The sequence below is a fragment of the Bradyrhizobium vignae genome (assembly GCF_004114425.1).
Taxonomy (GTDB): domain Bacteria; phylum Pseudomonadota; class Alphaproteobacteria; order Rhizobiales; family Xanthobacteraceae; genus Bradyrhizobium; species Bradyrhizobium vignae.
In genome coordinates this window covers 1-55,906 of the sequence record NZ_RDQF01000046.1, presented here as the reverse complement: position 1 = coordinate 55,906, position 55,906 = coordinate 1, and the positions used below count along the sequence as shown (strand labels likewise).

At 62.2% G+C, this 55,906-nt stretch carries 55 protein-coding genes and 4 pseudogenes (1 of these 59 cut by a window edge); 37 read left to right on the top strand and 22 right to left on the bottom strand.

Features of this window, described 5'->3' with window-relative positions; all coding sequences use genetic code 11:
- A protein-coding gene (locus EAV90_RS29230) for a carbohydrate ABC transporter permease (RefSeq protein ID WP_129145470.1) crosses the window boundary here: on the top strand, window positions 1–108 show its final stretch. 738 nt of this gene lie to the left of the window's left edge; the window shows 108 of its 846 coding nt (coding positions 739–846); its start codon lies off the left edge, out of view; it ends in the stop codon at window positions 106–108.
- 252 nt (window positions 109–360) lie between these two features.
- Here the strand turns inward: EAV90_RS29230 and EAV90_RS29225 are convergent, their stop codons facing one another.
- The 10 genes from EAV90_RS29225 to EAV90_RS29180 all read right to left on the bottom strand — a co-directional run bounded on the left by EAV90_RS29225 (window position 361) and on the right by EAV90_RS29180 (window position 11,169).
- Window positions 361–1,113 carry a Crp/Fnr family transcriptional regulator gene (locus EAV90_RS29225; RefSeq protein WP_122404574.1) on the bottom strand — a complete coding sequence of 251 codons (753 nt, stop codon included), beginning with the start codon at window positions 1,111–1,113 and terminating at the stop codon, window positions 361–363.
- 164 nt (window positions 1,114–1,277) lie between these two features.
- On the bottom strand, window positions 1,278–3,089 hold the full coding sequence (locus EAV90_RS29220; protein WP_129145469.1) for a glycoside hydrolase family 15 protein: 1,812 nt from the start codon (window positions 3,087–3,089) through the stop codon (window positions 1,278–1,280).
- Between the two features lie 2 nt (window positions 3,090–3,091).
- Window positions 3,092–4,153: an SDR family oxidoreductase gene (locus EAV90_RS29215; protein WP_164937152.1), complete on the bottom strand. Its 1,062-nt coding sequence runs from the start codon at window positions 4,151–4,153 to the stop codon at window positions 3,092–3,094.
- Between the two features lie 5 nt (window positions 4,154–4,158).
- The gene (locus EAV90_RS29210; protein ID WP_122404576.1) at window positions 4,159–4,566 is read right to left on the bottom strand and encodes a sensory rhodopsin transducer; all 408 of its coding nucleotides are present in this window, start codon (window positions 4,564–4,566) and stop codon (window positions 4,159–4,161) included.
- Window position 4,567: 1 nt separating this feature from the next.
- Complete coding sequence (locus tag EAV90_RS29205) at window positions 4,568–5,011, bottom strand: PPC domain-containing DNA-binding protein (RefSeq protein ID WP_129145467.1); 444 nt, start codon at window positions 5,009–5,011, stop codon at window positions 4,568–4,570.
- A 2-nt stretch (window positions 5,012–5,013) separates the two neighbouring features.
- Window positions 5,014–6,693 (bottom strand): GMC family oxidoreductase, encoded by a 1,680-nt coding sequence (locus tag EAV90_RS29200; RefSeq protein ID WP_129145466.1) that lies wholly within the window; start codon window positions 6,691–6,693, stop codon window positions 5,014–5,016.
- A complete protein-coding gene (locus tag EAV90_RS29195; RefSeq protein ID WP_129145465.1) occupies window positions 6,683–7,333 on the bottom strand; it encodes a gluconate 2-dehydrogenase subunit 3 family protein in 651 nt (216 codons plus the stop codon). Before EAV90_RS29195 ends, EAV90_RS29200 begins: the two co-directional genes overlap by 11 nt.
- On the bottom strand, window positions 7,326–8,099 hold the full coding sequence (locus tag EAV90_RS29190) for a hypothetical protein (RefSeq protein ID WP_245509650.1): 774 nt from the start codon (window positions 8,097–8,099) through the stop codon (window positions 7,326–7,328). The genes EAV90_RS29195 and EAV90_RS29190 overlap by 8 nt, the downstream gene beginning before the upstream one ends.
- Window positions 8,100–8,287: 188 nt before the next feature.
- Window positions 8,288–9,394: an enolase C-terminal domain-like protein gene (locus tag EAV90_RS29185; RefSeq protein ID WP_129145464.1), complete on the bottom strand. Its 1,107-nt coding sequence runs from the start codon at window positions 9,392–9,394 to the stop codon at window positions 8,288–8,290.
- Window positions 9,394–11,169 (bottom strand): thiamine pyrophosphate-requiring protein, encoded by a 1,776-nt coding sequence (locus EAV90_RS29180; RefSeq protein WP_129145463.1) that lies wholly within the window; start codon window positions 11,167–11,169, stop codon window positions 9,394–9,396. Before EAV90_RS29180 ends, EAV90_RS29185 begins: the two co-directional genes overlap by 1 nt.
- A 286-nt stretch (window positions 11,170–11,455) precedes the next feature.
- Between EAV90_RS29180 and EAV90_RS29175 the strand changes: the two genes are divergently transcribed.
- From EAV90_RS29175 to cax, 3 genes are all read left to right on the top strand, one after another.
- Window positions 11,456–11,818 carry a BA14K family protein gene (locus tag EAV90_RS29175; RefSeq protein WP_129145462.1) on the top strand — a complete coding sequence of 121 codons (363 nt, stop codon included), beginning with the start codon at window positions 11,456–11,458 and terminating at the stop codon, window positions 11,816–11,818.
- A 66-nt stretch (window positions 11,819–11,884) separates the two neighbouring features.
- A complete protein-coding gene (locus tag EAV90_RS29170; protein ID WP_129145461.1) occupies window positions 11,885–12,874 on the top strand; it encodes an AI-2E family transporter in 990 nt (329 codons plus the stop codon).
- A 95-nt stretch (window positions 12,875–12,969) separates the two neighbouring features.
- Entirely contained in the window at window positions 12,970–14,031 is a 1,062-nt protein-coding gene (gene cax, locus EAV90_RS29165; RefSeq protein WP_164937149.1) for a calcium/proton exchanger, read from the top strand.
- Between the two features lie 55 nt (window positions 14,032–14,086).
- Here cax and EAV90_RS29160 read toward each other — a convergent pair whose 3' ends face one another.
- The 6 genes from EAV90_RS29160 to EAV90_RS29135 all read right to left on the bottom strand — a co-directional run bounded on the left by EAV90_RS29160 (window position 14,087) and on the right by EAV90_RS29135 (window position 18,903).
- Window positions 14,087–14,302, bottom strand: coding sequence for a hypothetical protein (locus EAV90_RS29160; protein WP_122404584.1), 216 nt, complete (start codon window positions 14,300–14,302; stop codon window positions 14,087–14,089).
- Window positions 14,299–15,564: a c-type cytochrome gene (locus tag EAV90_RS29155; RefSeq protein WP_129145459.1), complete on the bottom strand. Its 1,266-nt coding sequence runs from the start codon at window positions 15,562–15,564 to the stop codon at window positions 14,299–14,301. The genes EAV90_RS29160 and EAV90_RS29155 overlap by 4 nt, the downstream gene beginning before the upstream one ends.
- A 10-nt stretch (window positions 15,565–15,574) precedes the next feature.
- On the bottom strand, window positions 15,575–17,341 hold the full coding sequence (locus EAV90_RS29150) for a GMC family oxidoreductase (RefSeq protein ID WP_129145458.1): 1,767 nt from the start codon (window positions 17,339–17,341) through the stop codon (window positions 15,575–15,577).
- Window positions 17,342–17,350: 9 nt separating this feature from the next.
- Window positions 17,351–18,115 carry a gluconate 2-dehydrogenase subunit 3 family protein gene (locus tag EAV90_RS29145; RefSeq protein ID WP_129145457.1) on the bottom strand — a complete coding sequence of 255 codons (765 nt, stop codon included), beginning with the start codon at window positions 18,113–18,115 and terminating at the stop codon, window positions 17,351–17,353.
- 115 nt (window positions 18,116–18,230) lie between these two features.
- Window positions 18,231–18,467 (bottom strand): hypothetical protein, encoded by a 237-nt coding sequence (locus tag EAV90_RS29140; protein WP_129145456.1) that lies wholly within the window; start codon window positions 18,465–18,467, stop codon window positions 18,231–18,233.
- Between the two features lie 40 nt (window positions 18,468–18,507).
- On the bottom strand, window positions 18,508–18,903 hold the full coding sequence (locus EAV90_RS29135) for a hypothetical protein (RefSeq protein ID WP_122404588.1): 396 nt from the start codon (window positions 18,901–18,903) through the stop codon (window positions 18,508–18,510).
- A 445-nt stretch (window positions 18,904–19,348) separates the two neighbouring features.
- Here EAV90_RS29135 and EAV90_RS29130 point away from each other — a divergent pair, with 445 nt between their 5' ends.
- The 14 genes from EAV90_RS29130 (at window position 19,349) to EAV90_RS29065 (ending at window position 32,328) form a co-directional block, all read left to right on the top strand.
- Window positions 19,349–20,002, top strand: coding sequence for a cytochrome c3 family protein (locus tag EAV90_RS29130; protein WP_122404589.1), 654 nt, complete (start codon window positions 19,349–19,351; stop codon window positions 20,000–20,002).
- A complete protein-coding gene (locus EAV90_RS29125) occupies window positions 19,990–22,848 on the top strand; it encodes a 4Fe-4S dicluster domain-containing protein (RefSeq protein ID WP_129145455.1) in 2,859 nt (952 codons plus the stop codon). Before EAV90_RS29130 ends, EAV90_RS29125 begins: the two co-directional genes overlap by 13 nt.
- Window positions 22,845–24,212 carry an NrfD/PsrC family molybdoenzyme membrane anchor subunit gene (gene nrfD / locus EAV90_RS29120; protein WP_129145454.1) on the top strand — a complete coding sequence of 456 codons (1,368 nt, stop codon included), beginning with the start codon at window positions 22,845–22,847 and terminating at the stop codon, window positions 24,210–24,212. The genes EAV90_RS29125 and nrfD overlap by 4 nt, the downstream gene beginning before the upstream one ends.
- The gene (locus EAV90_RS29115) at window positions 24,209–24,736 is read left to right on the top strand and encodes a DUF3341 domain-containing protein (protein ID WP_122404592.1); all 528 of its coding nucleotides are present in this window, start codon (window positions 24,209–24,211) and stop codon (window positions 24,734–24,736) included. Before nrfD ends, EAV90_RS29115 begins: the two co-directional genes overlap by 4 nt.
- Window positions 24,733–25,260 carry a c-type cytochrome gene (locus EAV90_RS29110; protein WP_129145453.1) on the top strand — a complete coding sequence of 176 codons (528 nt, stop codon included), beginning with the start codon at window positions 24,733–24,735 and terminating at the stop codon, window positions 25,258–25,260. The genes EAV90_RS29115 and EAV90_RS29110 overlap by 4 nt, the downstream gene beginning before the upstream one ends.
- Window positions 25,257–26,315 carry a hypothetical protein gene (locus EAV90_RS29105; RefSeq protein WP_129145452.1) on the top strand — a complete coding sequence of 353 codons (1,059 nt, stop codon included), beginning with the start codon at window positions 25,257–25,259 and terminating at the stop codon, window positions 26,313–26,315. Before EAV90_RS29110 ends, EAV90_RS29105 begins: the two co-directional genes overlap by 4 nt.
- Window positions 26,302–26,709 (top strand): hypothetical protein, encoded by a 408-nt coding sequence (locus EAV90_RS29100; protein WP_129145451.1) that lies wholly within the window; start codon window positions 26,302–26,304, stop codon window positions 26,707–26,709. Before EAV90_RS29105 ends, EAV90_RS29100 begins: the two co-directional genes overlap by 14 nt.
- On the top strand, window positions 26,706–27,476 hold the full coding sequence (locus EAV90_RS29095) for an SCO family protein (protein ID WP_129145450.1): 771 nt from the start codon (window positions 26,706–26,708) through the stop codon (window positions 27,474–27,476). The genes EAV90_RS29100 and EAV90_RS29095 overlap by 4 nt, the downstream gene beginning before the upstream one ends.
- Window positions 27,473–28,414, top strand: a complete 942-nt coding sequence (gene coxB / locus EAV90_RS29090) for a cytochrome c oxidase subunit II (RefSeq protein WP_129145449.1) — start codon at window positions 27,473–27,475, stop codon at window positions 28,412–28,414. Before EAV90_RS29095 ends, coxB begins: the two co-directional genes overlap by 4 nt.
- Complete coding sequence (locus EAV90_RS29085; protein WP_129145448.1) at window positions 28,407–30,080, top strand: cytochrome c oxidase subunit I; 1,674 nt, start codon at window positions 28,407–28,409, stop codon at window positions 30,078–30,080. Before coxB ends, EAV90_RS29085 begins: the two co-directional genes overlap by 8 nt.
- Window positions 30,077–30,721, top strand: coding sequence for a cytochrome c oxidase subunit 3 family protein (locus EAV90_RS29080; protein WP_122404597.1), 645 nt, complete (start codon window positions 30,077–30,079; stop codon window positions 30,719–30,721). Before EAV90_RS29085 ends, EAV90_RS29080 begins: the two co-directional genes overlap by 4 nt.
- Complete coding sequence (locus EAV90_RS29075) at window positions 30,718–31,029, top strand: cytochrome C oxidase subunit IV family protein (RefSeq protein WP_129145447.1); 312 nt, start codon at window positions 30,718–30,720, stop codon at window positions 31,027–31,029. Before EAV90_RS29080 ends, EAV90_RS29075 begins: the two co-directional genes overlap by 4 nt.
- A 104-nt stretch (window positions 31,030–31,133) precedes the next feature.
- A complete protein-coding gene (locus EAV90_RS29070; protein WP_160118861.1) occupies window positions 31,134–31,577 on the top strand; it encodes an RNA polymerase sigma factor region1.1 domain-containing protein in 444 nt (147 codons plus the stop codon).
- 154 nt (window positions 31,578–31,731) lie between these two features.
- The gene (locus tag EAV90_RS29065; RefSeq protein ID WP_245509649.1) at window positions 31,732–32,328 is read left to right on the top strand and encodes a ZIP family metal transporter; all 597 of its coding nucleotides are present in this window, start codon (window positions 31,732–31,734) and stop codon (window positions 32,326–32,328) included.
- Window positions 32,329–32,629: 301 nt separating this feature from the next.
- On the opposite strand, the gene EAV90_RS29060 is transcribed toward EAV90_RS29065, so the two are convergent.
- Window positions 32,630–33,733 (bottom strand): DNA topoisomerase IB, encoded by a 1,104-nt coding sequence (locus EAV90_RS29060; RefSeq protein ID WP_122404600.1) that lies wholly within the window; start codon window positions 33,731–33,733, stop codon window positions 32,630–32,632.
- Between the two features lie 234 nt (window positions 33,734–33,967).
- On the opposite strand from EAV90_RS29060, the gene rnhB reads away from it, so the two are divergent.
- Window positions 33,968–34,792, top strand: coding sequence for a ribonuclease HII (gene rnhB / locus EAV90_RS29055; RefSeq protein WP_129145446.1), 825 nt, complete (start codon window positions 33,968–33,970; stop codon window positions 34,790–34,792).
- 30 nt (window positions 34,793–34,822) lie between these two features.
- Here the strand turns inward: rnhB and ligD are convergent, their stop codons facing one another.
- The 3 genes from ligD to EAV90_RS29040 are packed head-to-tail and all read right to left on the bottom strand — an operon-like array spanning window position 34,823 to window position 37,830.
- Window positions 34,823–35,770: a non-homologous end-joining DNA ligase gene (ligD, locus tag EAV90_RS29050; protein WP_129145445.1), complete on the bottom strand. Its 948-nt coding sequence runs from the start codon at window positions 35,768–35,770 to the stop codon at window positions 34,823–34,825.
- Window positions 35,771–35,782: 12 nt separating this feature from the next.
- A complete protein-coding gene (locus EAV90_RS29045; protein ID WP_129145444.1) occupies window positions 35,783–36,346 on the bottom strand; it encodes an MOSC domain-containing protein in 564 nt (187 codons plus the stop codon).
- Window positions 36,346–37,830 carry a DNA polymerase/3'-5' exonuclease PolX gene (locus EAV90_RS29040; protein ID WP_245509651.1) on the bottom strand — a complete coding sequence of 495 codons (1,485 nt, stop codon included), beginning with the start codon at window positions 37,828–37,830 and terminating at the stop codon, window positions 36,346–36,348. Before EAV90_RS29040 ends, EAV90_RS29045 begins: the two co-directional genes overlap by 1 nt.
- Window positions 37,831–38,396: 566 nt before the next feature.
- Between EAV90_RS29040 and EAV90_RS29035 the strand changes: the two genes are divergently transcribed.
- A complete protein-coding gene (locus EAV90_RS29035; protein ID WP_129145442.1) occupies window positions 38,397–39,323 on the top strand; it encodes a catalase family peroxidase in 927 nt (308 codons plus the stop codon).
- Window positions 39,324–39,328: 5 nt separating this feature from the next.
- Here the strand turns inward: EAV90_RS29035 and EAV90_RS29030 are convergent, their stop codons facing one another.
- Complete coding sequence (locus EAV90_RS29030) at window positions 39,329–40,258, bottom strand: helix-turn-helix domain-containing protein (protein ID WP_129145441.1); 930 nt, start codon at window positions 40,256–40,258, stop codon at window positions 39,329–39,331.
- Between the two features lie 426 nt (window positions 40,259–40,684).
- On the opposite strand from EAV90_RS29030, the gene EAV90_RS29025 reads away from it, so the two are divergent.
- The 14 genes and pseudogenes from EAV90_RS29025 to EAV90_RS28970 all read left to right on the top strand — a co-directional run bounded on the left by EAV90_RS29025 (window position 40,685) and on the right by EAV90_RS28970 (window position 53,854).
- Window positions 40,685–41,665, top strand: coding sequence for a helix-turn-helix transcriptional regulator (locus tag EAV90_RS29025; protein WP_129145440.1), 981 nt, complete (start codon window positions 40,685–40,687; stop codon window positions 41,663–41,665).
- Between the two features lie 224 nt (window positions 41,666–41,889).
- The gene (locus EAV90_RS40880; RefSeq protein WP_245509648.1) at window positions 41,890–42,048 is read left to right on the top strand and encodes a hypothetical protein; all 159 of its coding nucleotides are present in this window, start codon (window positions 41,890–41,892) and stop codon (window positions 42,046–42,048) included.
- Window positions 42,049–42,198: 150 nt separating this feature from the next.
- On the top strand, window positions 42,199–43,404 hold the full coding sequence (locus EAV90_RS29015; RefSeq protein WP_129145438.1) for an NAD(P)/FAD-dependent oxidoreductase: 1,206 nt from the start codon (window positions 42,199–42,201) through the stop codon (window positions 43,402–43,404).
- 98 nt (window positions 43,405–43,502) lie between these two features.
- A complete protein-coding gene (locus EAV90_RS29010; RefSeq protein ID WP_129145437.1) occupies window positions 43,503–44,456 on the top strand; it encodes an MBL fold metallo-hydrolase in 954 nt (317 codons plus the stop codon).
- A gap of 168 nt (window positions 44,457–44,624) precedes the next feature.
- Window positions 44,625–45,425, top strand: coding sequence for an acetoacetate decarboxylase (locus EAV90_RS29005; protein WP_129145436.1), 801 nt, complete (start codon window positions 44,625–44,627; stop codon window positions 45,423–45,425).
- A 24-nt stretch (window positions 45,426–45,449) separates the two neighbouring features.
- Window positions 45,450–46,625 carry a patatin-like phospholipase family protein gene (locus EAV90_RS29000; protein WP_208738554.1) on the top strand — a complete coding sequence of 392 codons (1,176 nt, stop codon included), beginning with the start codon at window positions 45,450–45,452 and terminating at the stop codon, window positions 46,623–46,625.
- Between the two features lie 42 nt (window positions 46,626–46,667).
- Window positions 46,668–47,450, top strand: coding sequence for a 3-hydroxybutyrate dehydrogenase (locus EAV90_RS28995; protein ID WP_129145435.1), 783 nt, complete (start codon window positions 46,668–46,670; stop codon window positions 47,448–47,450).
- Between the two features lie 40 nt (window positions 47,451–47,490).
- Window positions 47,491–48,522: an HlyD family secretion protein gene (locus EAV90_RS28990; protein WP_129145434.1), complete on the top strand. Its 1,032-nt coding sequence runs from the start codon at window positions 47,491–47,493 to the stop codon at window positions 48,520–48,522.
- Window positions 48,519–50,165 (top strand): MFS transporter, encoded by a 1,647-nt coding sequence (locus tag EAV90_RS28985; RefSeq protein WP_129145433.1) that lies wholly within the window; start codon window positions 48,519–48,521, stop codon window positions 50,163–50,165. Before EAV90_RS28990 ends, EAV90_RS28985 begins: the two co-directional genes overlap by 4 nt.
- A 211-nt stretch (window positions 50,166–50,376) precedes the next feature.
- On the top strand, window positions 50,377–51,006 hold the full coding sequence (locus tag EAV90_RS28980; RefSeq protein WP_129145432.1) for an MEDS domain-containing protein: 630 nt from the start codon (window positions 50,377–50,379) through the stop codon (window positions 51,004–51,006).
- A gap of 5 nt (window positions 51,007–51,011) precedes the next feature.
- Window positions 51,012–51,977, top strand: a pseudogene (locus EAV90_RS41870) (GAF domain-containing protein); the annotation flags it as partial.
- A 24-nt stretch (window positions 51,978–52,001) separates the two neighbouring features.
- Window positions 52,002–52,949 (top strand): annotated as a pseudogene (locus EAV90_RS41865) (PAS domain S-box protein); the annotation flags it as partial.
- Window positions 52,932–53,342 carry a sensor histidine kinase gene (locus EAV90_RS41860; RefSeq protein ID WP_430644756.1) on the top strand — a complete coding sequence of 137 codons (411 nt, stop codon included), beginning with the start codon at window positions 52,932–52,934 and terminating at the stop codon, window positions 53,340–53,342. The pseudogene EAV90_RS41865 and the gene EAV90_RS41860, both read left to right, overlap by 18 nt.
- A gap of 83 nt (window positions 53,343–53,425) precedes the next feature.
- Entirely contained in the window at window positions 53,426–53,854 is a 429-nt protein-coding gene (locus EAV90_RS28970; RefSeq protein WP_245509646.1) for a response regulator, read from the top strand.
- A gap of 168 nt (window positions 53,855–54,022) precedes the next feature.
- Here the strand turns inward: EAV90_RS28970 and EAV90_RS28965 are convergent, their stop codons facing one another.
- Window positions 54,023–55,084, bottom strand: a complete 1,062-nt coding sequence (locus tag EAV90_RS28965) for a maleylacetate reductase (protein ID WP_129145430.1) — start codon at window positions 55,082–55,084, stop codon at window positions 54,023–54,025.
- An 84-nt stretch (window positions 55,085–55,168) separates the two neighbouring features.
- Between EAV90_RS28965 and EAV90_RS41855 the strand changes: the two genes are divergently transcribed.
- The 3 genes and pseudogenes from EAV90_RS41855 to EAV90_RS41850 form a co-directional block, all read left to right on the top strand.
- Window positions 55,169–55,420, top strand: coding sequence for a helix-turn-helix domain-containing protein (locus tag EAV90_RS41855; protein WP_129145429.1), 252 nt, complete (start codon window positions 55,169–55,171; stop codon window positions 55,418–55,420).
- A 63-nt stretch (window positions 55,421–55,483) separates the two neighbouring features.
- A pseudogene (locus EAV90_RS40875) lies at window positions 55,484–55,732 on the top strand (LysR substrate-binding domain-containing protein); the annotation flags it as partial.
- A 49-nt stretch (window positions 55,733–55,781) separates the two neighbouring features.
- Window positions 55,782–55,906 (top strand): annotated as a pseudogene (locus tag EAV90_RS41850) (IS701 family transposase); the annotation flags it as partial.

Genomic DNA, 55,906 nt, shown 5'->3' with positions numbered 1-55,906 from the left:
GGTGAGATCATGGCCGGCGCCTTGATCGCGGCCGTTCCAGTGGCGATCGCCTATAATCTCTTCCTTGATCGCTTCATCGCTGGCATCACCGGAGGCGCCGTCAAATAGCTAAACCACGTGATTGCAGGGCGGCTTCCACCGATGCCTTGCGCTACCGGCCTTAGATCGCAGCCGCCGCCAACCCTCCTCCTCTGGCCAAGGGGCAATGCATCCGGAACAGCGAGTTGAAAAGCCCCTGCAGGGCGCTTGAGCATCCTGGCCCGATGCGCCGGTGCCCGGCTGCACATTTGCGAGATCAAACTTTGACTTAAGGACCGACGACGAACCGGTCGCCGAGAATAGGCGCTATGGAGAGGCCGCTTAAGCGGTTGTAATACCCTCATCCGGATTCAACTGTCTTCGATATTCCCTCGCGATCGTGTCAAAACACGTGCAGGAGACTTGCCGCAGCGCGTGAAAGTTGAGGATGCACACAAGCCCGCGCGAACTGCGGATCAACCCATCTTTCTCGAGCGCCTCAAGGCACTCCGTCACGCTGGCCCGTCGAACCCCAAGAAGATGACCTAAGACTTCGTGGGTGAGCGGCAACTTGTCTTCCTCGAGAGCGCTGCTGGCCACAAGAAGCCATCGCGCCAACCGCTGCTTGACGGGGTGCACGGCATTGCAAACGCCCGATTGCGAGGTCTGCAGCAACACCACGTCAATATATCTGAGAAGAACCCTCCTTAGGGTGGGGAGCTGTGGCAAAATGGAAAGAAATTCACGTGCCGACATCCGTATGGCGGTTCCGGCAACTTGCACGACTCTGCGGTGGGGAGGGGTTTGATCAATCTCGGTCAAAACCAGAGGGGCGCCGATCATCCCCTCCGAGCCGATCAGCCAAGCCTCGATGAAACGATCCTGATCTACCCGTGCGGAAACCGAGACCAATCCGTGCTCTACAAAATAGACGTAATCCATCGGCAACCGCCAATGATGCAGGATCTGGCGGGGCAAGATCCGCACCGAGTCTGATCTGGTCAGCACTTCCGACAGCTCGTGATTTGGAATGAGCCGTAGAAGCCGATTGCGGACCGCGCCCCCCCGAATTGAACTTTGAGTATCGCCAATCATCTCCCCTGTTCCACGACCAGGTCGGGAATCCAAACAGAACGGGATGCAGCAAGTTCCAATGTCGGCCGAGATAGCACGCGTCGGCCGGTGCTCCCGGCGAGAGGTGAAGGAGCCATAGGGTGAAGCTTGGTCGATTAAGTTTGGTCGGTGTCCTGCTGGGCTTGTTATCCCGCCGCTCCCTGATGGGCCGTAGCCGCGATGTCGTGCCCCTCTCCCCGATCGGAGGCTCGTTCGTCGAAGCGGAGGGCCGTACGCACGAGCGCGAGATGGCTGAGCCCCTGGGGGAAGTTGCCGGCAAGCCGTCCCGCATGCACATCGTATTCCTCTGACAGCAAGCCGAGATCGTTCGCTGCATCGAGAAGGCGTTGAAAAGTCCTCTCGGCCTCGGCCCTCCTGCCCTGCATCAGTTGGCAATCGGCGAGCCAGCCGCTGCAAGCGAGGAAGACGGCTTCCCTAACCTCGTCCTTCGGCCCCCAGCGGTGAACATAGCCGTCCTGAACCAGCTCGCGCTCGATCGTCGCGATGGTCTCGCGGACGCGTTCATCCGTCACCGGCAGAAAGCCGACAAGGGGAAGATTCAGTAGGCTCGCGTCGACCTTCTCGCTGCCGTAGAACGCGACAAACGTGCCGAGTGAGGGGTCGAAGGCCCGATCGCAGATATCCCGATGCATTCTGTCCCTCAGCGCGCGCATCCGATCGAGCTGACCTGCGTCGAAAAGAGAATGGAGGTCTGGCCGCCTAACGAAGCGATCGACGGCGGCCCAGGCGGAGACCTTCGAATAGGTGTAGTGACGCGGTCTTCCCCTGAGCTCCCATAGCCCGTGGTCCGGAAGCTCCCAAACCCGCTCCACGTGTTCGACGACAGAAGTGATCAGCGCGACCTCCCGCTCGGACGGGCTGATCCCTGCCTTCGCAGCCGCGGAAACGGAATCCACCAGCTCTCCATAGACGTCGAGCTGGAACTGAGAGGCGGCAGCGTTGCCAATACGGACCGGTTCAGCCCAGCTGCATCCCGGCAGCCACGATGCAACCCATTCTTCGAGGCGTCTTGAACCGTCGACGCGATACATGATCCGCATCTTGTCCGGCTCGCCGCCGACCGCTCTGAGAAGCCAATCCCGAAAGGATTTGGCTTCCTCATGATAGCCGGCGTCCAGAAGCGCACTCAAAGTGAAGGTCGCGTCGCGAAGCCAGCAATAGCGGTAGTCCCAATTCATATCGCCAGCCAGGGCCTCCGGAAGAGAAGTCGTCGGCGCGGCGATGATGCCCCCCGACCGGCGAAAGATCATAGCCTTCAAGGTCAGCAGAGATCGGCGGACTGCATCCGGCCATTTCGTCTGAACCCGGAATTGCTGGATCCAGGAGCGCCAGTATTGCTGAGTTGACGACAAGCTGCTTTTCGCCCCCAATGGGGGCGGCGGATCAGTCCTGGAGGGACCATATCTCAGGCAAAAATCGACCTGCTGTCCCTCGTTCACCTCCAGCTCGGTCACAACGCTGGAGTTCTCGCGTCGGAGCGGGGTCGGTGAATGCAGGACGACCAGGTCCGGTCCGACGAACGCGACCGCTCGCGCGTCTTCGACCTCGAGCGCGGGCCGCAACGATCCGTAGTCGAAGCGAAGATCCAGCTCGCTTCGGACTTGCACCTTCCCTCGAAGGCCCTGCACCACTCTTATGACGGCGCAAGCCCCATCGTGGACAGGCATGAAGTCCACCAGCCTGATGCATCCCGAAGACGTATCGAGTTCGGTCTCAAGGATGAGGGTATCGGCCTGATAGCGGCGACAGCTACAGCGATACGACGTGCTTGGCGCCACCTTCCAGCGACCATTCGCGGAGGTACCCAACAGTGAAGCAAAACAAGCATCGGAATCGAATCGAGGCCAGCACAACCAATCTATCGAACCTTTGCGATCGACGAGCGCGGCGGTCTGGCCATCTCCGATCATCCCGTAGTCTTCGATCAATCTGGGCACGATCAGCGCGCCTCCAGCCCGTTGCTGCGCCGCTGTTGCAAACGAGCTGCGCTCGGGCCGCTGAGCTTCGTTCTCCAGACCAACAGCCCCCCAAGCAGTGTTCCTGCCAACAACGTGGCCGCGTACGGCACCCATCGATCGAGCGTGCCGAAGGACATTGTGGCAGAGGACGCGGATTCAGCGCTGAAGCTTCCGCGCGTGCGGTGAAGCGAATGCACTGGCTCGTAGAGATTGTCGGCGCGATCGGGACCGATAGGATCGTCGGTTTGCTGGCCATCGACACAAACCTTGGCCAGATATCGATCCAGCAACCCCGGCACGAGCATATTGCCGAGAATGACCTTCAGGGTGCTCAAGCCGATCCAATACTCGCGGGCCGGCTTGCAAGCCGCCTGGAAGACGGCCTCCGCGATGGTTTCCGGCTCGATCACCGGGGCGACAGGCCTTGGAGCTCGCGCTATGTGCGCTCTCGCCCAGTCGAACTGGGGGGTGTTGACGGCGGGGAGCTGCAGCATTGTGAGCGTGATCCGGCTTCGTTCGTGGATCAGTTCGGCACGAAGCGAATCCGTGAAGCCTCTGATTGCATGCTTTGCTCCACAGTAAGCGGACTGCAGCGGGATGCCGCGATACGACAGCGCCGATCCGATCTGGATGATCGATCCTCGATTGGCCGGCCGCATGTGGCGGAGCGCCGCCATCGTGCCGTGAACGAAGCCGAGGTAAGTGACCTCCGTCACTCGTCGGAATTCTTCCGGCGTCATCTTCCACGTCGGCGAAAAGACGGTCACCATTGCGTCGTTCACCCACACGTCGATATGTCCGAAAATCCCGGCCACGCGGTCGGCAGCGGCAAACACCGAACACGCATCGGCCACATCAAGGGCGAGTACGATTGCCGTCCCTCCGAGCTTTTCGACCTCGTCTCGCACCTCCTCGAGAGCCCCCGCGTCGCGGGCGATGAGCCCCATGGAGAAGCCTGCCTGCGCGAATCGATGGGCGACCGCACGGCCAACACCTGCGGACGCTCCGGTGATCACGACCACCTTGGTCGGCTTGACCGGCAAGTCATTCATGCCTGGGCTCCCTCTGTGCTGGTCGATGTCTGGGCGGCAGGAAATGCGATGGTCGTAAGCAGCGCCATCGCGGGCTGGCGGGAATCGAGCCTCGTATGTTGAACGACCACGGGCGCGCTCGCCTCGATGAGGGAAGCATAGCTCGTGTCGCGCGGCACTGGCGCCGGATCAGTCAGATCGTTGAAACGCATGTGGAGAGTGCGTTTGGCAGGTACCGTGACCAGATATGGACCGACCGGCTCGCGCGCCTCGAAGAACAAGGTGATCTTCACCTCGACGTCCCGGTCCCCCGGGTTCAGGAAGCACGCCGCTTCGTGGGAGACGAGATCATGCGCGTCGCTGACGCTGCTGCCGGGAATGTAGCCTTCCGGGATGGCCCAGACCGTGCAGCCAATCTTTCGCATCTTACTTCTCCAGCCTGATCAGGGCTAATCCGCTCTCTGGATCGTGCCTCTTTCGCAGATGTGTCGGACTTTCCTCCATGATGATCTCGAGCGTCGGGCGCACCACGCCCGACCCCAAATGTCCGGCAAGTGCAGTCCCGTCACGCCTGCCGACCACCAGATGAACGTGAACGGAAGGCTCGCCCGAGGGATCAAGGGCGACATCGCCGATTAGAGAAGCGATCTCAACCTGTTCGCCCACACGGTTGTCCAAGTACTCCTTCCTTTCCCAGTCGAAGTACTTCAGGACGACCTCGCTGAAGGCTCCGATTCCGGTGATCTGTGCCGCCGCTATCCGTTGCTCCATCGCGAAGGACGACAGGCAGCTCATCGCTTCTTCGCCGGTCTCGAGCACCAAGGCCAAGGTCCGCTGGGCTCCGTTCTTGCTCAGAACTTTGTGTCTCATTTTCATCCTCTTTGCATTGAAAGGATATTCGCACGCCGCATCGATCCTTGACGCGCGAGCGCACGGATGCGATCAGCCGTGCGGCAGGCGATCGCCTGGATCGTCAACGAGGGGTTGGCGCCCCCCACGGTTGGAAAGACCGAGCCATCGCAGATCCATAAGTTTGGAATGTCCCAGCTGCGGCAGTCCACATCGACGACGCTGGTGTGGGCATCGCTGCCCATGCGCGCGGTGCCGTTGAGATGACAGGTGTCGTCGTCTTGGATCCAGGTATCGGTTGCGTCCACCGCCTCGAGCGCACGCCTCATGAATTTGAGGGAGTGATCGATCAGACGTTTGTCGTTGTCGCACCAGGAATAGGTAACCCGTGGAATCCGCAGTCCATATTGGTCGACCTCGTCAGCCAGGGTCACCCGGTTGGATTCCTGCGGCAGCATCTCGCCGACGATCTTGAGACCGACGACGTGATTGTAGTCTTTCATGGCTTCGACGAGTCTGTCGCCCCACAGGCCGCGAGCGCTGAACAGCGTATTCGCCCAGAGCTGCGGCAACGGACCCTGGCTCATGTAGGAATAGCCGCCGAAGAAATCCTTGCCTTTGTCTTCGTAGTTCCAATGCTCGGTGATGGCGAGCGACGGCGGCCCCTTGTAGGAGCGCACCTCGTGCTCCAGCCGGCCCCACACCGCCTGATTGGACTGCGCCATCAGGTTTTTCCCGACCAAGCCCGAGCTGTTGGCGAGGCCGTCCGGAAAGCGAGGTGTCGCGGAGTTCAGGAGAAGTCGGGGCGTTTCGATGGCATAGCCCGCGACGACGACGTTACGCGCCCGCTGAAAGCGCCATGCGCCGTCCCGATGATAGTGAACCCCCGATACCAGCCCCGACGGCTCAACCTCGATGCGACCGACCATCGCGAGATCGCGGATCTCCGCACCTGCGGCGATCGCGCGCGGAATCCAGGTAACCAGCGCGCTCTGCTTGGCGTTGGTCGAACAGCCGGTGACGCAGAAACCGCGATAGACGCAAGGATGGGCCAGACCTCGGGGCGCCGATAGGGTCGCAAGCGGCGTCTCGGTCCATTTGATCCCCAACGCCTCGCAACCTTTCGCCAGCGCTCGCGCCGCGCCATTCAAAGGATGGGCGCGATACGGGTATCGCGGACGCGGCGGGCCCCAGGGATAGGTCACCGGACCCGATATCTTCAGAGCCTGCTCGACTTCGGTGTAATAGTCCCACATCTCGCGCCAATCGAGCGGCCAGTCGGCGCCATAACCGAGCATGGTGCGCGACTTGAACCATTCGGGACGGAAGCGCAGCGAGACCATTGCGAAGTGCACCGTCGAGCCGCCCACGGCCTTGCCGCTGTTGTTGCTGCCGAGTTGCAGCGGATTGGCGCCGTCGACGATACGGTCGTCGGTCCAATAGAGCTTGGTCTGCTCGGATTCATCGGAGGCGAAATCCTCCAGCGGCCTGAAATAGGGGCCCGCATCGAACGCAACGATCGAAAAGCCGTATTCGGCGAGCTTGCAGGCGAGCGTGCCGCCGCCCGCGCCCGTCCCGACGATGGCGAAATCGACCGGCTCGTTCTCGCGATATTGCCGCATCTGGACCCAGCCGCCCGGACGGAACACGTCCGGCGCCCGGCCGTCACACGCTCGCGGCACATGGAGGGGATCATCGGACACGGCGATTGCTCCGACGCGCTGCAGCATCATGGCCGTCCTTCGTCTCGGCCGCCTCCCAGGGATCGCGCTCGTCGAGATCGAGACGCACATAGCCGCGCGGACTTGCCGGACCGCCCCAGCCGATCTCGCTCCACGCTGTCGGGTGTGCGTAATAGGCGAGCACGATGTCCCGTCCCATGCGATGTTTGAAGAAGTCCTTGCAGCGCAACTCGCCCCATTCGGCCGCTTTCAATTCGCCATGCTCGGCGGCACGAAGCATCTTGTCCTGCAAGCCCTCCGGCAACGCTGCAAAGCGCTGGCCGTACGCGGCCGAGGCCTCGGCATTCAGCGCCTTAAGCCCCAGCCGCCAGGCATCCGCATCTCGGGGCACGCCCGGCCTGCGAAAGCCGTCCATGATCAGATCGTCCAGCTTGCGATCGACCAGCGCGGCGATCGGCACCGGCGGGCGGTCCCGCGGTTGCGGAACGATGCGGTTCGCGATCGCCACGACGGTCTCGTATTCCTCCCGCGTGAAGTAACGCGGCTCGGGCGCTATCGACAGCCGCCGTGCGATGACCTCGCGCGTTTTGTCGTTCCAGGATGGACCCGACCATTTGGCGAGAACGTCATATTCGGGATAGCGGTCGCGACTTTCATGCATCGGGATGCGCCCTCATGAGACCGAGTGCAGCAAGGCCGGCAAGTGCGAGGCCGGCAAAGCTGGGCGGCGCGGGGATCGGCGGTCCACTCAGGATGTTCTGGCTCCAGTTGCGCCAGCCACCCATGTTTCGCGATACGCCGTAGGCGTGGAAGCCGACACCGGCCAGACCCATGGCCCTCAGCAGACGCATCCACGAGCGGGCGACGCAATGCGTCCTGCCGGAACGGTCCCCGGCTGCCGAGAGCAGCAGCGCTGCGCCGATCGGTGGCAGCGTCACCGGCAGAAGCATGAAGGGATTATGATAGGCGCCGCGGAAATGCAGCAGGCCCGCCTCGCCGGTCGTGCCGAGCAGACCTGCGCCCGCGACCGCGGCGATCGCACGTCCCGCCGGGAGACCGAAGATGCGCGGACGCGTTCGCCCCGCTTCACGCACCCGTTCCGAACAGAAGCCGAGCAGGCCTGACAGCAGGATCGCCATCGGCGCTCCGAGCGGCGCCCCGTAGAATAGATTTTGCCAGCTGAAGCCACCCACGCGCTTGCCGACGTTGTAGAGATGGAATCCCGAACCGACCAGGCCCGTCGCCGCGGCCACCAGGTAAGTGGCATCGCGCGCTTTGTGCGCGAACGGGCGCATGTCAGCGGTCCCATGCAGGCTCGTCGCCATCGTCAGCGCAGAAACAAGCAGCGGCGTGTACATGGCCTTGTTCTTGAACGAGCCGCGGTAATGCTCGACGCTGGAGTCGGCGAGCACCGAGGCTGCGAGCATTCCTGCAGCCCGGTTGAGCTTTCGCGCCGTTTCGACGGTTTGCGCTTGGCTGGAGCGATTGCGACGGGGCGCGAGACGGGTGTCGGATCTGGCAGCCGGCGCGGATGCGGCCGATAACATTGAGACAAGGGCCATGCTGAATCCCGCGATTCCGGCCATCACGATCAGGTCGCGTTCTCCCGGCAGCCTCATGCGGCCTCCGATACGGCGTAAGCAGCGGCATCGGCGCGCTTGAAGATCAGCCCGTTCCCCGGCACCGTCAGATCGGGGCTAATTCGGCCGTCACGGGGCTGCGGCGCGCCATCGAAAAGCATGTGCTCGATGCGGACGTGATCGTGAAACCATTCGAGATGACGGATGCGGGGCGCGACACAGGCGACAGCCATATGCAGCGCCGGCGCACAGTGAGCAGAAAGGTCGACGTGAAAGGCATTGCACAACGCCGCGATTTCGAGAAAGCCGGTGAAACCGCCGCATCGCGTCGCATCCGCCTGCTGCACATCCACCGCGCCACTGGCAAGCATGGTGCGCACATAGTCGACGGTGTAGGCGTACTCGCCGGCGGCCACGTCCATTCCGCAAGGTGCATGTTGCCGCACCATCGCCAGTCCAGGCAGGTCGTCGGACGATACCGGCTCCTCGAACCATCTGACGTCCCGCTCGGCGAAGATGTTCGCCAACCGGATCGCCTGCCTAGGGGTGCAGGCGCCGTTGGCGTCCACGAACAACAGCGCATCGCCAATCGCGCGCTTAGCCACCGCAACTCGATGGGGATCCCGCCCAGGCTCAGACCCGATCTTCATCTTGACGAATGCGCAGCCGTCCTTCGCAACCCAACCTCCGAGCTGCTGCTCCAGCTCGGCGTCGGAATAAGTGGTGAAGCCGCCGCTACCATAGATCGGTATAGAGGTGCGGCGCGCACCGAGAAGCACGACGAGCGGCTGATCGAACAGACGCGCCTTGAGGTCATGCAGCGCGGTATCGACCGCGGAGATCGCGGTTGCCGCGAGGCCCTCGCGGCCAAGGTTGCGGACCGCCCTCTGCATGGCCCCAAAACAGGACGCGGGTGCCAGGGCATCCTGACCCGCGATCACAGCAGCGAGCTTGTCCCGAATCAACCCGACGATACAGGCGCTTGCATAGGTGTAACCGAGGCCGACCCGTCCTCCACCCTCGACCTCGACGAGCACGATGGTGGTGGAGTTCCAGGAGATGGTGCCGTCCGCTTCAGGACGATCGGTCGGCACCCTATAGGCCTCGGCGCGCACGCTACGGATTGGGACCTCGGACCGCATCAGTCTGTTCCGGGTAGAACACTCGTCAGCAATTCCTTCGCGCTGTTCTTGAGCACGCTTCCCAGCTCCGGCTCCGAGGGGATCATGCTGACGAAATTCTTGGCATCCTTCAGCGTGATGTGCGGCGGCAGCGGCGGCACGTTGGGATCGGTATAGGCCTCGAGGAGGACAGGGCGATCCGCTGCAAGCGCCTCGTCCCATGCCGCGCCGACCCGATCAGGATTGTCGACGAAGATGCCCTTCAGGCCGAGCAGCTCGGCGTAGCGATGATAGGAGAAATCCGGAATGCTTTGAGTCGACTCGGTCTTCCCGGCGCCGAGCATGATGCGCTCTTCCCAGGTCACCTGATTGAGATCGCGGTTGTTGAGCACCAGCACAACGAGTCGCGGGTTCGACCAGCGCTTCCAGTACTTGGAAATGGTGATCATGACGTTGAGACCATTCATCTGCATCGCGCCGTCGCCCATGCAGGCGATGACGGTGCGATCGGGATAGGCCATCTTGCCTGCAAGCGCGTAAGGCGTCCCGGCGCCGAGCGACGCAAGACCACCCGAGAGCGACGCCTTCATGCCGCGCCGCATCCGGAGATCGCGCGCGTACCAATTGGCTACCGAGCCGGAATCCGCGGTGATGATGGCGTTGTCTGGCAGACGAGGCGACAACTCCCAGAACACCCGCTGCGGATTGAGCGGTTCGGCGGAATTCATCGCTCGTTCCTTCAGCGTGTCCCACCAATCGGCCATGCCTTTCTTGATGTCGCGGCGCCAGGACGACTCCTTCTTCTGCGAGAGCAGCGGCAAGAGGGCGCGCAGCGTCGTCGCGCTGTCTCCAACCATATTGACTTCCATAGGATAGCGCAGGCTCAGTCGGCTGCCGTCGATGTCGATTTGCACGCCGCGCGCGTCCCCTGGCTTCGGCAGAAACTCACTGTAGGGAAACGCGGAGCCTACCATCAGGAACGTGTCGCAGTTCTTCATGAGATCCCAGCTTGGCCGCGTCCCCAACAGCCCGATCGAACCGGTGACGAACGGCAGGTCGTCCGGCACCGCCGCTTTGCCGAGCAGGGCCTTGGCGACTCCGGCCTGCAGGCGCTGGGCGACTTCGATTACCTCGTCCGTTGCCTCCAACGCGCCGGCGCCAACGAGTATGGCGACCTTACTGCCTGCGTTGAGAACTTCGGCGGCGTCACGAAGCAAGGCCTCATCCGGCAGTTTGGCTGGACCGGCATAGCCGACGCCGGTGTGGGTGGCGCCATGCGCCACGGGGGGGTCCTGATAGTCGAGCTCCTGGACGTCCTTTGGCAGGATCACGCAAGTGACGGCGCGCTTGGTGTGCGCGATACGCACCGCGCGGTCGACGAGATGACGGACCTGTTCGGGAACGCTCGCCATCGCGACATATTCGGTCACGCCCTGGAACAGGGTCTGGAGATCGACCTCCTGCTGATAGCTCGCACCGATCGCGCTGCGTGCCTGCTGACCGACGAGAGCCATGACCGGGACATGGTCCATCTTGGCGTCGTACAGACCGTTGAGAAGATGGATGGCTCCCGGTCCGGAGGTGGCGTAGCAAAGACCGACCTCGCCGGTGAACTTGGCATGCGCAGAGGCCATGAAAGCGGCCATCTCCTCGTGGCGGACCTGGACGTACTCGATCACGTCTTTGGCGTTCTCAAGCGCCACGTCGAGGCCGCCCACTCCGTCGCCGGGATAACCGTAGACGCGCTTCAAACCCCATTCGGACAGGCGATGCCAAACGAATTCGCTGATGTTCATTGGATTGATCTCGATGACGGGGCGACGAAACTCGCACGAGAAGCCAACGTGCACTCTCCGCAAACGTTGCACCGTTACGACTTATTTAGCTCGCTCAGAGCCAGGAAAACCCGCTGCATTGTACGTTAGCGGACAGAACCAATCGTTCGTAGCGCTGGGACAACTTCGCGCGTCTGGAGAAATCGGACATGCGACGGTCTGACGCTCGTGCTGCGCAACGCGCAATCGGAACGCAACTCCATGACTACCCGTTTCACCGGCACACCACAAAATCAAGGAGCCATGCATGAGCTTGCGAAGTTCGATTCTGATTCTCACCTCCGTCGCGGCTATCTCGGTCACGTCGGGCTCGGCCGTGCTTGCTGCGCCGATCGTTCCTTCCCCGATCGGCCAGGTCGGCGCATCCGTGCAAACCGTGCAGTACAGGCATTGGCATCACGGGTGGCACCGACCTTACTGGCACCGGGATTACGCACCGGGCGCCGCAGTCGTCGGCGGTCTAGCCGCTGGAGCTCTCATCGGAAGCGCGATCGCGAACAGTGAGGCAAGGGCAGACGCGGGTGCATACTGCGCGCAGCGCTACAAGTCCTATGACCCCGCATCCGGTACGTATCTCGGCTACGACGGCGTCCGTCATCCCTGTCCATAGGCTGTTCCGCCACTCCCATCCGCGCTTCCGGTGCGCGGCTACACCGAGCCGAGTGGAGGCGCGCGAATGGACAGGGTCGAATTCATGAAGCGGGTCGCGATCGCGACCATTCCGTTTTTGTTGTGGTACTTTCGGTCGGTGGTCCTGGTCGCAGTGGGCGCGATGCTGCTGTCGGTGGTGCTGGATTTGATGAGCCAGCCGTTGCGCTGGTGCAGACTTCCCAGGGCAGCCTCCGTCGCTTTAACCCTGGTCCTTCTTTTCGCGTTGATGGGGGCGGCCGGCTACGTATTCGGTACTACACTGTCGAACGAGATGCAGGACGTGGTCGATCGCGCGGATCTCGCTGCCAGGACGATCGCGGGCGACCTGCAAGGATCACGATGGGGTGCCGCCGTCCTGAAGCGCATCGATGCGAGCCAGCTTTCGCTGGCGAGCTGGGCCGGAAACATCGTCAGTGTGAGCAGCAGTCTGTTCGCCTCGATAGTGGTCATGATCGGAATGGGCGGCTATATCGTGGCTCAGCCGGCGCTGTATCGGGCGGAATTCCGCAAGCTGTTGCCAAGGAGGAGTGCCGAGTGGGTGGAGATGACCGCCGGCCACATCGCGGCGTCGCTCAAGCTATGGTGCATCGGACAAGCCATCCAGATGCTGCTCGTCGGCGCGCTTACCACGCTTGCGGTCTGGCTGATCGGCTTGCCATCGCCGCTTGCCCTAGGCGTCATCGCCGGTCTTGCCGAATTCATCCCCTACGTCGGTCCTTTGATAGCGGCACTGCCCGCGCTTCTGGTGGCTACGTCGCAAGGGTGGTCACTCCTGGCTTGGACCGTCGTGGCCTACGTTGCAATCCAGCAGATCGAAGGAAATCTGCTGCTTCCGGTCATCCAGCGGCGGCTGGTCGCCATCCCTCCGGCGACCATGCTGTTCGGAATCCTGGTCGTCGGTGCCTTCTTCGGGTTGCAAGGGGTCGTGTTCGCGGCACCGATCACCGTGATGGTCTATGCCACTATGGAGAACCAAGCGCGTAGCAAAGCAAGAGGTCCTTGCACCTGCGAATGAAGGTATCTCGCCGCACATCTTCTTCCATGTGCGGCGCGCCGGAGAGAGCCTCGATGTCAAGTAGCGCGAATACGATCGAGACCGAGAAACCGTCGATGGTCTTCACGTCCTTCCTCGTCCTGATCCCGATCTCGATGGGTCTTAGATACATGCAAGCGCCCGTCCTGACGACATTCGTTGCCAGTGCCGGCTCCATTGCGGTGCTCGCGGAGTGGATCCGCCGTGGAACGGAGCAGCTGGCGAGACACGCGGGTCCGACCATCGGCGGGCTCGTCATGGTGAGCTTCGGTAGCGTGGCCGAACTCGTACTGGCCCTGTTCGTCCTTGCGAATGGCCAGGCTTCCGTCGTCCAGGCGCAGATCACGGGCTCGATTATCGGAACAAGCCTTCTGGGCCTAGGGATCGCCATTCTGGCGGGTGGGCTGTCGCGACGGCGCCAGACGTTCAGCTCCAGCAAGGCCGGCCTTCAGTCGACGCTTTTGATCTTGGCAGTGATCGCGCTGCTTCTACCTGCAATATTCGACTACACTGCCCGGCAAGATCATCTGCATAACGTCCGTCTGACCGACGAAGAGCTGAGCCTTGGCGCATCAATCGTGCTGCTTGTACTCTACGGCGGAAACCTCGCCTATACTCTGATCACCCACCGCGATGCCTTCGCTGACGAGGAGGCTAACGGCGATCGCTCGTGGAGCCTGGGCCTCTCGATCGGCGTCGTCGTGGGCTGCACCGCGGTCATTGCCCTCGAAGCGGAGATCGTCTCGGAGGTGCTGACGCAGACGGCCGAGACCCTGAGAATTTCGACTGTGTTTCTGGGAGTCGTTGTGCTGGCGCTCGTCGGTACATCCGCCGACCTGTTCGCGGCAAGCTGGTTCGCACGCAGCGATCGGATGACGCTGGCATTGAGCATCTGCATCGGATCGGCGATCCAGCTGGTCCTGGTCGTGACCCCGGTTCTGGTCCTGATCTCAGCCTTTATGGATAGTCCGATGAGCCTGGTGTTCGGCAACCCACTCTATCTGTTCGCCATTGCGAGCACGGCATTTATCGTCAGCGCGGTCGCGCGCGACGGCGAGACGACCTGGTTCGAGGGCCTGCTTCTCGTGGGAGTGTACGTTCTGTTCGCGCTCGGCTTCTTCTTCATCGGCCCGGGCTGACGGCCGCACCGCGCCGCGCGTCACGTCCCTTCGGCTTCCGGACAGGGTTGTGGATTCATCGGGTATGGACCGCTTCCGAGCTCCGCTTCTTGTGCTCACTCCGGAGAATCTGTCGGCTGATCTTGCGGTCCCGCTTGAAAGCGCCTTGCGTCGCCTGATAGGCGGCAATCCCGGGCGTCTCCTTCGACTTGTCCGTCGTCCCGTGAGCTGCCGGAGCGAGCACGAAGGCCGCCGCGCATGTCTGCAGTACAAGGCGTTCGAAACGGATCATCTCGTCTCTCCTCTTTCCTGAGCGGAGTCGGGTGCCGTCGAGTGCCGCACGTCGCCAACTTTCGGCGCCGAGACCGGAGGCGCCGAATTTCCCCATGCGTTCCTGATGTAGGTGGCGAGGTCGGCAATCTGCTGGTCCGAGAGCTTCCATTTGAACGCGGGCATGGAGACCTGCGTAGGCCTTGCATCGGTCGTTGCCGCATGAGCTCCGTTCAGGATCAACCGCGCGATGGTGGTTGGATCCCGGTCCTGGACGGCGCTGTCACCCTGGAGGCGGGGAAACATAGCAGGCACGCCCTGACCTTCAGCCTGATGGCAGCCCGAGCAATTGTCCACGTAGAGCGCTTTCCCGACGGTCAGGACCTTGGAATCGGGCTGCGTCTGATCGTCTTTGTGTTCTCCGGCACCTGAAGGCACGTCCTTGAGGTAGGTCGCTATCGCTTTCAGATCGTCGTCTTTCAGCTTCGAAGTCGAGAAGGTGACGACCTCCGACATCGGGCCGTATGCGACCGTGCGGGAATTGCGCCCCGTCTTGAGAAACGCCACGATATCGTCCACTGACCAGTTTCCCAAACCGGACCGCACGTCGGCCGTCAGATTTGGGGCGTACCAATCCTGGAGCTTCCCGCCGCGCAGCGCGGACTGCTTCTCGGAAGCCCCCAGCACGTTGGTGGGCGTGTGGCAGGCTCCGCAATGTCCGAGGCCTTCGACCAAATAGGCCCCCCGATTCCATTCGGGTGATTTCTGATCGTCGGGCTTGAAGGTGCCTTCATGGAAGAACAGCTCGTTCCACCCCTTCATGACGACGCGTTCGTTCAACGGCCACGCGAGTTGGTTCGGCGGAGGGGAGTTGGCGACGGGATCTAGCGAGCTCAGAAAGGCCTCGAGAGCGTCGGCATCTTCGCGGGTGACTTTGGTATACCAGGGGTAGGGAAACGCAGGATAGAGATAGCTGCCATCGGCCGATATGCCCTGGTGCAGGGCGCGGTAGAACTGATCGTCGGACCAGGCGCCGATCCCGGTCGTTCGGTCGGGCGTGATATTGGCAGAGTAGATTGTTCCGAAGGGCGTCGGAATCGCGCGGCCGCCGGCGAACGGCTTGCCTCCAGGCGCGGTATGGCAGGCCTCGCAGTCGCCGGCAGCCGCGAGATAGCGGCCTCGCTCGACCTGAGCAAAGGACAGTTGCTCGCCCCGGGCGGGGAAGACGCAGAATGTTGCGGCACAGGCGCAGGCCAACGACAACCTGACGAGAGCAAACAACATTGCGCCTCTCCTACGCTTGAACCAGCGGCCCGGGACTTTTCAGATATTGCGTTCTGATGGCGTGAGCGGACCAGAGCGCCAGCGCGGCGACGGTACCTGTCGGGTTGTAGCCCGGGTTCTGCGGGAACGCCGAGGATCCCATCACGAACAGGTTCGAGACGTCCCAGTGCTGCAGATAGCGGTTGATGACGCTTTCTCCCGGATTGGAGCCCATGATCGCGCCGCCGGTGTTATGGGTCGTCTGGTACGGCGTGATGTCATAGTGCCCCTTTCGGGGATTGCTCCTGATCTCACGTGGCTTCATCGCGCGGGCGATCTCTTCGGCCTTTCCCGTCAGGAAATCCGACATCTTGTGCTCGTTGTCGGTGTAGTCGAACGTCATGCGCATCAGCGGGCGACCGAGAAAGTCGCGGTAGGTCGGATCCAAATCAAGGTGGTTTCCCCGGTGGCTCATGACCGCCCCATGCGTAGAGATCGACATCGAGCGCAGATAGTTTTGCACAACCGCTTTCTTCCACTTAGAGCCCCATTTGGGCGTTCCATCCGGAACGAGATGGGTCTCGATCGGACGACCGTTGGTATTCCAGCAGGCTATGTAACCGCCTCCGACGAAGCCCAGATTGGTGTGGTCGAAATTATCTCCGTTGAACTCGTCGACCACGGTCCCTAGCGCGCCGGCGCCGATGAACGGGTTCAGGATCTTGTCGTCGTAGAACACGTCGACGCTCGAGACGATTTGATAGGCATAGTTCTTGCCAAGCGTCCCGGCTCCTGTGTTGGGGTCGTACGGAGTGCCGATTCCTGACAGGAGCAGAAGGTGGACATTGTGCAAAACGAACGCGCTGAGAACGATCAGGTCGGCCGGCTGCTCGTACTCTTCGCCTTGAGTGTCGACGTAGGTGACGCTGACCGCCCTCTTCCCGTCGCTGTCCAGGTTGATCTTGACGACCTCACACTCGGTCTTCAACGTGAAGTTCTTCTTGCGAAGCAGGACCGGGAGGATGGTCGTCTGCGGACTTGCCTTGGAATAGTTACCGCAACCGAATTTCTCGCAGAAGCCGCAATAGGTGCACGGTCCGAGCTGCACGCCGAGCGGGTTGGTGTAAGCGCGAGACATGTTCGCTGATGGCGCGGGGAACGGCTTCAACCCGATATCCCGTGCCGCTTCTGCGAAGAGTGTCGGACCATAGGTCATCGCCATGGGCGGGTTCGGATAGTCTCTGTCTCGGGGACCTTCGAACGGATTTCCTCCGGGTTGGATCTGTCCCCTGATATTGCCTGCCTTGCCCGATATCCCGCAGAGGTATTCCCACTTGTCGTAATAAGGTTCCAGATCGTCATATGTGATGCCCCAATCCTGGATGGTCATGTCTTGGGGTATCGCCGCTGCGCCATAGCGGTCGCTGTTGTGGCTGCGCGCGACGAAGTCGCTCGGCAGGAAACGCCAGTTCTGTCCATTCCAATGGATTCCCGCTCCGCCGACGCCTGTCCCGGGGAGGAAGGAGCCGAGTTGACGCATCGGCAGAGCGGTTTCGTTTGCGGAGTTTCGGAAGGTCAGCGTCTCGCGTGCGGGCTCCTGGAAGAGCTCATGGCGGTAGTAGTAGCGGAGCTCGTCCTGGATGAACGTGGTGGCGAAATCCGTGGTGGTGTCGCGCCATCCTCCCCGCTCGAGCGCCAAGACATTCAGCCCGGCATCGGTCAGCTCCTGACCCATCAAGGCGCCGGTCCAGCCGAAGCCCACGAGAAGCGCATCGACCGCCGGCAACTTGGTGGCCATATCGATCTCCTATGCCTTCGAGCTCCAGTCGGGCCGACCATAGATCGCGACGGGCGGCAACGGGTAGCGCTTGCCGTGCTGACCGACGAAGTCCCGATAGTCGTACCTCGCACCGGGAAAACCGATCATCTTCCAAGCCGCCATATCCTTGTTGCCGCCGTACATGGGATCGGCGAAGTAGCCTTCCTGGGTGTTGAGGAGGAATTGCTTGAAGAATGCCTTGGCATCCACGTTCTGAAGCTTGGCTTTACCTTCTTCGAGCTCTCCGAGGACCGTGTCCTGCTGCTCCGTGCTGAGTTCAACAAAGGGCTTCCCGCCGAATTTGCCGCGACAATAGACGTCAATCGCCTTGATCGCGGCGCGGTACATCTGCGCCGGCGTCATCCGGGACTGGTAGCCTTGACTATCCGTGCCCTTCGACCATGGTCCCGCCATATACCAGCGCTCAGCTCTGCCGTAGGCTCCAGCGAGCTGGCGATCGATGAACAGTGTGACGCCGAGTTCTCGCGCGCCGGGCCCCATATCATCCTTTGGTATCAGACGCGACACGGCGGCATCGAGCCAAGCCGCTTCGTCCGCTGACAAAAACCGGTAATCGCTCCCGGCGACCGGAGATGGTTTGTTCGCCTCGCCCGGAGCCCAAGGGACTTGCTGCGCGATTGTATCTGCCGCTGCAGGGGCGGTGGGAAGGGCCAAGGATGTACCAGCAGCAAGCCCCGCGGTAAGCAGGTCGCGTCGACTGACTTCCCGCTTCGTCCCTCTCGATGTCGACATGATCGGAACCCCTGTGTGGCCGCATCAACACTCTGGAAAGGCCGACGTTCGCTCGGCTGCCGCGGGTTCTGGGGAAATTCGGTACGCTTCCGGACCGATCCGGCAGCTTATGCTGTCAGTTGCGGCGCACGTCGGCCTCAAGCAGGCCTACGAACTCAAAAACGTTCTGTGCTTGCGCCGCCTTGAGGAGGCAGCGATCCCGTTCTTTGCCAGGGGGCAGCTCTTGCGCTTCCTGCTTGGCTCTTTCGGCGAGTTGCTTCAGCCGCTCGGGAAGCGGCAGCAAGGCTTCGGTGCGGCGGCGACGCCGCCGTTTTGTCCCCTTCCGGCGACCTCGCCATGCCAACCGCTTCATGCCGCCTCCCGATTTGACCAGGCCATCAAAGCACGACGCCTTACTTGGAATTGCCCTGGTGAGGTGAGGTAGAGCCGGTGGTGTTCTGGGATGAGCTACCCGATTGACCACCTTTGCTGTCGACGTTCATGGCTTCGAAGACCGACATCCCGTGGGGACCGATGGTCATCACCACTGGATTTCCATCCTTGCTCTTGGCCTGAACCACGAAGGACTCGGCAACGACATTGACGTCCGTGAAGCCTGCCTTCTGGAGATCTTGCTTTATCTGCTGCGCGGCTGCGAGATTTTGGTTCGAAGTGCCGGGCTGCTGCTGAGAGGAGGTGCTGGGCTGTTGTGATGCGGCTTGAGACCCTTTCGAAGCGTTCTGTGCGAGCGCGGGGCTTGCGAGAGCAAGTACGGCCACGGCCGAGGCAGTCATGAGTGTGCGTGTCATTTGGGCGCCTTTCTAGTGGGAGAACAGATGCCTGAAATAGTGATCGACCTGGCGTTACGTTCCGGCAGCAGGGCTCGGTCGCACGTGATGGTCGGTACGCCAGCGAACAGTGGCGCCCTCGCCGGCGGGCATAACAGAATTGTACGGTAGCGCGCCAAGATTCTGATGCTCGGACCGGGGGCGGTAGGCACGGAGCAGTTTCGAAATCGTTGAGCGTCACCTCGGCTGCGGGGCGCCGCGGCCATCACCCTGGGGTCACCTCATGCCGCTTAAAAGAGCCGTCGTCCAACATCGTCGGCGCAAATGCCAATTCGGCACCATTTGCGCGCAAGGGTCACGGATGCATGCTTCGCCGGTTCGACCTCCCACACCAGCACCTTTCGGCGGCCGAAGATGGACGGACGGGCGTAAGCGACGTTGAGATGTTCCCAGCCGGGCCAGGTGCATGCAGATTTTCCGCCCAGGCGCTGACACGATCGCGAAAGTTCTCCTGGCCTCGTGCGGTGCAGTCCCAATCCTTCTAGTCGGACTCGCCTACAGCATAATGAGTTCGCCCTACGCCACTGGAGAAGATGTGACGCGAAACCAGCCCGTTCCCTTCAGCCATGAACATCATGTTGGCGGTCTAGGTCTCGACTGCAGATATTGCCATACCTCGGTGGAGAAGGCGCGGTTTGCGGGCCTGCCCCCGACCGAGACCTGCATGACCTGTCATTCGCAGCTTTGGACGAACGCCGAGATGCTGGCGCCCGTAAGGGCGAGCCTCGCGCGCAACACCCCGATTGCCTGGCAACGGGTCAACAGACTGCCGGATTACGTCTACTTCGATCACTCGATCCATGTGGCCAAGGGCGTCGGGTGCACCACGTGCCATGGTCCAATCGACCAGATGAGACTGACGCGCCAGGCGGCACCGTTGACGATGCAGTGGTGCATCGATTGTCACCGCTCACCGCAGAAGGCACTGAGGCCGCGAGACGCGGTGTTCGATCCAAAATGGTCACCGCCGCAAAACCAGGAGGCGCTCGGTCGGAAGCTGATGGCAGAGTATCACGTTCGCGTCGATCACCTCACGGACTGCTCGATATGCCACAGGTAGACGAGCTGCCCATAAAAACCGCCTCCTTTTGCAGCCCGAGGATCGACCGTCGGCGCGCCTTGAGCCTCTTGGCTGCCGGGATCGCGGGAGGTCTGAGCGCTTGCAGCCGGCCGGATGAAGAGATCGTGCCCTATGTGACGATGCCGGATCGCCTGGTACCCGGAGAGCCGATGAAGTTCGCGACCACGCTGGCGCTGTCAGGCTACGGCCGCGGCGCGCTGGTCACCTCGGTGGACGGACGGCCGATCAAGATCGAGGGCAACCCGAAGCATCCAGCTAGTCTCGGTGCAACGGACATCTTCATGGAGGCGGCCGTACTCTCTCTTTACGATCCAGATCGGTCGCGGGCTGTACTACACGAGGGGTCCATCGCTGCGGCAGAGGCATTTCGCAGAGCTCTGCTCGAACAGAACCAATTGATGAAGCAGCGCCAGGGCAAGGGACTTCGAATCCTCACAGGTAAGGTCACTTCCCCTACCCTGCTGCGGCAGATCGACGATCTGTTCGCTAGATTTCCCGAGGCTTCTTGGCACGCCTATGATCCGATCGACGGTGCCGGGGCGAGCGCCGGAACCCTCTTCGCTTACGGGCGAGAGCTGGACCTCGTGCCGCATTTGGAGCGCGCGAACATCGTGGTCGCTCTCGATTCGGATCCGATCGGCCATGGTCCCGATCAACTGAGAAACGCCAGGGCTTTCGCGAACGGCCGCAAGCAGCCGGCAGGCGGCTTCTCGCGTTGGTACTGTGTGGAGTCTGCTCCGACGTTGACCGGGGCGAAGGCCGATCATCGGCTTGCCCTTCAGCCTGCCATCATCGAGGAAGTTGCGATCGCGATCGCCGGCGCGCTCGGCTCCCGGGCGCGAGCGCCCGCGATGCCGGAAAACGTGCAGCGCCTCGTGCGGCAAATCAGCTCGGACCTCAGCTCAGCGTCCGGCGGATCCATTGTTATCGCCGGCCGATCCCTTTCAGCCGAAACTCACGCGCTCGTCCATTGGATCAACGCCCGTCTCAAGGCGCCTCTCGATCTCATCGAGCGGATCGATCGCACGCCCTCGGGGCGTCAAGGGAGGACGCTCGCCGAACTTGTTCGCGATCTGGACGACGGCCAGGTCGACCAGCTCGTCATCCTCGGCGTTAACCCGGCTTATGATGCTCCCGCCGACCTTGATTTCGCTCGTGCGGCTCGCAACGCGCCGTTTCGCCTGCACATGGGCTGCTATGCCGACGAGACGGCCGCGATCTCGAACTGGCACCTTCCGCAAACTCATCCGCTCGAAGCCTGGTCGGACCTGCGCAGCCCAGACGGAACTGCCAGTCTCGTCCAGCCGCTGATCCGGCCGCTCTATCATACTAGAACGGATCACGAGCTCCTCGCGCTCCTCGCGGACGGGATCGACGCGAGCCCGCGCGATCTAGTACGTCAGACCTGGCAGCCAAACGCCGGAGCCGATTTCGAGGGCTGGTGGACGCGCGCGCTGCACGACGGAGTGATTTCCGGCAGCGCCAGCCCGCCTGTGACGCCGCATGAGCCAAAAATACCCGAGCTGCCGAGAGCGGGCGCGCCGCCGGGCTTCTCATTGGTGCTGCAGCCCGATCCGGCCGTCTGGGACGGCTCATTCGCGAACAATGCCTGGCTGCAGGAATGTCCGAGACCGCTCACGAAGCAGGTCTGGGGCAACGCTCTGACGATCAATCCTCGCGACGCCGAGCCTTTTGGCGTGTCAGGAGGCGACGTCGTCTCGATCCGGTCCGAGCACGGCACAGTGGAGGCGCCGGTGGTCATCGATCCGGCCGCCGCTGCCGGGGTCGGTAGCCTCACGCTCGGGTATGGCCGGACGCGAGCGGGTGCGATCGGCGACGGAATTGGCGCCGATGCGAACCGGCTGCGCGCCGTCAAAACCCCGTGGCTGTTGGCGGCTGCCTCCATCAGCAAGACGGCTCGAAAACAGGACCCGCTCACCACCCAGAATATCGTGCGCGCCGCGGACTACGTCGCCGAACTCTATCCAATGCGCAAGCTTGCGGAAGCCGCGCGCCCCGTCGGATCTCCGGATCCGGAGAACACTTCCAGCCTGCTGCCTGCGGCTCCGCCCCGAAGCGGCGATGAATATGCATGGGCCATGGTCATCGACACGTCACTGTGCATCGGCTGCAACGCATGCGTCGTTGCCTGCCAGGCCGAGAACAACGTGCCCGTCGTCGGCCCGGAAGAAGTTGCCCGGGGCCGGGACATGCATTGGTTGCGGGTCGATGTCTATGATCACGGAACGGCGCACAGTCCAGCACTCGGTTTCCAGCCTGTCCCGTGCATGCATTGCGAGCACGCCCCCTGCGAACCGGTCTGCCCCGTGGCAGCCTCCGTGCATGATAGCGAAGGCCTGAACGCGCAGGTGTACAACAGATGCATCGGCACGCGCTTCTGCGAGGCCAATTGCCCGTACAAGGTCCGTCGTTTCAATTTCCGCGGTTACGCCGACGGGCAGGAATACGCCAACCTTGGTCTGGAATCCTACCGCGCTCAGAAGAATCCGGAGGTGACGGTCCGCGCCCGCGGCGTAATGGAAAAATGCACCTACTGCGTCCAGCGGATCAGCGGAGCCAGGCGAGCAGCCGAACGTGAGGATCGCCGCATCGGCACCGATGAAGTGCGGACTGCCTGTCAGAGCGCTTGTCCGACGAACGCGATCGAATTCGGCGACCTCAATCAGAGCGGCTCGAAGGTGAATCGAAGTAGGTCTGATCCACGACATTATGCGCTGCTTGCTCATCTCGACACGCGCCCACGCACAACCTACCTCGCCGATGTCCGGAATCCCTCTTCGCGTTCCGACGGAGACGCTGAATGACCGCCGTCCTGGAGCCCGATGAGGCCGCGACCGCGCCTTGGATCTCCGCCTATCGCGCAAGCGACGTGGAGATCACCCAGGCAGTGACTACTCCCCTCTTCAGGAATCCGGGGAAGGTCTGGTGGCTCGCCCTCCTTCTCAGTGCGCCCTTTATGGCTTGGTTCGTGGCGGCCCTCGGCTGGGTCTTTTACCGCGCTATCGGCGTTTGGGGCGTCAACTCGACCATCGTGTGGGGTGTCGCCATCGCTGATTACGTATGGTGGATCGGCATCGGTAACGCCGGGACGCTGATCTCCGCCATGCTGCTGCTCACGCGGCAAAGGTGGCGCGCTTCCATCAATCGCTTCGCGGAGGCGATGACGTTGTTCGCCGTGGCCATCGCTGGGTTGATGCCGATCGTGCATCTAGGCCGTCCCATTTACGCCTACTGGCTCGCTCCTTACCCGAACACCATGTCGCTCTGGCCGCAGTGGCGGAGCGCGCTGGTGTGGGATTTCTGGGCGATCATCAGCTATCTGCTGTTCTCGTTGCTGTTCTGGTACGTCAGCCTCATTCCCGATCTCGCAACGATGCGGGACAGAACGAAATCGCGGACCGGGCAGTTGTTGTACGGCGCGTTCGCGCTCGGCTGGTGCGGCTCGGTGCGGCAGTGGCGCGCCATGAAGATTCTCCATACGACAATGGCCGCTCTCGGCGTGCCCCTTGTCTGCTCGGTGCATTCGATCGTCGGCCTGGACTTTGCGGCCAGCCTCATGCCGGGTTGGCAGGAAAGTATCTTTCCGCCCTACTTCGTGGTCGGCGCCATGTACTCCGGATTCGCAATGGTCGTCGTGCTGGCTCTAGCGATCCGCTGGGGCTTTGACCTTCAGGCGATCATCACACGCGAGCATCTGGACGTGATCGCGCGTGTCCTGCTGATGTCCTCGATCGTGATGGGCTATTCCTACGCCAGCGAATGGTTCATGGGGTGGTACGGTGGAGCGCGCAGCGATCGGAGCCTTGTGGCGTTCGAGTTTGCCGGCACATACGCTCCGCTGTTCTGGGCATTGCTCGGCTGCAATGTCGTCCTGCCCCAGGCGCTCTGGTTTCCGCGCGTACGTGGGTCTCTTGTCGCTTTGTTCGCGATCTCTGTCGCGATCAACGTCGGAATGTGGCTCGAGCGCATCCTGATCGTCTGGAACACGCTTTCGCATGGCTATATGCCGAGCTTGTGGCGAGCCTTTCACTTCACGATCTGGGACTTGGCCTTTGTCATTGCGCCGCTCGGCTTCTTCGCCTTCCTGTTCCTGATGTTCGTGCGGCTCATCTCTGCGGTCTCCATGTTCGACATGCGCGAGCTCGCGCACCGGGAGGATATGGCATGACGTGGCCTCTCCTCGCGGAATTCCAGGATCCGGCCACCCTGATTGCCGCTGCCCGGAGGCTGAAAGGCAGTCCGCGCTTCACCGTGCTCGATGCCTTTACCCCGTTCCCGGTGGACGAACTCCATGAGCTCATCGACGTCGGCCCTCCAAGAATCCGGGTCGCTATGTTCCTGGCGGGTTTCTCTACCGCGGCGTTCGCCTTCGGCCTGCAATGGTACAGCGCGGTGATCGACTATCCGATCAATAGCGGCGGCCGACCTCTGAACTCGTGGCCGGTTTTCCTCCTTGTTCCCTTCGAGGTCGGCATATTCGCCGCGGCGCTCGCCGGATTTATCGCCCTGCTCTGGACGACCGGTCTGCCACAATTGCACCAGCCGCTGTTCGACGTGCCGAGCTTCGAGCGTTCGACACAGGACCACTATTTCCTGCTCGCAAAAGGAGAGAACGAGGAGAGGACGCACGCCCTTCGGCAGCTTCTTCGAACTGCCGGCGCGCTGAGAGTTACCGAGGTACGAGCGCCATGATCGAGCGGCTCGCGATCCCGATCTGCGCCGCATTGCTGCTGTCCGCGTGCGATGACGTCTCGATGACCCAGCAGAACCGCTACCGAACCTTCACGCGTGCCGCGCTGTTCGACAACGGCACTGAAGCACAACCCTTGCCGGATGGGGTGGTCGCCCAAGGCGACCTGAGGCGGCAAAGCAGGTCTGTGCAAAGACCGCAGGTCAATGCCGAGCTGCTCAAGCGCGGGCGCGAGCGTTACGACATCTACTGCTCTCCCTGTCATGGTTTGTCAGGGAGCGGTGACGGAGTGGTCGTCCAGCGAGGCTTCCCGGCGCCACCTTCGTATCACGGCAGCCGCCTACGGGCCGCATCCGCCCAACACTTCTTTGATGTGATCACCAACGGTCACGGTGTGATGTTCTCGTATGCCGCTCGCGTTGACCCGAGTGATCGATGGGGCATTGTCGCCTACATCCGGGCGCTCCAGGAGTCTCAGAGAGCAAATGTAGCAGACACTCCCGAACTGCGGACGAGATTGCCATGACGGCGCATGCGAGCGCCTTTCGTTTGCAGAATTTGCGACGGTGGCCGGCGGTGTGCGGAATTCTGCTGCTGGGCGGCGCGGTGATCGCGGCAGCAGCTTGGCAAGGTCCAGCTCTCTCCCGCGCCTGGCTCGTTGCGTTCGGCGTCTGGAGCTGCGTGCCGGTGGGGAGCATGATGCTGCTGCTCATACATTCCCTGACCGGAGGCCGATGGGGCGAGGAGAGCGCAACCATCTTGAGACCTTCGGCGGCGCTCACATCGGTTGTCGCCATCGCGTTTCTTCCCATACTCGTGAACTTCGGTCAGCTTTACCCACGGGCACATGCCGCCTCATCGCTCGCGCAGGACGTCGCCCAGAGATATCTGAATGGGCAAGGCTATGCCTTCCGCGCCGCCCTCGCGCTGTGCGGATGGTGGATCCTGGGGACGACATTCGCGCTGGGCAAGATGCGTCCCCTGCTGGCCGGCCTGGGGCTTGCCTTCTATGGCGCGATGATCAGTCTCGTGGCCGTCGACTGGTACCTTTCTTTGGAGCCGCGCTATGTCGCCAGCGCATTTCCGGCGACGATTGCCATCCAGCAGCTTGCGGCGGCTCTTGCTTTCGTCGCGGTCTTTGCGGCGCCATCGCTAGACGAATCCGTCGCATCCGACATCGGGGCGCTTCTCCTCGCGGCACTGCTCGGTGTCGTCTACCTGGAATTCATGACTTATCTGGTCGCATGGTATGGGGACCTGCCCGACAAAGCGGCCTGGTATTTGAAGCGGAGCTCATTCGTCTGGACAGCGATCATCGTCCTCGCATTCGTGCTAGGTGCGGTTTTGCCGTTCTGCATCCTTTTGCTGCGCAAAGGACGGCGGAGCCGCCACGGTCTCCAGTCGGCCGGAGCGCTCGTGCTGTTTGGCTCGACCCTCCACTTCGACTGGCTTCTCGTACCCGCATTTGAAGATCAGGTGAACGTTGTGGTGGTGGGCACCGGTGCTCTCGCCATCTTGAGCGTCGGTTCGATGCTCGTCGGGAGCGCCCTGATCCCGGAGGCGAGTCATGTCCGATCGTGAGATGGCGGACCGCGCGCTGCCGCAATCGCCGGACGTTGCCACACGGCGCATTCTCGTTGCCGTCGGAGGCTACCTCGGCTTCGTCGCGCTCGGCATGATCGCCATGTTTTTCTACATCAAGGCGGACGCGCCGACAGCTTTCATGCCTCCAGTCGAACATCGATTTCCGCAACCCTCACTGCAGACATCCCCGCAACAGGATCTGGCCGAGATATTGCTGAAAAAGAGACAGTCTCTGTCGCAGTACGGGTGGATCGACAAAAGCAGGGGCCTCGCGAGAATTCCTATCGACAGGGCGATAGACATCGTGATCGCTCGAGGCGAGCGGGGCTACGACCCTCTCGAAGCTCCTCCCGCACCGGCGGCCCAAACTACTCCGGGAGCGCAACAATGAAGCTTCTTGCGCTCGTTTTTCTTCTGACCACCTGGTCGTCGGCCGCTCTAGCCGGACTGACCGAACAGCAACTCGGCGAGTTGGCACTTGCCCCGGCTCCTCGAGCCCAGGTGCCGATGGAGCTCGGATTCAAGGACATTGAAGGTAACAGTAGGTCGATTGGCGAGGCTGTAGGCGGGAGGCCCGCCTTGTTGCTGCCGGTCGACTTCGCCTGCTCGCAGATCTGCGGGCCTGCGCTAACTATTGTTACGGGCGCACTCCAAGAGACCGGATTGACCGCCGGTCGGGACTATAGCCTGGTGGTGTTCGGGATCGATCCGCGGGATGACGCGATCGCGGCGCGGCGATTCATCGCCGGCCAGGTCAGCGGACCTGGAGTATCCGTTCTGATCGGTAACGAAGCTGCCATCGGCCAACTCACGAGATCCATCGGTTATCACTTTCAGACTGATGGGCAGAACGATGCGATCGCCCATCCCGCAGGGTTCGTCACCCTCACGCGTGACGGTCACGTCTCGCGCGCCTTCTCCAGCCTGGGCCTGCAACCCTTCGATCTCAGGCTGGGTTTGTTGGAAGCTGGACGTGGCACGATTGGGGGCCTTGCGGGGCGCATCGCCCTGCTCTGCTACGGATTCGACGCGGTGCACGGTGTCTATAGCGCGCAGGTAGGGTTCGCGCTGAAGCTCGGTTGCGCCGTCACTCTCGTGTTTTTGGTCGCGGCGATAGCCATGATGTGCCGCCGGTCGGGCAGCGGGGTGGCCCCATGAACGCGATATTCGCGCTACCGGAGGCCAGTACGCAGGCGGTTCGAGTGGATGGCATTCTCGCCGCTCTCGTGATCGTCTCGGCACTCACGCTTGCGCTCGTCTTTGGCCTGCTCGTCTCCTTCGCAATCCGGTACCGGCGCGGCTCGAAGGCCAAACGGGGCCGATTGCCGGAGATCGTCAATCGGGAATTCGAAGTGGGTTGGACGGCCGCGACATTCTTCCTCTTCGCATTCCTGTTCTGGTGGGCCGCCTCGGCCGACGTCGGCGCGTTGACGGCGCCGGCAAACGCGCTGGAAGTGCATGTGCTCGCGAAGCAATGGATGTGGAAGACGCAACACGCGAACGGCGCCCGTGAAATCGACGAACTGCACGTTCCGGTCGGACGGCCCGTTCGGCTCGTCATGACCTCCCAGGACGTCATTCACTCGTTCTTCGTCCCCGCTTTCCGGATCAAGCAGGACGTCCTGCCGGGACGCAACACCGAGACCTGGTTCCAAGCGACCAAGCTCGGGGTCTTCCCCCTGCTCTGCGCCGAGTATTGCGGCACCAACCATTCGGCCATGCGCGGCCGGATCACAGTGATGCGCGAGGAAGACTATGCCCGCTGGCTGAGCGCACAGCCGGAAGGCGACGACCTCGCGCATGTCGGCGCGAAACTGTTCGTCTCCCAGGGTTGCTCCGGTTGCCACGCCTCATCTTCAGCCGTGCATGCTCCCAAGCTGGAGGGTCTCTACGGCCGGACCGTGCAGCTGTCGGACGGGCGGCAGGTTAGGGCCGACGACGCCTATATCCGAGATTCAATGCTACAACCTAAGCGCGACATCGTCGCCGGGTTCGACCCGATCATGCCCAGCTTCGCCGGACTGCTGGATGACGGCGACATACAAAGCCTGACCGCATTCATCCGCTCTCTTGGACAGGAGCACGGCCATGACTGATGCGGCTCTCGCAGGCGAACTGCCGTTTCCGCCCCGCCCCGACTATCTCCGCGCCGGGAGCACCCTTCTGTCCTGGTTGGCCACCACGGATCACAAGCGCATCGCCATTCTGTATGCGCTGACCATCACGGTGTTCTTCTTCATGGGAGGCGCCGCGATCACGGCTGTCCGCGTTGAGCTGTTCGTTCCGAACGGCTGGTTCCTGACTTCAGATACCTACAATCGGCTGTTCTCGTTCCACGGCATCATCATGGTCTGGTTCTTCCTGGTGCCTTCGATCCCGAATACTTTCGGAAATTTCCTGTTACCTCTGATGATCGGAGCGCCCGATGTGGCGTTTCCGCGGCTCAACCTGTTCAGCTGGTACCTGACCCTGGTCGGCGGGATCTTCGCCGTTTACACGCTCGTCGCCGGAGGCGTGGATACGGGCTGGACGTTCTACACGCCATTCTCAACCATGTTCTCCAACACGCATGTTCTGACCGCCGCCGCGGCCGTCTTTGTCGTCGGTTTCGCGAGCATCGCGACTGGCGTGAACTTCATCGCAACCACGCATATGTTGCGCGCGCCTGGGATGACCTGGTTCAGGCTGCCGATGTTCGTGTGGTCGATCTACGCCACCTCCATTGTGATGGTGCTCTCGACGCCGGTGCTGGCGATCTCCCTGATGCTCGTCATAGCCGAGCGTTGGCTGGGGCTGCCCATCTTCGATCCCGCGCGCGGGGGGGATCCTATCCTGTTCCAGCACCTGTTCTGGTTCTACTCCCATCCCGCAGTATACATCATGGTGCTGCCGGCCATGGGCGTGGTTTCGGAGATCATTCCTTGTTTCGCCCGGCGTCGGCTGTTCGGCTACGACTTCATGGTCTATGCTATCATCGCGATCGCCGGCATCGGCTTTTTCGTCTGGGGACACCATATGTTCGTGTCCGGACAGTCGCCCTACGCTAGTTTAATCTTCTCGTTTCTGTCGTTTGTCATCGCGGTGCCGTCCGCGATCAAGGTGTTCAACTGGACGGCCTCGCTCTACCGCGGACAGATCAGCTTCAACTCGCCTATGATCTACGCCCTTGGCTTCGTCGGATTGTTCACTACCGGTGGGCTCTCCGGTCTGTTTCTGGCGTCCATACCGGTCGACGTGCACGTGACCGACACCTACTTCGTGGTGGCTCATTTCCACTACATCATGGTCGGCGGTTCGGTGTCCGCGTTCTTCGGCGCGCTACACTTCTGGTGGCCGAAGATCACCGGGAAAATGTACCCGGAGTCCTGGGCGCAGTTTGCGGCCATCACGATGTATTTCGGTTTCAACATGACCTTTCTGCCGCAGTTCGTGGCCGGCTACCTGGGCATGCCGCGGCGCTACCACACCTATCCGGCCGAGTTCCAGGTTTACAACGTGATGTCGTCGGCCGGTGCGGCCGTGCTCGCAGCTGCGTATCTCCTTCCCCTCGTGTATCTCATGTGGTCGCTTTTTCACGGCGCGCGTGCCTCCAACAATCCTTGGGGCGCGACCGGGTTGGAGTGGACGACGACCTCGCCGCCACCTCCGCACAATTTCGATCTCCAGCCGCTGGTCGACCGAGCTCCTTATCAATACCACGCTGAGGGCGAGTCGGCGGGGAGCGACGCGCCGGAAGTACAGAACGCGAGGTCGCTCCGATGAGTGACGCAACCGCACTGCTTCGAGAACCATGGCAACGCTTGGAGCGCCAGCGGCAGGCCGGGAAGTTCGGAATCTGGATCTTTCTCGCGAGCGAGACCCTGTTCTTCGGCGCGCTTTTGCTCACCTATGCGGTCTGCCGCATCGAGCATCCCGACGCCTTCGCCGCCGCGGGGCGGGAGACCAACATCTGGTTCGGCACGATCAACACCGCGATCCTCCTCACGAGCAGCCTTACCATGGCCGTAGCCTCGCAAGCTGCGGCTCAGAAGGGACGCGTTAGGCAGCTGGTTCTCGCCTGCCTCGGTGCCACGGCTGCGCTGGGCGTGGCTTTCATGATCGTGAAGGGCTTCGAGTACAAGGAAGACATCGAGAAGCATCTCGTGCCCGGAACAGGCTTCGCGCTGTCGCAGCCGTCGGCACAGTTGTTCTACGGCTTGTATTGGCTCGTTACCGGCGTCCACGCCATCCATCTCACGATCGGGATCGCGCTGGTCGTCAGGCTAGTTCTGCTTGGAGCCGCCAGGCGAATTCGACTGCGGGGCAGTCCCGAACTGGAGGTGACGGCTCTCTATTGGCATCTCGTCGACGTGGTCTGGATCTTCCTGTACCCCCTCATCTATCTGCCCGGGAGGGCCTCATGAGCGCGGACCGCGGTCGTCAGGAGGGGTGGCTATTGAGATTGTGGCTCAGGAACGCTTTGGTCTGGGCTGCCCTGCTCGGTTTGCTCGTTCTCAGCATGTTTCTTGCGTACATCCCGATGGGACCGGTTACAGTTACTTCAGGCGTGGCCATCGCCGTCATTAAATCCTCTCTGGTGCTCGTCTTCTTCATGGAGCTGATCCGATCACGTGCGTTGATCAGGATTGCCGCCCTCGCCGGACTGGTCTTCGTGGGGGTGATGTTCGCGCTTACTCTAGCGGACGTGCTGACCAGAAGCGGGAAGATTTAGGCAAAGGTCGTATGTTCGGTCCTGCACCGTACAAACCGTGCGAACGACCCGTCACCAGCCGCGTTGTGCACGCTAAGGGCTGCTCTCCGACGAAGGGATCGAGCATGAACCTGCGATGGGTGAATGATGCACAATCGCCCGATGCGACGCTCCGGGAGCTCGCCACATTGGGCCAGCTTCGAGGTGCCCTGACCATCGGGGACATTCGGGAGGCGCTTCCGATCGATCGGATGACCCACGATGAAGTTGCGCGGGCGGTCGCTTACCTCGAGGAAAGAGGCATCGAAGTCTTGGTCGACCCGAGCTTGATGGTCGGGCCTGCATCAACGCGGGAGGAGTTGCTCCATCGAACCACTTCCGGCGGTGCTCCGACGACAGCCTTGCCGAGGCCAGAGCTGTCCCACCAGGCCGGAAGCAGAGGGCCCGCGGGCGCGACGCGATTTCCTAGCGAAGACGTCGGCGGCTCGGCGACGGCGACGCTTAGCGTTCTTCTTGCGGGGCTCGTGGTCTGCGCATTGGCTGCGATCCTGTTCTGGACGATTTGGTGAACGTGCCGCGGACGGGCTCGCCGAAGCATTTGGACGATGACGGAGCAGGCAAGTGATGCCGGTGTGGGTAAGTGCTGGCCTCTGGGGTCTGCTTGGAGCTTCCTCGTTGGTGGTCGGGGCCGCCGTAGCCTATCTCGCAACGTTGCCCAGGTGGTTGACCGCCAGCATCATGTCGTTCGGCTGCGGCGTTTTGATCTCGGCGGTGGCCTATGACCTCTTGGAGGACGGTTACCAAGAAGGGGGAATATTGCCGATAGCCGCCGGCGCTCTCGTCGGCTCGGTCGCCTATGCCTTCGCGGATCACGTCGTTTCGAAACGTGGCGCGCATCACCGCAAGCAGTCCGGCAACCGACAGCGCCAGGCGGGCAAGGGCGGAGGAATGGCCATTGCGATCGGATCGCTCTTGGATGGCATACCCGAAAGCGTTGTGCTCGGTCTCTCGTTATTGAGTGGAAAAGGGGTAAGCGTCGCGATGCTCGGCGCGATCTTCCTTTCCAACTTTCCCGAGGGCCTATCTAGTGCGGTCGGCATGCGCAACGCCGGACGGAGTGCGTCCTATGTGTTCGCGCTGTGGATCACGATCGCCGTTCTGTCGGGGCTGAGCTCTCTTTGCGGCGCAGCATTCCTGCAAGGCGCCTCGCCGCAGCTGACTGCGACGGTAAACGCGGTGGCGGCCGGCGCGCTTCTTACGATGGTGGTGAATACGATGATCCCAGAAGGGAGCAAAAGATCACGGGCGTGCTTGTGGTGATCGGGCTTTTGGTTGCTTTTTCGCTTTCCAATCTGGGCCAGTGAAACCGCACATCGACGATCTTTTCGTTGGCGAGGTGGAGAAAGGGCTGATCCGAAAGTTTTCTGGCCTTAAGCGAAGCGGCCGCGACCGAACAGGGTTGGGCGCCGCCGCAGCATCAGGGACTGCTCGGCATCGAAGGCTTTGTCCGTCCCGGCCCCACCAGCGTCGTTGTGGCGCGATTCCTTCTGGTCCGGCATCATTCCGCTGTCGATCGATTAGACCAGATGACCGGCCGCACCTTGCCGCTCAGACGAGAGCCCTAGGCTGAGTCCTTTAGTGAATCGAGACGCTTGCGGAGAAATGCCAGTACCATGATCTCGTCGGAGGTGAGCTTGGCATACTGCCGCTTGAACTTCTGCGCGATTTTGGCTTCGATCATCCTCACCAGGTCGCCGGACATGTAGGCGTTCAAGACTTCAGGGTGCACGTAGCACTTGCGGCAGATTGCGGGCGTGTTGCCGAGCTGCTTGGAGACGCGCTCGATCGCGGCGACGACGTTGCGCTTCGCCTCGGCCTGGCTGTCGTACTTCATGAACTCGGTCAGCGCCAACGCCGCCAGAACCGTCCCGGCCCAAGTCCGGAAATCCTTTGCGCTGAAGTCCTGGCCTGTGATGTCCTTGATGTAGGCATTGACATCGCCTGAATCCACAGTGCGCGGCTGCCCGTCGTCGTCCAGGTACTTGAAGAGCTCATGTCCTGGTATCTCCGCGCAGCGCTTCACGATGGCGGCAATCCGCTTGTCCTCGACGCGGAGTTTCCACTGTTTGCCCGACTTGCCGGTGAAGTCGAACCGAAGGACGCCGCGGCCCACCGCAACGTGCTTTCGTCGCATCGTGGTGAGCCCGTAGGACTTGTTTTTCTCGGCATACTCGGCATTGCCGACCCGGATCAAAGTCTTCTCCAGAAGACTGACGATCGTGGCCAGCACCTTCTCGCGAGGTAGCCCTTCCAGCCTCATGTCGGCCGCGACACGGTCGCGCAGCGCGGGCAGCGCGGCTGCGAACTGGACGATGTGTTCGTACTTGTTCTGGTCGCGCAGCTCACGCCATTTTGCGTGGTAGCGGTACTGCTTGCGCCCCCGAGCATCGAGCCCAGTCGCCTGGATGTGGCCATTCGCCAAAGGGCAGATCCAGACGGATTCATAGGCCGGCGGGATACCGATGGACTTGATGCGCCGGATGACGGCGGCATCGGTAATGCGCTTGCCGTCCTTGTCGTAGTAACTGAAGGTAGTCCCCGTCCGCTTGCGGGTGTAACCGGGCGTGGAGTCGCTGACGTAACGAAGGCCTTCTTCCGCAATGGTCGCCGCGACCTCGGCGGTGCGGTCCAGGATCTGGTCTTCGTTGCTGGTCTGTCGGAGCATGGGCCGGTCCCCTCGGAAGCACTCCGGGATCGAGGCTCCGCTCTTTCACAAGGGATGACGACGCCGGTAGGTTCCGTTTTAGGTCGGTGGAGCGACGTGTAACTCGGTGTCAGCGACGGAAGGCCGGTTCCTTCGGTAAAGCACCCGGTCGGTGAGAGATGGCATGGCTCGACTTCAGACAATCGCCACAAACTTCACCGACATGGGGTCTCAGTCAGTGTGTGCGAGGCCGCTATGTCCCAATATTCGCTCGATGCATTGCGTCAGCGCTATGTCATCGAGAGAAGACCGCTGGAGGCCAACGTCGAGCAGATCTTACGGGCCGACACCCGCGCGGGAGCTCGCGCCATCCTTGCCGCAATCGATAAACGCCGCTTTGAAAATCGCTCCGAAGGGCAGCGCCTCCGCAAGATGCTCCGCTTCGAGACCGCTCTCTGGGAAAGCGGTCATTATGCCGTGGCAGGCGTGGACGAGGCCGGAATGAGCCCTCTCGCCGGGCCGGTCTCCGCCGGTGCCGTGATCCTGAAACCAGGCACACGGATAGTCGGCATCGACGACTCGAAAAAACTCGACGCTGCGGCTCGCGATGAACTCGCCAAGGAGATCAAGGAAAAAGCAGAGAGTTGGTGTGTGGCGTTTGTCGAAGTCGAGGAGATCGACGCGATCAATATCTATTGGGCGGGGATCCAAGCTATGCAGCGTGCGGTCTGGGGACTGGGGTTGACGCCGCAGCACTTGCTGATCGATGCGAAGCGGTTGAAGGAAATCGACATCCCTCAGCAGGCCATCATCAAAGGCGACGCCAAGTCCGCCAGCATCGCCGCCGCCTCTATCCTGGCGAAGGTCGAGCGGGACAGAGTCATGCGGACGCTCGACCTGCGTTACCCCGGCTATGGCTTCGCCGATCACAAGGGCTACCCGGTGCCGGCTCATTACGACGCACTCGCCAGGCTCGGCGCATGCGCCGCTCACCGGCGATCGTTCGGACCTGTACGTAAGGCTCTCGGGCTACCGTCACTGCCGCCGTGGCCTTCGGCATCCGAGCGCAGCGCCGGCTGAACTCTCAGTCGTACGCTTCGTCTGGGCGCATTAATTTCGCGACCGGCTCCTTTCGCGAACGACGTCCTTCGGGTTCTTGTCGGAGCGCAGGCCGAGATAGACAGGCTGGCGCAGTTCGCCCTTGCTGGTCCACTCCGCGAACTTCACTTCTGCGACCAACGAAGGACGCACCCAGGTCGTGACCCGCTCGTCCTTTACCTTTGCAGTGAAGGGCGACTTGGCTGTCTGGAGCTTCATGAGTTTGCCGTGAAGCTCTTCGAGAACCTGGTGGCTGAAGCCGGTGCCGACATGGCCGATGTACCGCCATGCATCCCCTTCGCGTACTGCCAGCACGAGCGCGCCGAAGAAAGGCCGGGTTCGCCTCGGGGCGGTGAAGCCGGCGATCACGACCTCCTGCCGCTGCGCGGTCTTTACCTTCAGCCAATCGGCGGTCCGGCGTCCGGACGCGTACGGGCTGTCGGCGCGCTTGGCCATGATGCCTTCGAGATGTCTCTGCTCGGCTTCTGCGAAGAACTTCGTTCCCTTACCTTTACGGTGCTTGCTGAACGCGATCAGCTTGTGGCGCGGCAAGATGGTCTTGAGCCGCTTCTTGCGCTCGAGGAGCGGCAGCGCGCGCAGGTCCTCGCCGTCTGCGAACATGAGGTCGAACGCGCAGTACAAAAGCTTGGCCTCATGGCGCAGGGCATTCTGAAGCAACTGGAAATGGGATACGCCGTCCTTGCCGATCGCGACGAGCTCGCCGTCGATCACGGCATCCGCCGTCACGCCCTCAAGGGCTTTCGCGACCTCGACATAGGAGTGGCTGATGATTTTCCCGTTGCGATTGTAGAGCGCGCCCCGGCCACGCCGGATTTCCGCGACCATGCGGAAACCATCGTATTTGTCCTCGAAGACCCCGTTGGGATCGTCGAACGGTGAATCGGTCAGCGTGGCCAGCATGGGCTGCAGGCGAGGAGGCAGGGTCGATTTTCGGGGCATGACCGGGTCTTTCTACAGAGCTGGCAAGGCCCGAAATGAGGAGAGCGGAAGGCGAACCCGCGCGGCATCGCCAGCCACGACCGTCCCGCCGGTCCGTACCACGCCCAACACACCGGATTTGTATGGAGGGCCCCTTTCCGCCGACGAGAGCACCTGCCGCTTAAGGCCGGCTCGGAAGCGGTCGATGAGGACGCAGGGCGTCCGGAGGCCGGTTAGCTCAACGACCGCGGCCGGCCCGAGCTCGATTAGCGTCCCGAGCGGCATCCGTTCTAGGTCCAAGCCGGCGGTGGTGATGTTCTCACCGAGCTCTCCCGCTGCAACTGAGAAGCCGGCACCCGAGAGCGTCGCAAAGAGCTCGGATGGGATCAGGTGAACCTGCCGCAGATTGGGAAGGTGCGGCTGACGACGGGCGAGAGAGCGGTGCCTGACCAACGCGCCGGCGTGGGCGTCCCCTTCAACGCCACAGCCTTCCACCAGAGCTATGCGGTCCTGGATCGGTTTGCTGAAATGGTGCCCACGGTCGGCGGCGACCGCCACGACTGTCCCCTCGAGCGCCATATCGTGCCCGAGCGGCATCAGGCGGCGCGGGCGAGCGAGCGCCGCTTCTGGCGCAGATAGCGCGTGATCTCCGCAAGCGGCATCGCGTTCAGGACCCGTTCGGCAGGGACACCGCCCTTGCGGGCCATCACGACGCCCCAGTGCATGTGGTCGAGCTCGGAGATCGAGTGCGCGTCCGGATTGATGCTCAGCATGCAGCCGAGTTCGAGGGCGGCCTGGTGCCAGCGCCAATCCAGGTCGAGACGCCATGGGTGCGCGTTGATCTCCACGACGACGTCATGCTTGGCGCAGGCCCGCAGCACCTTCTCCACGTCGATTTCGTAGCCCGGCCGTCGCTGCAGCTGTCGCCCGGTCATATGGCCGATGATGGTTGTGTGGGGATTGGAAACGGCCCGAAGCAGTCGCTGCGTCTGGGCCTTCCGATCCAGCTTGAAGCGGCCGTGGATGCTGGCGACGACGAAGTCAAAACGTTCAAGCACCTCGTCTTCGTAGTCGAGCGAGCCGTCCGCCAGAATGTCGGACTCGATGCCTTTCAGGATCCGGAAATCCTTGCCGAACCGCTTGTTCAGGCGGTCGGCTTCCCGGTGCTGCTGCGCGATGCCCTCGACGGAGAGGCCGCCGGCATAGTGGGCGGACTTGGAATGGTCGGCCACGCCGAAATACTCAAAGCCCCGCTGGCGCGTGGCCTTAGCCATGGTCTCGAGCGTCTCGGTGCCGTCGGAGGCATCGGTGTGGCAGTGAAGGATGCCGTGCAGGTCCTTGTCGGTGACGAGCTTCAGCAGCTTGCCCTTCAGAGCCAGCTCGACCTCGCCGCGGCCCTCCCGGAGCTCGGGATCGATGAAGGGCAGTCCGAGAGCCTGGTAGATGTCGGCCTCCTCGCCGGCGACCAGCGTGCGGCCCTTGTGCAGACCGTTAGCGTCCAAGCGAAGGTCCCTCTCTGCTGCCAACGCTTGTAGCTGCTTGATGTGGGCGGGGGAGCCGGTGGCGAAGAGAAGGGTGGCGCCGAAATGCTTGCGGTCGGACACTCGGACTTGCAGCCCTTCGGCCGATGGCATCGCGGTCCTGTCTGACTTGGCAGCCCCCGCAACGATCGCGAGGTCGCCGACGAGCTCGCAGCCCCGACGGAAATCGCCGGCGATCGTCACCCGCTTGAGCTCGGGCCGGGCCTTCCGGATGGATTCCTTCGCGTGTGCCAGCAGGGCTGCGGCACGATGCAGATGCAGGCGGCTTTCTCCGCTTTTGGCGATCGCCAAGTTCTGCAGGATCTTGGTCCGGAGCGCGGCACCGAGTCCTTTGGCCTTTTTGATGCGATCGTCCTTGGCGGCGGCCTCCAAATCCGCGAGCGAGCCGATGCCGAGATCCTTGTACAGGCGCAGCACCTTCTCCGGACGAAGGCCGGGCACGGCGAGCATCTCGAGCACGCCCGCGGGAATCTCCTTCCGCAGCTTTTCGAGGCTGGGATGACTGCCCGTCTTGTGAACCTTGGTGATGATGTCGGCAATAGCATCGCCGACGCCTGGGATCTCAGTAAGTCGATCTTCGGCGACGAGCACGTCAAGAGGAACGGCTAGGAGAGGCCATTCGCAGAAGCATGTGTACCGTCTCTGTGTACCAGTTGAGACGGTCGATCACTCTTGGATAACAGGGACTTCAGCGAAATCAACAACATCGCGGAGCGATGGCGCCCAGGAAAGGATTGGAGGTCAATCCGACAAACTACAGCAAAAACAGTCACTTACCTCTGCGCCAAGTCCGACGCTTGTACCACTGGACTGTGCTTGTGTCGACCCTGCTCTGATTGCGTACCAACCATCTGCCTTCAGCAATCATCGTTCCGTTACTCGCGAGCGGGCGAGTTCCCGGATTGACAGCAATAGCTCTGGAATGAGGTCAATCGCTCTGGCGCGGCGGCGCGGCTGGTCCGCTAGATGATCGCCATCGCTCGCGGCTTTGATCGACTGTCGATCCCAGTCGTTGAGCAGGATCGGACAAGACACGGCCGATTCAGGAAAGACACCGGACCCCGCAGCGCCCACAACGAGACCCAAGATCAGGCCGAAGACCACGGATGCCCCAGTTCCCGAACAGCGCCGCTGCGGCCGCGTCAATCGTCGAGGCCCTGAAAGCGGTGGCCGGGGCGCCGCCACAGGCACGCGCGAGTTTCGCCAAGGGCCGGTGCGTGCGTGGCACCTATGCCCCGTCGGATCAGGCCAGTGAGATCACGAAATCCCGGAGTTTCACCAGACCGTCCCGCGTGCTGGCGCGCTTCTCCGTAGGCGGGGGTCATCCGAGGGTCGCAGACACGGACAAGCTCGTGCTGCGCGGTTTCGCCTTCCGGCTCGGCAGCGAGGGCCAGCGCTCAGAGATCTTTACTCAGAACGCGCCTGTACATTATGCGAGGACGCTCGATCAGATGCTGGTTTTCCTCAAGGCGCGCATTCCCGGGCCGGGCGGCAAGATCGACGCGGCTCGGGTCAAGGCTTTCTCCGTCGCCAATCCCGAAACGCTGTTTCAGGCGAATTATCTCGCTGCGCGGCCTTTGCCGGGAAGCTTTGCCGGCACGACCTACTGGGGCGTGCACGCCTTTCCCGCGACGAACTCAAGAGGCGAGACGCGTTTCATCAAATTCAAGGTCGAGCCGGTCGGCGGAGAGGTTACGCTGACCGAGGAGGAGGCCAGGGGAAAATCTGCCGACTTCCTAAGCGACGACCTCGATCAGCGGATCGCGGCACGCGACGTCAGGTTCAGCCTGATGGCGCTGCTCGACCGGAGCGGCGATCCCGTCATGGACGTCACCGTCCGATGGCCGGATGAAGACGAACGCGAAGCGGTGCGGCTGGGAACGATCGTCATCACGGGCGTCGAATCCAATGAGGCGTGCGACGAGGCGAACTTTAATCCGGCAAATCTCGCCGAAGGCATCGGTCATCCCCCGGACGAGATGTTTGCGGCGCGCTGCGCCGCCTATGCCATCTCGCAGGCCACGCGAGGCTGAGCCGACTATGGTTCGCTATCCGGCGCGCCGTGCTTCTCGCGGCGCCATGCGCCCGGGCTGAGGCCGACTACCGACGAAAACACTCGCGTAAAGTGGCTTTGATTGGCAAATCCCGCCGAAATCGCAATCTCAGACAGCGGCAGCCCGCGCACAGTCAGCAACTGCTTGGCCGCCTTGACGCGCTGGTGCAACAACCACTGATGCGGCGGCAGGCCCGTAGAGATGCGGAATGCCCGGGAAAAATGGCTGACCGAGAGGTCGAATTCGGCGGCGATCTGCTGCAGTGAAAGGCTTCCGCCGAGGTCGGACTCCAGCCGTTCACAGGCACGCTTCATCTGCCACGGTGCAAGGCCGCCGCGTGCTAGATCGGTGTTGCGCTTCAATCCGCCATAGGTGTGGGCAACGTGGGCCGAGAGCGCGAGCATCGCGTGGTCGAGGAAGAGCTGATTGACTTCATCAGGCCGATGAAGCGCACCCAGCAGCGATGTGCCCAGGTGACGGACCACGGAATCGTCATGGCCAATGCCCGGCTCGTAGGCGAGTTCACCAATGCGCGCCGCGCCGCTCTGCCTGGCGATGTCCTCAAGTGCCGACCGCGGCAAATAGAAAAACAGCGAGTGGAAGGGCTTGTCGATCACGTAGCGCGGATCGCGCTTCAGGTCGTACAGGTAGGTTGCGCCGCCGCGGATGTCCGTCTTGATCACGCACCGGCCGCGCTCCCAGCATTCGCAGTCCGGGTACTCGCGAAACTTCAGACTGACGAGATAGGCATCCTCGGAAGGCAAGGCGCCGCAGAGACCCGGCACGGGATTGTCGTCCCGCGTCTCGACAACCGCGAGTTCGGCACTTCGGAGCGAACGCGTGACCAGCGACGGCGCGTCCTTCAGGTTCAAAGGCTGCCCGATCCTTCGTCCGTAGACGCCCGATTGTGTCATTAGTCCCATTTCCATGAATGAAGGCGACCCGCGCAGCTCTTTCGCTCGCGTGGTCGCTCGATTATCCAGGATGGGCGCGTGGTGGTCTAGTACCGCGGCGGCGAAAGCGGGCATTTTGACAAAGCTGTGGCAAGGCTATTTTTCGGAATGATTCCAACGATAAAGGCATCTGATTTGCGATTCTGAGCGCGCGCGAATTGCATCGTGGTCCTACACAAAATGCCGCACCGCGGGCTTTGAGCAGAATCGGACAACGGGCAGCAGCTTCAGGAAAGACCCCGTACTTCTACCTGCCTAGAACGTCCGACGAAAACTCGCGCCGCTCAGCGTCGATTCGGCAGACAAGAGGCCACGGCTTCACGCCAGCCCGGCAGGTCAGGTCCGGCGGTGCGGGTGCATCCTTTCCCGGAAGTTGAGCACTCCGTCATGAACAAACCGATCGGGCACCATCCTTCGCAAGAAAATCCGCTCGCCGCCTCCGAAGCGCATCCTGAAACAGCACAGGTGGCCGAGCGCCGTACAGCGGATCAGGAGATGGCACGCGTGCTTCAAACTCAACCACTCCGCATTGCGTTAGAATCATCCGGTGCGATCGCCCATTGGCAACATGATCCCGTGCACGACATCGTCAAACCTATGGCCGACCATGTCGTAATGACTTACCCTGTAGGCGTGCAGCGACTGGAGCGACGCACTGGACGATCCGTTGCGACTGGAACGGCTCGTCCCGGGGTTGTGACGGTCATTCCGGCGGGCTCAAGCGCCCGATGGGACGTCACACCAGCCGGTTCAACTGGTCGACCCGGCATTCACCCGCCTCTGAGCCTCATTCAGCTCTACCTTCCGCACACAACGCTCGCACGCGTTGCCAGCGAAGCCGATACTGCTCCTCAGGACCTTTTGGAGCGAATTGCGTATCCAGACCCGATTACATCGCGATTGCTGACGAGTGCAGCAGATGTTCTCGAAGGCAACATGACCCTGGATGCGCTGTTTAGGCAGCGATTGACAGATCTCCTGGCCACGCGCCTGCTGGCTGCACACACTGGCTCGCCAATGACATTTCAGGCGGCCGCGGGTGGGCTGTCCCCGAAAGTCCTGCTCCGTGCCATCGAACGCTTGCGTTCAGACAGCGATGCGGACGTCTCCCTCGATGCGCTAGCATCCGACGCCGGCCTCTCGCGCTTTCACTTTTGCCGCGCATTCAAGGAAAGCACCGGGCTTTCGCCTCATGCTTGGTTGCGCCAACACCGGCACGCGCAGGCGATGACCATGCTGCGCGACACGGACGAGTCCATCGTTTCGATCGCAGCCGCGCTTGGCTATTCCTCGCAGACTGCCTTCGCTGCGGCCTTCAGGAAAATGACCGGCGAGACACCGCGCGACTGGCGGAGGCGCATGCGTTAGCAGCAATCGCTCTACAGTGACGGCAATCCCTCTGGGGCAGCGGCAGGACTGATCGGTTAGACCATCATCCTGTCCGAACCAACAGACGGAGACTAAAGATGACCTGGAGGAACTTCGTCGGCCGGCTGCCAATCGCATCACAGCGCAGAGGCCTTAGCATAGCAACGTTGTATGGACTTTCGTTGGCTGTCCGCTTCACGTCAGCTACGGGAGGAGACGACGAAGTGCCCGCACCGTCGCTGCACATGATCAAGCCGGTCACGTCCATCATGATCAGGACCGCTCCGCGGCTTCCCTATGAGGGCTTGGTGCAGGGCGCTCAGCCGATCGTCCTTCGCTCCGGTTGGCCGCTGGGTTCGTCGGGCTGTCGCGCCGGCATGTGAGGCCTTCATGCCGATGTCATCGATACCGGACTGCCTCCGTCCATAAGGACCGAGATCTCTCATTCACCTCTTCGCGTCGTCATCGATCGCTGCGCAGGCAGCGAGCGGCAGCGCGCGGACTATTGGAAGTCCAACAACAGGAGCCAACACATGCGATTAGTCATCATCGGCGCCGGCTTTGCCGGTATGTACGCCGCCCTCTCTGCAGCGCGCTTGCGCGATATCAAGGGCGTTTCGCCCGAACAGCTCGAGATCGCGCTCGTTGCGCCCGAGCCGACGCTGGTGGTTCGTCCGCGGCTCTATGAGCCCAAGCCCGAAACCATGACTGCGCCCCTGCTCGACGTCCTCAATGCCATTGACGTCGTCTATGTGCAGGGCAGTGCCGAGACGGTGGACACCAAGTCTCGCATGGTGCAGCTCGCCACTAACAAGGGCACGCGAAAGACCCTTTCCTACGATCGCTTGGTCGTGGCCACCGGCAGCCGGCTATTCCGCCCTAATATTCCCGGACTCGCCGAGCACGGTTTCAGCGTCGACTCGCTCGATGATGCGGTTGCCCTCGACAAACATCTGCATAGCTTGCCGAAGCGGCCTGCGGTGAACGGTCGAGACACAGTCGTCGTTGCCGGCGGCGGCTTCACCGGAATCGAGGCTGCAACCGAAATGCCCACGCGACTGCGCGCGATCCTGGGCAACGGTGCAAAGCCGCGCGTCATCATCGTCGAACGCAATCCGTCGATCGCCCCCGACATGGGCGAAGGCCCCCGCCCCGTTATCGAGGAAGCCCTGCGAAAGGTCGGCGTGGAAACCCGGGTCGGCGTCGGCGTCAGCGCGCTCGACAAATCCGGCGTCACGCTTTCGAACGGCGATCACATCGAGACGGAGACGGTGATCTGGGCGGCCGGCATTCGCGCCGCCCCACTGACGCAACAGATCCCCGCTGAACGCGACAGTTTCGGCCGGCTGCTCGTCGATCCCTGTTTGCGCGTGCCCGGTGTGCGCGACGTGTTCGCCACTGGCGATGCCGCTCGCGCCGCCTGCGACGATGAGGGCAACTATGCGCTGATGTCATGCCAGCACGCCACGCGGATGGGCGCGTTCGCTGGCAACAACGCCGCTGCAGAACTGCTTGGCGTCCCGACCAGGCCCTATCACCAGAAGGCGTACGTCACCTGCCTCGACCTCGGAGAAGCCGGCGCGCTGTTTACGCGCGGCTGGGAGCGCACCGTGGAGATGGTCGGCGACGTCGCCAAGAAAACGAAGCAGGAGATCAACGGCGTCTGGATCTATCCGCCCAAGCCCGAGCGCGCCGCCGCACTCGCCTCGGCCGATCCGGAGCAAGTCACCAAGCTGTAGGCGCCCGACGCAACACGGGCCGCGCGTCCGCCTGAAGCGCGGCCCACGGAATCCACCATCAAGATCGAATCTCAATGTCAAGCAACGGAGTGTTCAAGATGAACCAGATGATCCGCAGCATCAAACAGAAGCCAATCAAGAACCTCGACAACACTTCCCCTCACGGCAGAACCGCGACCGACGAGCTGGTTCCATCGCGCTATGCGCTGCGAATCGGCGAGATCGAGGTGCTCGTGATCAGCGATGGGGTGCTAACGCCGCCATCCGAGTCCATGGCTACCAATGCCGATCCGGCCGTCCGGGCGGCCTGGCTGGACAACATGTTCTTGTCGCGCGACGCGTTCGATTGGGCATTGAACGAGGTGGTGGTGCGCAGCGGCGGCCAAACCATACTCATCGACGCTGGGCTGGGAGAGGAGTACCCGGACTTTCCGCGTGCGGGACAGTGGGGCCAGCGCCTCGAGGCCGCCGGTATCGATCTTGGCTCCGTGACCGACGTGGTGCTGACCCACATGCACTTCGATCACGTTGGCGGACTGCTCGTCGACGGCGTCAAGAAGCGGCTGCGCCCGGACCTGCGGATCCACGTGGCCGCCGCGGAGGTCAAATTCTGGGCTTCCCCCGACTTCTCCCGCACGGCCATGCCGCCGGTGCTCGCAGATTTGGCTCGGCGGGCGTCCAAGCAATTCCTGGACGAATATCACGGCCAGCTACAGCTCTTCGAAGAGGAGTCCAAGATTGCGCCCGGAGTCGTCGTCCGTCGCACCGGTGGCCACACCCCAGGGCACAGCGTGGTTCGCCTGGCCTCCGGCGACGATCGGCTCATGTTCGCCGGCGACGCCATCTTCCCGGTCTCGTTCGACCACCCCGAATGGCACAACGGCTTTGAGCACGATCCTGAGGAGGCGACCCGCGTCCGGCTCGAACTCCTGCGGGAGCTGGTGGCGACCGGTTCGTGGCTGGTGGGCACGCATATGCCGTTCCCGTCCATAGGCCGGGTCGCGGCGGCCGGCGAGCTCTTTCGTTGGGTCCCGGCCTGGTGGGACTACTGATAGCTGGATGGTCGGAGCCGAAGAGCGCGAGCTCACAGCGCAAAACGAGTTCGCGCCTGCGGCACCGATCGGAAGCGGTCACCGATCCTCCAATAGATCACCAGCATTTGGTCGCTCCCCGCAAGGCGCGCGGCCCGTTCACCTCACAGCACCAGCAGAGTCACTTCGATGAAACATGAGACCGTGCGCGCGAACGCGTTCGCCATGCCGCTGACGAACCCGGCCTTTCCGCCGGGGCCCTACCGGTTCGTCAACCGCGAATACTTCATCATTCAATACCGGACCGATCCCGAGGCGTTGCGCCGGATCGTGCCCGAACCGCTGGAGCTCACTGAGCCGGTGGTGAACTACGAATTCATCCGCATGCCCGATTCCACCGGCTTCGGCGATTACACCGAAAGCGGCCAGGTCGTCCCGGTGAGCTACAAGGGCCAGGCCGGCAGCTTCGTGCATCAGATGTTCCTGAACGATCATCCGCCGATTGCCGGCGGGCGCGAGCTATGGGGTTTTCCCAAGAAGCTGGCGCAGCCGAAGCTCACCGTTGAGATCGACACCCTGGTCGGCACCTTGAACTACGGCTCGGTGCGCATCGCGACTGGCACCATGGGCTACAAACATCGCGCCCTCGACGCCGCGACTGAAGCGCGAAAACTCGCCGCACCGAATTTCCTGCTGAAGATCATTCCGCATGTCGACGGCACGGCGCGCATCTGCGAACTCGTGCGCTTCCATTGCGAGGATATCACTGTAAAGGGCGCATGGAGCGGGCCTGCTGCGCTCGACCTCTACTCGCACGCGCTCGCGCCCGTCGCCGAACTGCCGGTGCTGCAAGTGCTGTCGGCCAAGCACGTCGTCGCCGACTTGACCCTCGGCCTCGGCACCGTGGTCCACGACTATCTGTCACCGGCTGCAGTCTCACGGCGACGCGGTACCGGGTCCGAAATCTTGATCGAAGGCAACGCCGGCTGAGTCGCAATGCAGGGAGTTTTGGCCATGTTGAACGTGATGCGCGAGCAAACCGGTTCTGAGCTGCAGCAGACAAGGTCGCTGCCATATGATGTCGTCGCCCTGGTGCTGCAAGGCGGCGGCGCGCTGGGCGCCTATCAGGCTGGAGTGTATGAGGGCCTGCACGAGGCCGGCATCCGGCCGAACTGGCTGGCCGGCATCTCGATCGGCGCACTCAACGCCGCCATCATCGCCGGCTCGCCCGAGGCCGAGCGCGTGGATCGGCTGCGCGAGTTCTGGGAAACCATCTGCGCCTTTTCGATCGAGTGGCCCGCCGGTGAGGGGCTGGCCAATGCCCTGCCCTTTGCTTTCGACATCCACTCGGTACGCAACGCGCTCGCGGCGATGCGGGCACTGGTGCAGGGCCAGCCAGGCTTCTTCAAGCCGCGCTTCCCGTCGCCCTTCTGGTCGCCGTTCTCAGGCGATGCCGCGACCAGCTTCTACGACACTGCACCGTTGCAGAAAACGCTGGAGCGGCTTGTGGACTTCGACCGTTTGAACTCGGGCGAGGTCCGCGTTTCCGTCGGCGCGGTCAACGTTCGCACCGGCAACCTGACCTATTTCGACACCGCCGAACGCCGGTTGGGACCGAGGCATTTCATGGCTTCGGGCGCGCTGCCGCCGGGATTTCCCGCCGTTGAGATCGAAGGCGAACACTATTGGGATGGCGGTGTGGTTTCGAACACGCCTCTGTCCCGCGTGCTCTCCGGCGAACCCTGCGACACGCTGGCGTTCCAGATCGACCTCTGGTCGGCCAAGGGTCGCGTTCCCTACGACATGATGGAAGTGTCGAGCCGGCAGAAGGACATCCAGTATTCGAGCCGCACGCGCGCGGTCACTGACCAGATGCTGCGAATGCAAAAGATGCGTCAGGCGCTGCAGCGGACCATCGAGAAATTGCCGGATGGCGCAAAGCAAGACCCGGAAATTCGCGCCATTGCGGATCTGGCGCGCCATCGCTCCCACAACATCATCCACCTGATCTATCAGACCAAGCCCCACGAGGGCCATTCCAGGGACTACGAGTTCGGACTGAGCGCGATGCGCGCCCACTGGCAGAGCGGATTGGAGGACATCCGCCGAACGCTGGCCGATGGCCGTCGCCTCGACCCGCCGCCCCCCGAGCTTGGCATCGTCACCCACGACATCCATCGCCGTGACTGAGCCTCCGGCCATTTCACCTCCTGCAGATCGAAAGGAAATCCCATGTTGAACGGCAAGGTAGCCATCGTCACCGGATCGACCAGCGGCATCGGACTTGGCATCGCCAAGGAACTCGCCAGGCTCGGCGCCGACATCGTGCTGAACGGTTTCGGCGACACCGGCGAGATTGAGAAAACTCGCAACGCCATCGCGCGCGAGCACGGCGTGCGCGTCATCCATGACGGCGCCGACATGTCGAAGGGCGAGGCGGTGCGTGGACTGATCGACACCACCATCGAGAAGTTTGGACGGGTGGACATCCTCGTCAACAATGCCGGCATCCAGTTCACCGCGCCAGTCGAGGAATTTCCGCCCGCCAAATGGCACGCCATCCTCGACATCAACCTGTCCGCGGCGTTCCACGGCAGCGCGCGGGCCCTGCCGCAGATGAAAAAGCGGGGCTGGGGCCGGATCGTCAACATCGCCTCGGCGCACGGCCTCGTCGCCTCGACCCACAAGGCGGCTTACGTCGCGGCGAAACACGGCCTGGTCGGCCTCACCAAGGTGGTAGGCCTCGAGACGGCCGGGAGCGGAGTGACCTGCAATGCGGTTTGCCCCGGCTGGGTGCGCACGCCGCTGGTCGAAAAGCAGATCAGCGACATGGCTGCGCAGCGAGGCATCAGCCAGAAGGAAGCGACCGAGGAGCTTCTCGCCGAGAAGCAGCCCTCGCTGAAATTCGCTTCTCCGGAGCAGCTTGGCGGCACCGTCGCTTTTCTCTGTTCGGCCGCAGCAGACCAGATCACCGGCACGGCGATCTCTGTCGATGGCGGCTGGACCGCACGGTAGCCGCGAGAATGGGCAGAGCTGTCAACGGTAGGAGGACATCGTGGCGCATCCCAACAAGAAGAAGGTTATCGGCTTGTTGCTATGCCTCGGCTCGGTCGTGACCATGCTGGCCGGATGGACCTATGCCCATTCGGGCGAGACGTCGACGGACAACGCCTATATTCGTGGCGACGTCACCTCGCTCGCGCCGAAGGTTGCGGGCTACGTCACGGCAGTGGAGGTTCGGGACAACCAAGCCGTCCATAAGGGCGATGTCCTGTTCCGGATCGACGATCGGGATTACCGCGCGCGGCTGGCGCAAGCCGAGGCCAATGTCGAGGCCGCGCAGGCTCGCCTCGCCAACGTCGACGCGGAGATCCCGCTTCAGGATGCCCTAATCCGGCAGGCCGAGGCGCAGAAGCGTTCGAGTATGGCCGAGATGGCTCTGGCCACCAAAGCCTCGGATCGGCGTCGCGAACTGATTCGGACCAACGCCGTCAGCCAGGCCCAGGTTGACGAAAGCGATGCGGCGCTGTCGAAAGCTGAAGCGGCTGTCTCCGCAGCGGCCGCCACGGTGGAGGCGCAGAAGCAGCGCATCGCCGTCCTCGCCAGTCAGCGCGAGGCGGCGGTGGCCGCCGTGGCACAGGCGCGGGCCGCGCGCGACCTCGCCCAGATCGATCTCGACAATACCGTTGTGCATGCGCCAGTCGACGGCGTAATCGGCAACCGCCAGGTCCGTGTGGGCCGCCTTGTCGCGCCGGGCACTTCCCTGCTCGACATCGTACCGGTCAGCGATGTGTGGGTCGTGGCGAACTTCAAGGAGACCCAGATCGAACGGATCCGGCCCGGCCAGCGCGTCCGCATCATCGTCGATAGCTATTCGGACCAGCCTTTGCAAGGTGTGGTGGACAGCTTTGCGCCCGGCAGCGGCTCCGCCTTCAGCATGCTGCCGACAGACAACGCAACCGGAAACTTCGTTCGCGTCGTTCAACGCGTGCCGGTGAAGATCCGCTTCGCAAGCAATCCGTTGCCCGGCCGGCTCGTGCCCGGCCTGTCCGCGCGCGTCGATGTCGATCAGGGGAGCGGCTCATGATCAAGGTCGCGTGCACCATACCAAGCCGCGGACGATCCGCCGCAGGACCCCTTCTCGTCGCGGGCATTGTGCTCGCCACGTTAACGGATGCCATCGCGAGCACCGTGCTGTCGCTCGGGCGTGGCTATATGATCGGCGACACCCACACCACTCCCGATGAGTTCGCCTGGCTCGATATCGGATACACAGCGCTGAAGCTGATCGGGTTCGTAGCCACTCCTTGGCTGATGCAGCGTGTCGATGCGTGCCGCCTGGTCATCGATTCAACCCTGGTCATGGGCGCGGCGTGCGGCATCACCGCCATTAGCGTCCGGCTGGACCTGCTGATCGCGCTGCGCATGGTGCAGGGCTTCTCCGGCGCCCTCCTGCTTGTCGCAGGCCAGGCGATCATTTTCCGCGCCTATCCGCGATCGCAACAGCCAATCCTTCAGGCGTTGTTTGCGATGGGATCGGTCGTGGCACCCGCGACCGCCGCTCCGGCACTGCAGGGCTGGTTGATCGACAGTCGGTCCTGGACATGGATTTTCTTCAGCGTCGTTCCGCTGGCGCTGGCGGCTGCCGGCCTGCTCTTGATTGCCGGCAACCCGCGGTCCGCTACGCCCGTCCGCCGTCCGCTTGACTGGATCGGCCTCTCATTGATCTCGATCGCACTCTTCTGCCTGACCTATGTCCTCAATCAGGGCAGTCGCTGGAACTGGTTCGAGGCGCCCGGAATCCTCTGGCTCACAGTGACCGGAGCGGCCGCGTTTCTGGCATTTCTCGGCCAGCAATTAATGGCTGGCGGTCGCGGCCTGATCGACTTCACCCCATTTCAATCGGAAGATTTTTCCTTCGCGTTCATTGTCAGTTTTGTTGCGGGCGCCGCATTGTTCGGCAGCGCGTTCCTGATCCCCTCTTTTGCTGTGTCCGTGCTTGCATTCAGGCCCACCGACGCCGGCCTGTTGTTGTTGCCAAGCGGTGCGTTCTTCGTTGGCACGCTCCTCGTTGCCGTCTTCCTGATGCAGGTTCGCCGCGTGCCTCCGGTCGCCACGGTGCCACTTGGTATTCTGACGATCATGGTGGCGATGTGGATGTTGTCCGGCTCGACCAGCGAAAGCGGCGCGCACGACATGATGGCTGCCGTCCTCTTGCGGGGGCTCGGCCTCGGCTTCCTGTTTCTGTCGATCACCCTGATTGCCTTCAGCAACCTCAACCAAGGCAACCGCGCGTCCGGCATAGGCCTCTTCAATACCGGTCGGCAACTCGGCGGCCTGATCGGCGTGGCCGTCCTCCAGACTCTGATCGAGCACAACGTCGCGGGCAACGTCACGGTGCTGGGGGCCAGTCTGACCGCCGGGGCTCCTGCGGTCGGCGAGCGGCTGAGAATGACGGCAGCAATGCTCACCGCGGAAGGGATGGATACGCTGGCTAGCCGGGCTTCGACCTCCCTGATGGACGGCGTCCTTATTCGCCAATCCACCGTGATTGCTTTCGATACCGCCTTCAACGCAGTCGCCCTGCTGTTTGTCATTGCGGCGCCGGCTCTCGTTGCCGTCAAGATCGGCCTTTCCCGACACTCGAAACGGAGTGCAGCAGCACGGACCGAGACGATCAAAGCCGCGGATTTACCATGTCGCAGCCATGGCCTGGTTGAGGCGGGTTGAACGAAGGCAAGATAGGTCGCGGCATCGGCGCTCGGGCCGAAAGGCGGCGCCGACCTCGTTCCGATGGACCCGCCGAAAACGGACCCTTTTCCAGAGTCGAGCTGCTGGCTGTTCCCGCCCTGCGCCCTGCCCCCGACATCGCATGCACCGATCCGGAGGATGGAACCTTTAGCGAGCCCTTGCGTTTGCGAATCGACCAAAGGAGGGGAATATGAGGGACGCCGACGGTCGGGCCATCAGGATTGGGCAATCGGAGTTCCGCTGCCCCTGTCACGCCTGCGCTTTCTTCCATAGTCGGGACGAAGAATACGAGCTGCTGCTGCCGTTCTCGAAGGCCGGTGCTGAGGCAGGCGAGCGCTTGTTCCAAGTCGTCGACAAGGCACATCTCGAGGAGCGACGAAGAAGGTTGGTTGAGGTCGGCATCGACGTCGCGGAGGCGGAGAGCAACCGACAGCTCGAAATTCGGCCGTGGGAGAACGCCTACCTGCGAGGAGACCGCTTCGATCAATACGCCATGCTGGATTTGATCCAGGAGGTCCTCACCGACGGACGCTCCAATGGGTTTCCGATGACCCGTCTGTGGGCGAACATGGAATGGGCGCTGGACGATTGGCCGGGCGTCCATGACATCGTGGAATATGAAACGCGGCTCAACCACTTTCTTCCAAAATACAATGACGTGGTCGTCTGCACCTACGACCTGAGCAAGTTCAGCGCACCCGTCGTTATAGACATTATGCGCACGCACCCCCAGGTCATTGTTGGCGGCGTTTTGCAGGAGAATCCGTTCTATGTTCCACCCGACGAATTTCTTGCCGAATTGAACCGTCGGCCTCACTGACTGCAATGGTTGCGACGCGGGCACTGCTTGAGAGTTCTGGCGACCGGGGATCAGACACAGAGCTGCGGCACTGCATCCGTGATCTGGTCGCATTGTCGAGCTTGCCCGCGCTTTGGATCAAAGCCGATGCAGGCCAAATCGCCGACAGTCTTGCTCAACTCACGGTGAGCATCCTCGACGTGGAGTTCGCATGCGTATTCGTGCGCGATTTCGAAGCCGTGCATTGCCACGAGAGATCGCACGTAGTGCCGATTGACCTCGCACGGGTTCGCGAGACTTATCGGCCGAACTCGAATTTTGAGATCGACGACGGGAATAACGGTCGGCTGCGGGCAACGTGTGTGCCCATCGGCAGGCACCCAGGAGCCGGACTCATCGCATTGTGTAGCAGGTCCAGTTTTCCAACGGTGACCGAGCAGACATTGCTGCGGGTGGCGGCAAATCAGGCTGCTATTGCAATTGAAAGATGGAGTTTGGAAGCGCAGCGTGCAGAACAGGCACGCGCGCTGGAACGGTTGCATCAGACCGAAAAGGCATTGTACGCGCTGACCGACCGCCTCTTCCGCGCCGAGACGAGGACGGATCTCTACGAAGCGAGTCTGGACGCGATTAGCTGCATCCTCGGATGCAATCGCGCATCGATCCTCCTGTTCGACAATTGTGGTGTGATGCGGTTTGTCGCCTGGCGCGCGCTGTCAGGCGAATATCGCAGGGCTGTCGACGGCCACTCGCCTTGGAAGCCGGGCGACAAGGTCGCCGACCCGATATGCCTTGATGACATCGAGGCGGCTGCGGACCTTTCCGAAGAGCTAAAGGCAGTGATCAGAGCCGAGGGGATTGCCGCGCTGGCGTTCATTCCGGTTTTTGCAGGCGGGAAGCTCGTCGGGAAATTCATGGCGTACTACGATGCGCCGCACGCTTTCACCACCCGGGAACTCGATGCCGGCGTCACCATTGCCCGACAACTCGGCTTTGGCCTCGAACGGCTACACGGTGAAGAGGCCATGCGGCGGCTCGCCTCAATCGTGGAGACGTCGGATGATGCTATCATCAGCAAGAATTTGGACGGCGTCATCGAAACCTGGAACAGCGGCGCCGAGCGCATCTTCGGGTACAGGGCTGAAGAGGTCGTGGGCAAGCCGGTCACGATTCTAATGCCGCCGGAGCAGCAAAACGAGGAGTCCGGAATTCTCGCCCGCTTGCGCCGCGGCGAACGGATTGATCATTACCAGACTGTGCGCCGCCGCAAGGACGGTGCTCTCATCGACATCTCTCTCACCGTCTCGCCGTTGATGGACAGGGCCGGCAGGGTCATCGCAGCTTCAAAAATCGCGCGCGATATAACCCTACAAAAGCGCGCCGAGTCCGCCCTGCAAGAAAGCGAACAGCGCCTGCAAGACCTGCTTGCGGCGATACCCGCGGCCATCTACACGACGGATGCCGACGGCAAGATTACCTACTACAATGAGGCCGCAGTTGAGTTTTCGGGACGGCGTCCTACCCTCGGTAGCGACCGATGGTGCGTAACCTGGAAGCTATATTGGCCTGACGGCACGCCATTGCCACATGATCAATGTCCCATGGCCATTACCCTCAAAGAGGGACGTGCGATCAGGGGCAAGGAAGCAGTGGCCGAACGCCCGGATGGAACTCGCATTCCTTTCATTCCCTTTCCGACGCCGATCCGGGATTCCACCGGCAAGGTCATCGGGGGGATCAACATGCTGGTGGACGTCAGCGAACGTAAGCAGGCGGAGACACAACAACGTGTGCTGGTCCGTGAACTGAATCACCGCGTCAAGAACAACATGCAGATGCTGCAATCATTGCTTCGTATGTCGACGCGGCAGACAAAAGATGAGGGGGCCAGAAAGGTTCTGGAGGATGCGACCAACCGGATCGCCGCGATGGCGGCAGCGCAACAGGTGCTCTATGGCGCGAGCGCGGTGAACAGGTTCAGTGCGACCGAATTTCTCGATGCGGTGTGTCAAGCCGCTCAGCAGGCATTTCCGCCAAATCTCACAATCGTTCGCGAGGTCGCCAGCGGCGACCTTGACAATGACGATGCTATGCCGCTCGCTTTGATCCTGAACGAATTGCTGACCAATGCCGCCAAGTACGGGTGCTATGGCCGCGAAGGTCAGATCCGCGTCGGCTTGGCTAATGGCGACGGTTTTGAGCTCTACGTGGAAGACGATGGTCCGGGCTTCGATTTGCAGTCGGTCAGCGACCGCTCGTCCGGATTGAAGCTCGTTCAGTTGCTTGCGCGCCAACTGCGCGGCCATCTTGAAGTCGTCGCGAAGCCCGCCAGCCGTTGCACAATTCGATTCCAATAGGTCTATTCTTAGTGAACAAAGAAATCGTCAGCGCTCCAACCAGGGGAATTCCGTCGGGCCCGCCGCATGGGCCGCGAGAGCCGGTGCTTGCGCCTGACGACCGGCTCGTATCGGAGACGCCGTCGAAGAACAATGACCGCATCCTTATCGTTGAAGACGATTTGCTCGTTGCAAGCGAGATGGAGGCGACCCTATGCGATGCCGGTTTTGAAATCGTCGGTATCGCTACAACTGGCAAAGAAGCGTTGCGACTGGCGCAGGCGGAAAGTCCTATCTTGGCGGTCATGGATATTCGAATTGCCGGCGACCGCGACGGCATCGATACGGCCCTCGAATTGTTCCGTTCGCAGGGCATCCGCTGCATTTTTGCGAGCGCGCATTCCGATCACGATTCGCGTCTACGAGCTCAGCCCGCCGCACCGCTTGGATGGCTGCAAAAGCCGTACACCATGACGTCTCTCACGGAAATGGTCCGTGCAGCAGCGCGCGAACTGCGCGCTCCCCCCGGTTGATCTCAGCAATTTGCTGCGGCGGATGTCGTCCTGTTTTGGACAAAGAGCGAGATGTTGCGTTGCCGGCCAGCTTCATGGGTACACGGGCCTCGCCTAGCGTATCCCAAATGATTCCCTAGCCGAGCATAAGAACGCCGTTGATTCTTCCACCCTCGACGTTGCACCCGATCAGGAACAATCAACACGTCCCATGAGCGCGTCCTCGACCAAAGCCAAGACACCCTCGTAAGTCACTGGCCTCGGATTGTGGTACGGCAGCTCCATGACGAGCAACGCTGCACGCACAAGATCAGCGCGTTTCATGCCAAGCTCCTCTAGGGACATTGGCGTGCCCAATCTTTGCATCAGTGCGACAATTGCACTGACCGCGTTCGGCGTACCCATGGCCCGCTCGATCCGCTCCATCGCATCCGGAACGGCGGCGGCGTTGTAGGCCAGCACATGGGGTAGAATGACGGTATGGATTTCCGCGCGCGGCAAATTCCAGGTGCCGCCGAGCACGTGACAAAGTTTGTGATGCAGCGCCATATTGGACATTCCTAGCACCGCACCGCAAAGCCAAGCGCCATACAGGCAATGGCTCCGGCTGTTGAGATCTTGAGGATCTTCGCGCAACCCCGGCAGGCCGCGCACTAGGGCACGGATGCCTTCCTCCGCCATGAGCTTGCTAATTGGATTGGCGTTGTCTGCATAAAGCGCCTCGGCCGCATGCGCGATCGCATTGAATCCACTCGTGATCGACATCTTCAGCGGCAGATCCAGCGTGAGACACGGATCGTAGATCACGGTCTTTGGTAACACCCGGGCGTCTCTCCCGGTCTTCTTCAGTCCCTCTTCCGTCAATCCGTAGATGGGAGTCATCTCGGAACCCGCATATGTGGTCGGCACCGCCAGGATCGGGAGGGCGGACTGAAGTGCGATCGCCTTGGCCAGCCCGATTGTCGAACCGCCGCCGGCCGCAATCACGCAATCTGCACCTAGCCGCCCAGCCTCCTCGATTGCCGTGCGCGCGACCTCGATCGGCACGTGCATCACCGCATGCGGATGGATGCCGACCCTGCGCTCGCCCAGACGCATCGAAAGATCGCTCGCGATCCTCGCTTGCTGGGGTGTCGACAATACAAGTGCGCGACTCGCGCCGAGCCGTTCGACTTCACTCGGCAGGTAATCGATGGCGCCGGCTCCAAAGACCACTCGTCCCGTAGAGGCATCGAAGGTGAAAGACCTCATACGAGTATCCATTTCTTTTTGGCCCCTTCCGCAAGTCGCGCTAGCGTAGTGTGAGAGGCGCGGCTAAGCTATCGTTGGGCAGATATGAAGACTATTCCGGGAAAGCACACTGAGGATCTCGACCTGCACGCGCTTCGGGTCCTCGACGTGCTGTTCCGCGAGCGCAGCATCACGCGTGCCGCCGATGCGCTCCATACTCAGCAGCCTGCCCTGAGCAAGTACGCTGGCGCGCTTGCGCCTCTATTTCAACGACCCCCTGTTTGTCCGCGTCGCGCTGCACATGGAGCCAACCGCGAAAGCGCTCGAACTGGAGAAGCCGGTGCGGGCACTGCTTGACGGCTTCCAGCGCCTGCGCAGCGAGCAGAGCCGGACGCGTCGCAGTCGACACGGGAGTTTCGCGTGTTCACACTCGATGCCGGCGTCATTGTGCTGCTGCCGCCCGTCATCAAGACCCTGCTCGGCTCAGCGCCCAATGTGCGATTGCGAGCGGCCCAGGTCGGACTGCAGAACCTGCACACCTCGCTCGAGTCCGGCGAGATCGATCTCGCGATCGGCGAATTCCCGCTGCTTATCCCTGGCATCAAGCGGCAGAAATTGTTCTCTGGCCAGCACATGTGCATTTTCCAAAAGGATCATCCGCGGCTCCGCCGATTGCCGTCGCTCGCCGACTTCCTCGAAGAACAGCACATCTTCATAAGGGCTAACAGAGCGCGGGCTGGTCTGGGCTGTCGGAATCCCGCGGCACCTGAAAGTGTATCCGGTCGATGTGAAGCTCATTTGGCCGATTACCAAAGCCCGCGGGAAACCACGAAAGCACCACGT

Excerpts from the sequence above, each read along its gene's own strand:
- EAV90_RS29225 (WP_122404574.1), bottom strand. The coding sequence starts at position 1,113 with ATGATTGGCGATACTCAAAGTTCAATTCGGGGGGGCGCGGTCCGCAAT.
- EAV90_RS29210 (WP_122404576.1), bottom strand. The coding sequence starts at position 4,566 with ATGCGAAAGATTGGCTGCACGGTCTGGGCCATCCCGGAAGGCTACATT.
- EAV90_RS29205 (WP_129145467.1), bottom strand. The coding sequence starts at position 5,011 with ATGAGACACAAAGTTCTGAGCAAGAACGGAGCCCAGCGGACCTTGGCC.
- EAV90_RS29195 (WP_129145465.1), bottom strand. The coding sequence starts at position 7,333 with ATGCATGAAAGTCGCGACCGCTATCCCGAATATGACGTTCTCGCCAAA.
- EAV90_RS29190 (WP_245509650.1), bottom strand. The coding sequence starts at position 8,099 with ATGCTCGCAGCCTCGGTGCTCGCCGACTCCAGCGTCGAGCATTACCGC.
- EAV90_RS29185 (WP_129145464.1), bottom strand. The coding sequence starts at position 9,394 with ATGCGGTCCGAGGTCCCAATCCGTAGCGTGCGCGCCGAGGCCTATAGG.
- EAV90_RS29180 (WP_129145463.1), bottom strand. The coding sequence starts at position 11,169 with ATGAACATCAGCGAATTCGTTTGGCATCGCCTGTCCGAATGGGGTTTG.
- EAV90_RS29175 (WP_129145462.1), top strand. The coding sequence starts at position 11,456 with ATGAGCTTGCGAAGTTCGATTCTGATTCTCACCTCCGTCGCGGCTATC.
- EAV90_RS29170 (WP_129145461.1), top strand. The coding sequence starts at position 11,885 with ATGGACAGGGTCGAATTCATGAAGCGGGTCGCGATCGCGACCATTCCG.
- cax (WP_164937149.1), top strand. The coding sequence starts at position 12,970 with ATGGTCTTCACGTCCTTCCTCGTCCTGATCCCGATCTCGATGGGTCTT.
- EAV90_RS29160 (WP_122404584.1), bottom strand. The coding sequence starts at position 14,302 with ATGATCCGTTTCGAACGCCTTGTACTGCAGACATGCGCGGCGGCCTTC.
- EAV90_RS29155 (WP_129145459.1), bottom strand. The coding sequence starts at position 15,564 with ATGTTGTTTGCTCTCGTCAGGTTGTCGTTGGCCTGCGCCTGTGCCGCA.
- EAV90_RS29150 (WP_129145458.1), bottom strand. The coding sequence starts at position 17,341 with ATGGCCACCAAGTTGCCGGCGGTCGATGCGCTTCTCGTGGGCTTCGGC.
- EAV90_RS29145 (WP_129145457.1), bottom strand. The coding sequence starts at position 18,115 with ATGTCGACATCGAGAGGGACGAAGCGGGAAGTCAGTCGACGCGACCTG.
- EAV90_RS29140 (WP_129145456.1), bottom strand. The coding sequence starts at position 18,467 with ATGAAGCGGTTGGCATGGCGAGGTCGCCGGAAGGGGACAAAACGGCGG.
- EAV90_RS29135 (WP_122404588.1), bottom strand. The coding sequence starts at position 18,903 with ATGACACGCACACTCATGACTGCCTCGGCCGTGGCCGTACTTGCTCTC.
- EAV90_RS29130 (WP_122404589.1), top strand. The coding sequence starts at position 19,349 with ATGCAGATTTTCCGCCCAGGCGCTGACACGATCGCGAAAGTTCTCCTG.
- EAV90_RS29125 (WP_129145455.1), top strand. The coding sequence starts at position 19,990 with ATGCCACAGGTAGACGAGCTGCCCATAAAAACCGCCTCCTTTTGCAGC.
- nrfD (WP_129145454.1), top strand. The coding sequence starts at position 22,845 with ATGACCGCCGTCCTGGAGCCCGATGAGGCCGCGACCGCGCCTTGGATC.
- EAV90_RS29115 (WP_122404592.1), top strand. The coding sequence starts at position 24,209 with ATGACGTGGCCTCTCCTCGCGGAATTCCAGGATCCGGCCACCCTGATT.
- EAV90_RS29110 (WP_129145453.1), top strand. The coding sequence starts at position 24,733 with ATGATCGAGCGGCTCGCGATCCCGATCTGCGCCGCATTGCTGCTGTCC.
- EAV90_RS29105 (WP_129145452.1), top strand. The coding sequence starts at position 25,257 with ATGACGGCGCATGCGAGCGCCTTTCGTTTGCAGAATTTGCGACGGTGG.
- EAV90_RS29100 (WP_129145451.1), top strand. The coding sequence starts at position 26,302 with ATGTCCGATCGTGAGATGGCGGACCGCGCGCTGCCGCAATCGCCGGAC.
- EAV90_RS29095 (WP_129145450.1), top strand. The coding sequence starts at position 26,706 with ATGAAGCTTCTTGCGCTCGTTTTTCTTCTGACCACCTGGTCGTCGGCC.
- coxB (WP_129145449.1), top strand. The coding sequence starts at position 27,473 with ATGAACGCGATATTCGCGCTACCGGAGGCCAGTACGCAGGCGGTTCGA.
- EAV90_RS29085 (WP_129145448.1), top strand. The coding sequence starts at position 28,407 with ATGACTGATGCGGCTCTCGCAGGCGAACTGCCGTTTCCGCCCCGCCCC.
- EAV90_RS29080 (WP_122404597.1), top strand. The coding sequence starts at position 30,077 with ATGAGTGACGCAACCGCACTGCTTCGAGAACCATGGCAACGCTTGGAG.
- EAV90_RS29075 (WP_129145447.1), top strand. The coding sequence starts at position 30,718 with ATGAGCGCGGACCGCGGTCGTCAGGAGGGGTGGCTATTGAGATTGTGG.
- EAV90_RS29070 (WP_160118861.1), top strand. The coding sequence starts at position 31,134 with ATGAACCTGCGATGGGTGAATGATGCACAATCGCCCGATGCGACGCTC.
- EAV90_RS29060 (WP_122404600.1), bottom strand. The coding sequence starts at position 33,733 with ATGCTCCGACAGACCAGCAACGAAGACCAGATCCTGGACCGCACCGCC.
- rnhB (WP_129145446.1), top strand. The coding sequence starts at position 33,968 with ATGTCCCAATATTCGCTCGATGCATTGCGTCAGCGCTATGTCATCGAG.
- ligD (WP_129145445.1), bottom strand. The coding sequence starts at position 35,770 with ATGCCCCGAAAATCGACCCTGCCTCCTCGCCTGCAGCCCATGCTGGCC.
- EAV90_RS29045 (WP_129145444.1), bottom strand. The coding sequence starts at position 36,346 with ATGCCGCTCGGGCACGATATGGCGCTCGAGGGGACAGTCGTGGCGGTC.
- EAV90_RS29035 (WP_129145442.1), top strand. The coding sequence starts at position 38,397 with ATGCCCCAGTTCCCGAACAGCGCCGCTGCGGCCGCGTCAATCGTCGAG.
- EAV90_RS29030 (WP_129145441.1), bottom strand. The coding sequence starts at position 40,258 with ATGACACAATCGGGCGTCTACGGACGAAGGATCGGGCAGCCTTTGAAC.
- EAV90_RS29025 (WP_129145440.1), top strand. The coding sequence starts at position 40,685 with ATGAACAAACCGATCGGGCACCATCCTTCGCAAGAAAATCCGCTCGCC.
- EAV90_RS29015 (WP_129145438.1), top strand. The coding sequence starts at position 42,199 with ATGCGATTAGTCATCATCGGCGCCGGCTTTGCCGGTATGTACGCCGCC.
- EAV90_RS29010 (WP_129145437.1), top strand. The coding sequence starts at position 43,503 with ATGAACCAGATGATCCGCAGCATCAAACAGAAGCCAATCAAGAACCTC.
- EAV90_RS29005 (WP_129145436.1), top strand. The coding sequence starts at position 44,625 with ATGAAACATGAGACCGTGCGCGCGAACGCGTTCGCCATGCCGCTGACG.
- EAV90_RS29000 (WP_208738554.1), top strand. The coding sequence starts at position 45,450 with ATGTTGAACGTGATGCGCGAGCAAACCGGTTCTGAGCTGCAGCAGACA.
- EAV90_RS28995 (WP_129145435.1), top strand. The coding sequence starts at position 46,668 with ATGTTGAACGGCAAGGTAGCCATCGTCACCGGATCGACCAGCGGCATC.
- EAV90_RS28985 (WP_129145433.1), top strand. The coding sequence starts at position 48,519 with ATGATCAAGGTCGCGTGCACCATACCAAGCCGCGGACGATCCGCCGCA.
- EAV90_RS28980 (WP_129145432.1), top strand. The coding sequence starts at position 50,377 with ATGAGGGACGCCGACGGTCGGGCCATCAGGATTGGGCAATCGGAGTTC.
- EAV90_RS28965 (WP_129145430.1), bottom strand. The coding sequence starts at position 55,084 with ATGAGGTCTTTCACCTTCGATGCCTCTACGGGACGAGTGGTCTTTGGA.
- EAV90_RS41855 (WP_129145429.1), top strand. The coding sequence starts at position 55,169 with ATGAAGACTATTCCGGGAAAGCACACTGAGGATCTCGACCTGCACGCG.